This is a genomic window from uncultured Streptococcus sp., from assembly GCF_963528215.1.
Classification (GTDB): Bacteria; Bacillota; Bacilli; order Lactobacillales; family Streptococcaceae; genus Streptococcus.
The window spans coordinates 1-57671 of record NZ_CAURVL010000007.1 but is presented as its reverse complement, the minus strand read 5'-3'; the positions used below and the strand labels follow the sequence as shown (position 1 = coordinate 57671).

Sequence of the window (57671 nt, the reverse complement as noted above, 5' to 3'; positions counted from 1 at the left end):
GGAAAGGATGACTGGGGCAAAGAAACCTATTCAGAGCCCTTGTTGCTATCCCCTTGCAAGTTTGACCGAGTCTTATCTCACACAGGAGCCGGAAGCAACAGAAGCGAGACGAAACCATCAACGGTGATTGTTTACCCTCAATTCTGTCCGGTTGAATTGGACAAGTCTTACTTAGGCGGTGTCGTTGATGATGACGGCACCATCTATCTTGTTCGCAGTATCATCCCGCAGTATCATCCGCTAACCAGAAAGATTCTAGCTTATGAAATCGAGGTGATTTGATGTCTGGAGGTGTCAAGGTGTCTTTTAATCTCAATGGGATTGAGAGAAAGGTTTCTCCTCAGGCTCTGGCCAAAGGAAAGCTAGCCATAGCTAACCAGATGCTCTTGGATATGGAGCAATTTGTTCCTCGTAAAGAAGGAGGCTTGAGAGGGAGCGGAAGCGTCCAAAGAGACCGAATCACTTACTCAAAGCCATATGCTAGAGCTCAATACTATGGCAGTTCTTACAACAAGAACAGAAGCTTTAAATTTAGGAGGTATTCAACTCCAGGAACTGGCCCAAGGTGGGACAAGAAGGCATCAGCTATCCATGCGAAAGACTGGTCCAAGGTCGGCCTTAGAGCCATGGGAGTACGAACATGATCAATAACAACGACTTTTCGACGGTTCTGCTAAATCATATCAAGAAACTGAATCTGGCTATACCAGCTAGACTTGACTACTTGGGAGAACATGAGGACTTGGTTATCTATCCGCTGCCAGGTGGCAAGGTAGAGGCAGAAGATATGGCAGGCACGCAGACAGTGAGCCTGCCTTTTGAAATTGCTATCAAGTCGCAGGACCAGTCATTAACCAATGCCGCATTGTGGCTTATTAATACTTCTCTATCGCAGCTTGATTTAGACTTACCTAGTCTGAATCAGTCATACGAATTTTTAGGTCTTGAAGTAGCTAAGCCGTTTTTGAACGACTTAGACGAACAAGGCTTCTACATTTATCAGCTGGATATCACAGCCAGCCTCGAAATAGAAAGGAAATAATAAAAACATGGCAAAACGCAAAAACGCCCTACGGAAACACTACATCGCTCCGTTTGACCCGGCAACACAAGATACGGAGCCAGCTAAAGAAAAATACAAATGGCTTGCAAAGGACATCACCTCATCTTCTCCGGAAGTTGACGAACAGACAGATGACTCTGCAGACTTCGCAGGTGATGGAACGCCTGTAGAAACAATCACATCAGTCAAGCGCGGACGCTCTTTCGAAGGTAAGCGTAATGACACTGACGAAGCTCAGAATATGATTGCGGATATGCAGGACGAAGTGGGAGACGGCCGTAAAGTATGGTACAAGGAAGTGGATGCTGATGGCAAAAACCAGCGGGTAGGAGTAGCCACTGTCTCTGAAATTGAAATTGGAGATGGCGAAGCGACTGAACATGAAGGCTTTAAAGCCAAAATCATGTGGGATCAGAAACCGAAAAAATCTGCTGTAGTCCCTGGTTAAATTTGAGTGAGGGCGTACAATATGCGCCCTCTTATTTTGTGTAAAGGAGAAAAAATCAAATGGTAGTAATCAATTTACGGAACAAGGTAATCCCGATTGACTTTGGAGAGTTTCAGTTTGAATTTTCAAAGAGTGACGAAAACATCGAGAAGATGCAGTCATCAGCTCAAGATCTGCAGTTAGAGGCTCAGAAAATTGTGGACGAGGATGGAAAAGGAGATGTAACCAAAGCAAGAGAAATTCTTAAGCTTGCCTACAACGGCATCTTTGGCGATGGTTCTTTTGATAAGGTTTATAATCTCTCTGGACAGTCCACTGTCGACTGTATTAATTATTTTATTGAGATTATGCAGGGGATTGAACAGGAGCAAATCTCGAAAGAAAGTCAAGATTTGCTTGATCGCTATCTTGGTAAGTAGCCATGTTTGATTTATCAAGGAGATTTAGAGATGAGCTAGTCCTTGATGATACGAGCTATCCGCTTGACCTGTCTTTTGACAATGTTTTGAGGCTCTTCGACATGATACACGATGACTACATCCCTGTTATAGCCAAGCCTATCTTTGCCTTAAAAATATTGCTGAAGACCAGCACTGATAGAGATAAGCAGGCGGCTGATAATCTTTTGGAACACTTGGATATCGAAACGGCCTTAGAGATCTATAAACGGATTTCCGAGGAACACGTCGTCATCAAAAGTTCCAGAGGCGAGGTTAAAGAGTATGACTTGGCCGGCAATCTTATTGAGCGTACACCAATAGATGATGACGAGGAAGAAGATGAAAAAGAACCGCTTTTTTCTTTGAAATATGACGGTGTTTACATCTATTCCTCATTTCTTCAGGCGTACAATATAGATTTAATTGAGGCCCAGGGTAAACTTCACTGGCAAAAGTTTAATGCTCTTTTGAACGGGCTCCCAAGCAATACGAAGTTCGCAGAAGTCCTGAAAATACGCTCGTGGGAGCCTCAAAAAGACGACACTCAGGAATACATCAGCAGCATGCGAAAGCTACAAACAGAATACGCATTGCCAGAAGAAATTGATTACTAACGAAAGGAGGAACTAAATGGCGGACGGAAGAGTCGTTATTCAAGTTGACATGAACGGCGACAGAGCACAGAGCGGCATTAGTAAGCTAAGGGGCTTACTAGGCGGATTGAGCGATACCGGAACAAAGGTCGGATCAGTATTCAAGTCTGTCTTAGGAGCGAATCTAATAAGCGGGGCTCTAATGAGTGGTATCGAAGCTTTGACTGGATCCATAAAGGGTGCTTTTTCAACAGTCATTTCAGAAGGTGCTGCACTCCAACAATCTCTGGGAGGAGTAGAAACGCTTTTCAAGGGTTCAGCAGATAAAGTAAAAGCATATGCTGACGAGGCTTTCAGGACTGCAGGGTTGTCTGCCAACGCCTACATGGAAAATGTGACAAGCTTTTCTGCTAGTTTGTTACAGTCTTTGGGCGGTGACACAGAGAAAGCTGCAGATGTGGCTAACAGAGCTATGATTGACATGTCTGATAACGCAAACAAGATGGGTACAGATATCGGGCGCATTCAGGATGCTTATCAAGGGTTCGCCAAGGATAACTACACGATGCTGGACAATTTGAAGCTAGGTTATGGCGGAACCAAGACGGAAATGCAGCGATTGATTAAAGATGCTGCAGCGATGAAAGACATCCAAGACGAGTTGAATGTCTCTGTAGAAGATGGCAATATGTCATTTGGAAATATCGTGAACGCTATTTCAGTTATGCAGAAGAAACTTGAAATAACAGGGACGACAGCTAAGGAAGCTAGCTCAACCCTGAGTGGTTCTTTTGCATCAATGAAAGCTGCTTGGCAAAGCTTGGCCGGGAAGTTAGCTCTGGGTATGGATATAGGCCCATCGCTCAAAAACTTAGTTTCTACAACGTCCACTTTCTTGCTTGGGAATTTTATTCCTATAGTCGGTAATATTATGCGGCAACTTCCTAGTGCTATTTCCAGTGCAATATCTGAAGCAGGACCACAGATAGAAAGTAGCTTCAAAACTCTCTTTTCAAGTTTCGGAGTTGACACAACTATTTTCGACACTATCAAAGACTCGTTTCGGGATGTTGTCGTAACATTTGAAACGTTGTTTAGCACGCTAACAAACAAAGCTAACGGTTTTGGCGATTTAATTGATGGTGTTGGTAACATCATAAAGCTTTTCAATTATAATCTACAAAGCCTTGCCGCAGCTTTCCAATTTGCTTTAGAGGGATTTGCTGAAACCGGAGCAATTAATAATGCTTATAAAGCTTTTAAAGAATTAACTGAAGCAGCGTTTGACCTATCTAAGAAGCTTTCAGATGCAATCCCTTGGGATGTCGTAGGCGCAGCCGCTGGGCATTTAATCAATGCGATTTCAACGATTATAAGCTGGATTTCTAAACTTTCCCAATCTATCAGTAAAGATGTTTGGAGTGGTTTAATCACTGGAATTGGAGGCGGAGTGCTTGCTTTCAAATCCTTCAACTTCCTAAAATCATTCAATCCGTTTAGTATTTTCAGAAGGAATGCAGCAGATGCCTCTAATGGAGCAGCCGAAGCTGTTACACAAGGGAAATCTAAAATATCTCAAATATTGAATAGCCTAAGTTCGGTTATTAAATCTATCGGCGGTGCGATTAAATCTGCTGCAGTTGGTATCGGAGTAGGTATCAAAGCTGCTTTAGGAGGCGTATCACAAGTTATCATAGCTTTTGGTGCAGCTCTTAAAACCGCAGGAGTGGCTAACATCCTAGCCTTCGGTGCTGCGGTCGGTATTGCTGCGGTCGGTATCGGAGCAGGAGTAGCTATTATCGCTGCTGGATTTGCTCTTTTAGCTACTCAAAGCCAAGGGATAAGCGCAATCATTGGAGCGGTAGGGCAAGCATTCTCTGCCTTTGCTACAGCGATTATCGGCGCATTCGCACAAGCGATTGTAACGGTAGCAGGAGTACTTCCGACAGTTACATCGGCACTTGCTGGGCTATCTCCGTTGGTTGTAGCAGTAGGGCAAGCAATAGCGGCAGCGTCGCCGTTCGTAACAGCTCTGGGAGAAGCATTTACATCAATCATCTCTGTGCTTCCACCTGTTATTACAGCATTAACCGATGGTGCAGCGGCTATCGTAACAGCATTAACACCTATCGTTGAGATTGTGGGGAATGTGTTTACTAATATAGCTCAAATCGTAGCAGACGCTATCGTTAAGATTGTACAAGCGTTAGCGCCATTTATGCCGGCTGTTTCGGAAATGGTCCAAGCGTTAGCTCCAGTCTTGCAGTCAATTGTCGAAGCCTTCACGACGCTTGTTAGTCAAATAAGCCCAATCATCGACAGCATAGCCAACCTTTTTAAGAGCTTAGGAGAGTCTATCAAGGCTGTTCTTGACGGTGCTAAAGGTGTGATTGAAAGTTTCGGCGGCGCAGTAAGAAATATACTAGACGGTATATCCGGAATATTCGACGCAATCGGAAACGCTGCTTTGAATGCTGGTAAAGGCTTTAAACTAATGGCCGAGGGCGTGGTCATGATTACTAAGACTAATCTTGGAGATATGGCAGCTAGTCTAGCTGCGGTAGCAACCGGAATTGGTGCTATTACAGCCGTTAGTGGTGGAATGGCTAGCGCAGGCAATGGGATGAAATTACTAGGCCAAGGAATGCTGATGATACAGTCTAGCGGAACAGGGGCATCTGCAGCCTTAACAGTTGTGGCAACTGCTCTACCCGCTTTGTTGAGTAGCCTATCTAATATTGGGCCTAGTTTGATGCTGGCCGCTAATTCGTTTAGAAACTTTGCGACTGCTGCGATAGCTTCCTTAGCGAGTCTTTCCGGCTTAGGAGCTAAGTTCTCTATTATACAGCAAAACGTTGCTAATGTTATGACTACGTTGTCATACGCCAAAGAGGGTATAGCTGCTTTCGCTGCTTCTTTGGTTGGTATTTCTGCGTCAAGTTCTGGACTATCTTTGATACAACAGAGTGTCGCAAATATCACTACGACGCTTTCTTATGCTAAAGAAAACGTGAGTGCTTTTGCAACTTCGCTTGTTAGTTTGACCGGGATTATTCCGAGCGTTTCTGCTGCTTTTTCTACAATAGAAGCAAGCGCACAACTGGCGATGGCTGGATTGGTTTCTGCAATTACGAACGCAATGACAAAAGCTGTAACAAGTGTGCAATCTGGAATGTTAGTAATAGTGACGGTTATCCGATCTAGCGCTATCCAAATGACACAGGCAGGATTACAAGCAGGACAAGGCGTGTCTCGTGGAGTCACTAATGGCATCCGGTCTGGTGTAGGTCAAGCGACAAGCGCCATGAATACTCTTATATTGTCTGTTCAGCGTGTCGGAAATATCGGCGCTCGAAACATGGTTAATATCGGTACTCAAATCGGAAACGGCCTAGCTCGTGGCATGATTGCCGCTTTGCCAGCGGTCACATCAGCGGCTAATGCGCTCGTGGACCAGGCAGAGAGAGCGGCAAAAGCTAGAGCAGATATCCATTCGCCATCCAGGCTCTTTAGAGACCAAGTTGGTCGGTATATCGCTCAAGGTATAGCTGTAGGTATTGAGCAGAATACCTCAGATGTGGTAGACAGTCTTGACAAAGTCCAGCGAGAAATGATGCGCTACAGCTTCCATCCAGAGAAAATGATCAGTCAATCTGCAGGATCTATCACAAGTCAAGTGCAGCTTAAATCAGCCAGTGATCGATTGCAGGGTGGCCAAAATAAGAGCGTCAAGGATAAAGCGGATGAATTTCTTCGCAAGGCGTTAGAAGTGGCAGAGGAAGCCGTGAAGAGACCTGTCTATACTGTTCTGGATGACGGCACACTAGTAGCTAAGACAGGAGAAAAATTCAAAAACTGGCAGGATAATCAAAACTTTATTCGCAACAGGATGAGAGGGGTGGAAATTTGACAAAAATCATGACTTTCAACGGAGTTGATATGTCCAAGTATTTTAAGGTCTTGGATGTTATTATCCCGATAGGAAACGCAAGGAGTATCGCAACAAGCGACGCTCCTTTTTTGGGCGTAAACGTCCAAAATGTCAAAATCGGACCCAAGAGAATTAAAGTTAAGATCAAGATGCAAACTAGGACTCCGGAAGAGATGGAAGAGCTGAAAGATGAACTTGCTGGTGTACTGAATGTATCTGAAGCAAAGCGAATCACTTTTAATTTTAAGCCAGGCAAGTACTACATGGGCTTTGCTTACGATGACATTACCCCAGATAATATTACTCGCTGGCTACAAAAAGCAGAAATTGATTTTTTGATCCCCGACGGTGTGGCACACTCTACAACCTACAAGCGAGTGGTGGACTACGAGGAGCGCCAAGGCAAGATGGTCTTTGCGATCGATAACAAGGGTACAGCAGACGCTTATCCGATTATCACATTTAAAGCCAATGACGAAAACGGCTATTATGGCCTTGTGAGCGAGCGTTTTGCTTTTGAAGTCGGGAACGTTGAAGAACAAGACGGGAAAATAGTATCTAAGAAGCTGACCATGTTTGATTTTAGAGATGGCCGCATAAAAGAGGGATTTTCTTCTGCTCGGAAAAACGAGGGGATAACAAATGCTCCAGAATTACTTCAAGGAACTCTAAGAATAGATGAATTTTGGGGCAGAAGTCATATCATATTAAATTCAGAAGAAAACAGGAAGGCTAAAGGCGCTTCTTTGACTTGGGAAATCCCTGTTGACGAATACGGCGTCAAAGGTTCGTTGACAGATTACATTTGGTGGAGACAGATATTCTGGATTGGTCGAGAGAGTCAGCAAGGTGCTTTGAAAGTAACAGTGTCAGCGGAAGATGGAACTTTCCTTTATGGTGTCGAGACATTTAAGCGCAGGCTAGGACTTGCGACAGAGTTCAACTTTCTTGGGGCAGATGGTAAAGGCGGTTATACGATACTAGGTCGTAAAACTTTTAACGCAACAGACCAAGATGCACAAAACCCTTTTAATCAAAACAGAGGGTGGTCCGATATGGTCCGAGAAGATGACAAGGTTGGCTTTTATTGGTTTGGCTCAAGGGAAGAAAGAACCATACCGCATATCAAAGGGAAGAAGTCAGCGAAAATACACATTACTTATATCGCGCTTGAAAATCAAGAATTGCCTACACACATGCACATTGATGGTTTTCTTTACGAAAAGACAAACAATAATGCTTGGGAAGATGTGCCGAACAGATATGCATCTGGAAGCACAGTTGTTATCAACAGCGAGAATGACAATCTAATCTTAAATAACATTTACGACTTAGACCAAGTAGTTGATGGCTCTCTGTGGCCGGTCATTCCGCCAGGTAAGTCTGAGATTGAGATTCTGCAGTCCAGTTGGGCTAAGAAAAAACCAAGTGTCACGATTGAATTTGAAGAAAGGTGGCTCTAATGCTTTTAACAATCCACGATAGCGCCTTGAAGAAGGTTGCTTATATCGACAACGACAAGCAGACCACCTTGAATTTCTTCAACGACAAGTGGACACGCTCACTTGAAAGTGCAACATCAGTCTTTGAGTTTTCAGTTTTTAAGAAGAAAATCCAATCCGACACATACGTTGAACAAGCATATAAGCACCTCAATGAGCGGTCTTTTGTCAGCTTCAAGTATAAAGGGCGGTCTTATCTCTTTAACGTGATGAAGACCGAGGAAAACGAGCAGATCATCAAATGTTACTGCGAAAACCTAAGTCTTGAGCTTCTGCTTGAGTATTACGGAGCTTACAAAGCACCAAAAGCAATGACATTTATAGAGTATCTCAAAGAGTGGGGCACTCTTGGTCTTGCAAAACTAGAAATCGGCATCAATGAGATAACAGACCAAAGGCGTTCGCTAGAGTGGGAGGGACAAGAAACCTCTCTTGCTCGCTTAATCTCCCTGGCTCGTAACTTTGACGCTGAAATCGAGTTTGAAACTCACTTGAAGTCTAATAGCCAGCTTGACCGCTTTGTTTTGAACGTCTATAAAGCACATAGCGCAGAAAATCAAGGCGTCGGACGCAAGCGAAACGATGTTGTCTTGAAGTATGGAAAGAATGTGCGAAGTATTAAGCGAAGCGTTGACAAGACGCAGTTATACAACGCTATAAAGCCAGTTGGTCGCAAGGAAGAAACCAAAGAGACATCGACTAAGGTTGCCAATCCGTCCGTTACACAAGCGGCGAACAGTGGCAAGAAATACACTGGCGGTGGTTTGAACTACGCTGGGCATCCTATGAGCGCAGCAATAGTCCAAACTATCTTAAATCTCTGTGTGCAGTACAACATTCTGCCGTCTGGTATGATATGTCAGCTCTATCTCGAAAGTTCTTGGGGAAGTTCCTATCTTGCTAGGGTTGATAACAACTGGTCTGGTATGTCTGGCTCTGCTCAGACTCGGCCAAGTGGTGTCAAGGTCACGACAGGAAGCGCTAGACCGGCCAATGAGGGAGGAACATACTTCCACTACGCGAGCGTAGACGATTTTATGAAAGACTATGCCTATCTTCTGGCTGAACAGACTAGCGGTGGGCGGAAGTTTTACGGGGTCAAAGGCAAGCAGAACATCGAAGAATACACGAAAGGGCTTTTTCGTGTCGGTGGTGCATTATACGATTATGCGGCTGCTGGATATGGCCATTATATCGCCTTAATGCGAGATATTCGGGGCGGTGTTAATCGCTCTAATGGAAATATCCTAGACAAGCTAGATGACCTCTGGAGACAGCCTAACAACCAAGTAAGTCAACCGAGTCAGCCAATCACACAAATCGTGAAAGCTGATAAGACAATCGCAGTCATCAACGAAATGAAAGGCCTGCAAGGCCGGACAGTCGGCAGCGGTCAATGTTATGGCTTGGCAGCTTGGTATTCCATGAAGCTAGGCGGCCCTGGTCTTGGTGGTGGCGTAACCGGCTTCTCTGGGAGAGTCGGTGCCGGTGTTGCTGCGGCTTATATCGGAACTGACTATGCTTGGGGGAATTTCGGATGGTCTGTTGTCCGACCTCGTGGGACTAATGAGCTGAAAGCTGGTGCTTTAGCAAATATCAAGGCTTATAACTCATATCAAGGTACAGGACAGTATGGCCACGTTTCAATCATCATCGCTAATAACGGAAGTACCGTAACGGTACTTGAGCAAAACTATGCCGGCCGGCAGTATGTGACGCTAGGAACATATAACGCACAAGCATATCTAGGAGCGATAGAGACGCTATGTTATCCGCCAGAACTAAAAGCTGGAAAGACAGTTGAGGGCAGGACGGAAACAGGAGGGACAGTTGATGTTCCAGTGCCAGAGATAGAGCTTAAAGAAGTAACTGTCAGCACAAGCCAATTATTTATTGATCCCCAAAAAACGCAAGAATGGAAAAATGAAAAAGGGGAAGTTGAATTTTACCTAAAGGGGAGCTTGCTATTCGCTCCATTATCTAAACAATTATATCCATCAGTTTTGACTGGTACTGAGATAAGTGATAACTGGATACGCAAGGACATGGAAGTAGATACAGATAGCGAAGAAGTGCTTATCTCCACGGCCTTGCGTAATCTGAGGAAATATTGTTATCCAGCTATCACGTACGAAGCAGACGGATATTTTGATTTAGACATCGGAGACACTGTCAAAATCCAAGATACGGGCTTTAGTCCTATGTTAGTGCTGGAAGCAAGGGTTAGTGAGCAACAAATCAGTTTTACCAATCCAAGCGAAAATAAGACGGTCTTTGCGAACTTCCAAGCTCTTCAAAACAAGGTATCAGATAGCTTGCTAACTCGCATGGCTAAGCTTGCAGAGCAGGCTATACCGTACGAGCTGAAACTATCTACCGACCAAGGAACAGCCTTTAAAAATCGCACAGGACAGAGCCTGCTCATGGCTACGCTAGAAAAGAACGGCAAGGTGTACGAGCCGATTATCTTTTACAAAAAAGGTGATTCAATCATTGGCAGTGGCAGTCAAATGCTAGTCCGTGCGACTGACTTTGAGGGAACTCTGCAAGTGACTGTAGAAGCCTATCTCAATGACGAGAAAGTGGCAACTACAGAAGTGACTTTTAGCAATGTGGCTGACGGTCAAGCTGGTGCGAAAGGCGAAAAGGGAGACCCTGGCGCACAAGGTCCTCCGGGGCCTAAAGGCGATAAAGGAGCGCTCGACGAGGAGCAACTAAAACAAGTCAATGACAAGATTGACAGCAAGGCCGACAACAAGCTCACAGCAGAGCAGCTGAACGCTTTAACAGAAGCTATGCAACTAGCCAAGGCAGAACTTGAAGCTAAAGCAAGCATTGATACGGTCAATGAATGGGTTAAATCTTATCAAGATTATGTGAAAGCGGACGAATCTGGACGAGCTGCAGCAGAAGCTAAACTTGTAGCAGCAACTCAAAGAGTTGCCAAAATCGAGAACAATCTGGGTGACATGGCCGAGCGTTGGAGCTTCTTAGACAGCTATATGAGCGCCAGTAACGAGGGCTTAATCATCGGCAAGAAAGACGGATCGTCCTCTGTCCGTGTCGAAAGTGACCGCATTAGCTTTTACTCCGCCGGCTCTGAGGTGGCTTACATCTCACAAGGTGTCCTCAAGATTGAAAACGGGGTGTTTACTCGGACGCTTCAAATCGGGCGTTTCCGTGAGGAGCAGTATCAGCTCGATCCAGATATTAATGTAATCAGATATGTAGGAGGTATTTAAGTTTGGCGATAAACAATTTTAGTGGTGCTTATGGGACATATCTGACGCTTGAAGTGTTGACTGGTACTGTTTCCCAAAACATTGCCGGGAACACTTCCAAAGTACGAGTATGGGCTAAGTTGCGAACGAATGGGTATGGAGCTTTGCATGGCATCACAGCACCTTTGACAATTCAAATTAATGGCGGCTCTGCGATTGAGAATATTAGTGTTAATCTAGGCAAAAACTCAGAATCTACTGTATTTATCAAAGAATATGAAATAAATCATAATTCAGACGGTAGTAAGTCTTTTGATGTAACTGTCAAAGTCGATATTAACACAGGTGGATACGGTAGTTCTACAGTAAGTCAGACAGTTCACCTAAAAACAATACCTCGTGCTAGCTCAATCGGTATTAATCAAGTCGCTATTGGTCAAAATATGTCTATCACTATTAATAGAGCAGACGCTAGTTTTAAGCATAAGCTTCGTTATAGTTGGTACGGGAAGTCTGGCGAGATAGCCAGTAATGTTGATACAAGTTCCAATTGGACAATCCCAAAAGATTTTATCAACGACTTACCAAACAGTACGAGTGGGACAGGGACGATTTACGTCGATACTTATTCCGGCTCTGATAAGATAGGTACTCAAACAGCCAACTTCACCGCAACAGTTCCAGATGATATCAAACCAACTTTGACCGGATTTACCCTAACAGACGGAAATGCGATAGCGGCAAATATTGTTCCTGGCGGTGAGCACTTCATCAAGATTTTATCTGACATCAGAGTTAATTTTGGGGCAGCTTCTGGGGCTTATGGCTCAACTATCACAGGTTACTTTGCGGAAATTGTCGGCAAGAACCGATCAACGACCACAAACGGCGGCGGTCTTGGTCTGATGAACTATGACGGTCAAGTCGTTATCAGAGCGAGAGTTACAGACAGTCGAGGGCGGACGAGTAATGCCATAGAACGTACAGTGACTATCCTTGACTACTTCCCGCCAATCCTAAAATTTGATGTGGCCAGAACTGGTTTGAACGGCGGAACATTGACGATTACACGGACAGCCAAAGTCGCTCCGCTAACAGTCAATGGATCGCAAAAGAACAAGATGACGCTGACATTCAAGGTCAAACCTCTTGCGGATAAAAGCTACACATCGGACACTGGCCCTGCTGCCGGCTCTTGGACGAGCATATCTGAGCTTGTCAACAGCCCAGCAAACCTATCCGGTCAGTATCCAGCCAATAAGACTTGGGAAGTTGTAGGGAAGCTGGAAGACCGTTACACAAGTACTGAATTTGCAGCCATCGTCACGACCGAGGGTGTAGTCATATCTTACAGCCAATTCGGTGTGAGTATTAATAAAATCTGGGAACGTGGAGCGCTTGATGTCAAAGGCGACATCTATGCGAATGACAAGCTTATCCAGATGCACGCTTTGACGCAAAAAAATGGTACTGCCATCTATGCTTATGGGAAAGACTTCGACCAGGAACGGACGACTGGTGTTTATTTCAAGAACGGAACGGAAAACAACAATCCAGCTCGTCAATATGGCTGGCTGTTAGTACTCAATAGTAACAATGAGTGCTTCCAGATGTTCTTCCCGTCCATATCAACAGCAGAGCCTGCCAAGCGTGTCCTACTTGCTGGGAAATGGAGCGCATGGTCAACAAATGCAAGGAGTGACCACGCTAACCTCAAGCGCATAGAATGGACTTTTACAGGTGTCAATGGTGTACATTACAAGCGGCAGGGGGATTTGGTGACATTGAGGATGAATATTAGAGGTAATGGCACGACCATGCCAGTCGGCTCTATTCCAAGGGACTTAGTCCCCATTTTAGGCAGCGGGTCCATGTTAAATGTCACAGTTTGGCATGTCAACACGTCAGAGGATAAGCATTTGCAAATCAACGCAGATGGGACGATGCACATTCTCGACTCTGGGAACAAAGATATTAAAACACAAGTCACTTGGTCTATTTAATAAACAGAAAGGATATATATGTCTAAATTAAATTTCAACAGAAAGAGTTGGATTTACTCATCGTCCAACAACGAAGTAGAGGGTACTCATGTCATTCTGACGAATGCAGAGGGCGCTTTTTATCCAGTATTGCTTCCGAAAGAAGCTATTGATTTGCCAGTCGAGGAACTGGAAAAGAAAGCCTTGGAGGTCGTTTATAAAGATAATTTCCCAGACCGTGCCAAGAAAGAGCAGGACGAGGAAATCAATAAGAAATTCCAGGAAGCAGACAAGAAAGAGCAAGAAGCTACTCTGCAGCGGGCAGAGCTGAAAGAATTGCTTGAACTTGTCACTTATATTGCGCTTGGTATCTCTGGTGGTCTGGACATCAACAGTTACACAGCACTAGCGCAGAAGATTGATGCGCCAGTCAACGGAAAGAGGTACACAGGACCTACATTCGTCACTATCAATTATCCATACACGACTAATCCGAAGTGGCAGCAAGGAAATCGGACGATTGTCAAATACACGGGTGCTACTGGTTACAACTACACCGGACAGTCTGCGGAAGACATGCTCAAATCTGGTGCATGGACTATCGTGCTGCCAAATATCAGCAACTAGCTAGAAAGGGGTGATTATTATTTGAAACCAGAGTACCAATTTCTGATAACTGTAATTGGTTTCATCATAACCATTTACGGTTTTTATAATGTTCTGCGTGCGAAAAGCATTGAGCAAGCAACCAAAATCAACTCATTGGAATTGCGCTTAGGCTTCTTGGAGCAGCAGACCAAAGACCATACTCGTCGCTTGGACGACCACGACAAGCAGAATCAAGCTCTTGTCGCTATGACGGAGCAAATCAAGAATTTGACTGAAGATGTCAAAGAACTCAAAATCATGATCGAAAAGAAAGGAAGTTAACTATCATGAAGAAAATTGACACAGGAACATTGACACGGACCATCTTAATTGTACTGGCCTTGATCAACCAAGGGCTAGTCATTGCAGGCAAGGAAATTTTGCCTTTTACCGACGATCAAGTGACGCAAGTCATTTCTTTTGTTTTCACGGCCTCTACAGCGCTTTGGGCTTGGTGGAAGAACAACAATTTTACCACCAGCGCCAAGGAGGCGCAGGAGTATGCTAAGGCCCTTAAACAAGCCAAAAAAACACAGGGAATTGTGCCTACGCCTTCTGTAGGTTCAAAAGATGATGATGTCATCCTGGGGTGATGATATGACGACACAACAAGAGTTTTTAAACTACGCTGAGTCATTGCTTGGGCAAAAAGTAACTGTCCCAAGCAACCCCTACGGAGGACAATGTGCAGCCTATGTAGACCATCTCTGCAGATGGGCGACAGGAGGAGTTTACACGTTATCCTATACCAATGCAATCGACTTGCTTTCAAGGGCTCGAGCGAATGGTTTTGAGGTTTTTTACAATAATGGGAAAAACCAGCCAGAGCCAGGGGATATCTGGGTCGCAAGGACCTATAGCCATGCTTTTGGCCACACAGGGGCATTTAAGAGCACAGGAGGTCAACCAATGACCTTGGAACAAAATATCGATGGAAATGCCGATGCCTTGTACAATGGCGGCTGGGTGCGTCTCAAGCAACGCCTGCTATACGCAGACGGGACATTTACTTACAATCCACAGATTGAGACGCAGACGCTGATTGGTTGGTTTAGATTACCCCTGACCAAAACGGCAGAAAAAGCAACACAAGAACAAATCAAGAGGAGGAAATCCGGGATGTACGGATCATACTTTTTTACTATCAAGGAAGGCGACGGCGAATTTGCCAAAGGCGCCGTCTATGTCTATAATACAGCCACAAATACTGTGACCGGAATGCACAATGAAGCTGAATTGCACGAAATCCGTGAGCTTTATAAGAAGCTCTACGGAGAGGAAATGAAAGCCGAGACCTACTCGACCCAAGCTCCGGCTTATCGTCGTATCTTCGCAGGCCTGGAAACACGGACAACAGGGTATAATTATGAAAATGCGACCAGAGCAGCTGAAAAGGCGCAGGAAGAGATCAAGAACCTTGCTTACTTGCTGAAAGGCAACGACATCGCAATCAAGCAAACATTTACAGCTAATGTCAGCTTAAACATACGAGAAGCCGCAAGCAAGACAGGAAAAGTCATCGGCGTCTTGAGAAAAGGTGAGACGGCCGAGATCGTAGGATCATCCCAGTCAGACGGATACTACTGGATCTCTTTCTTGAAAGACGGAAAGTTAGCCTACGTCGCTTCTAAAGTTGTAGGCGGCGACACTTATGGCCTTATAAAATAATGCCACAGTTATTTAAAATTTGCATACAAAATAAAAAAAGGTTTTTATAAATCTTCTGCCCTGGCCGATTGGTCGGGGCTTTTTTGTTTGCTTCGAGGGGCAAAAAGGGGGCATGAGTTTAAAACTTTTGTATTTTTATGACAAAAAATATAGATAGTTTTATCTCTTTATACGCTTATTTAATGCGTTTTAACGCTATTCTATCTTTTTAGGCGAATAGCGAGACACACCCGTACAGTACGTTAATCTAAGATAATAAAAAAGAACCGTTGATTGAAAAATCATCGGTTTTTTCTCTTGTCGAAGTGATGACCAGTATCTTGTGTGGGAAGAAGGACACGTCAGCGTTTTGATTTTTGAAATAAGATTGTCCCTTTGTCTATTTTGTCTAAAAATGATATAATGGTATAAAAGAGATGGGAGAGACAGATGTTAAAGAGAGATTTATTAAGAAATGTCATTATTTTTTCAGTTCTAGCAGCCATCATTATAGGGCTGAGAGTTTTTATTTATACGCCTTATCGGGTGACTGATCAAGACAGCAATGCTTATTTGGCAAAGAATGACTTGGTCTTGGCGACGAGAAAGCAAGACATCAAGCGTGGAGACTTTGTCCTCTATGAAGTGGACGGCAAAGACTATGTCGGCCGGGTCATTGCCCAGGAAAAAGATCAGGTAACCTATATGGATGATCTCCTTTACCTGAACGGTCAGGTCATGTCGGAAGAATACATTGAGAAAATGCGCGAGAAATATTTGGCTTCAGCAGGTAGTTCGGGCTATTATACTCATGATTTCTCTATTATGGATTTAAAAGACTCAAAGTCTGATAAAATTACTAAAGATTCTTATCTGATTCTTAATGACCGACGTGAAAATACCAAGGACAGCCGAGAATTTGGGCTCATCAAAGCCAGTCAAATCAAGGGAGTGGTGGAGTTCCGACTCTCACCTCTTAATGAATTTGGTTTTATTAAAAATAAGTAAATTGAAGTCTATTTTCAACCAAGGCTGGGCAAGCCTTGGTTTTTTTCTTTGAAAATCAACTTTAAAGTTACAAGTAAACATAAAGATACTTGTTCTGATGTGGTATACTAATATCAAAAGAGCACAAAAAGGGGATTACTTTTGAAGTCAAGAAATAAGAAATTATTATTTTTTGCTATACTGGCTCTAAGTTTTTTGACAGCATGTAGCAGTATAGTAAATAGAGATGGTGAAAAAATATGGATGTCAGATACAGAAATGACTGAGCTTCATAAGAAAGAGCAAAAGCTTGCACTTTATATCATTAATCATTATGAAGATGTTCAAAAAATTGAATTTGATGAATTTTCCAAGGGAAATTTATGGAAAGGGAATTCCGTTAGTCTCATAGTAAATGACACCAGTTATATCCCACATGTTTCTTTGGACTCAAAAGATGAAAACTATAATATAAATAATAACTCTCACACTGATTCGACAGAATTGACTTTTCGTCTGAAAAAGAAAGAGAAGGTCACAAATTTTAAAGATACGGGTGAGGCGGATGTTATTTACTCTGGAGAAAATGCTTGGCTGACGACAGAGGAAAAAGTAAAGGTACGCAACCAGGAAGAGGGTCTGGCTTTATTTTTACTGAATCACTATGAAAATGTTGAAAAAATTGAATTTACAAAGATTTCAAGAAAGCCTTTTGGACAGGCAAGATATGCTGCTTTACTTGTTAATGATAAGATAAAGATTTATACCGACCTGGATGATAGCTATGATGACTATCATTTGTCTGACAATCCTGAAAAAGACAGCCTGAAAGCTAAGGAGAATCCAACAAATTTGCAAAGTCTAGATAGCATTACTGTTATCTATTATACAGGGAAATGAAGGATGTGTTGCAATGAAAAAGCCAGACTGACTTAATCATCAGACTGGTTTTTTCGTGTCTCTTGGTGAAAGATGCTTTGCCATACTTCGTGGCGGCGCCAGAGGCTGGTATGGATAACACCGTCCATTTCATAGCGGATGAGCTTGGTTTTCTGGCTGACAGAGAGCAGTTCAAAGTTTTTGATAGGTGTTTTTGAGGCTCTTTCTGCCTGAAATTCAGCCTTGTTTAGCTGTCGGCCATCTTGGGAAATATAGAGAAATTCGGCGGACAGAAGCGTATCCAGTTGGCTGCCTTGCTCTACGAGCTGCTCACGCATGAGTAGGTTTGGATAAAGATTTTCCAATCTCTCATCTTCAGGAATGGGAGCGGGCTCGATATGAATGTCAATGTCAAAGACCCCAAAGCGCTTCATCAACATATCCTCAACCTGGTCCGCAATATCATGGCTTTCAAAAACAGACAAATCGGGATTCATTTCCAAGATAATATCCAGGTAGATATTACTGCCATAGGTCCTACCCCGCTGGGACTTAACCTGAGTGATTTTAGGAATTTCGAGAATAGCTTGCTTATAGTCTTGGAGCAGGCTCTCATCAAATCCGTCGGACAGGCTGAAGGATGATTCCATAAAGATATCATAGGCCGTCTTGAGAATGAAGAAGGTAATGACAATGGCTGCCAGCTTATCAACGATTGGGAAATTAAAGGCGCTGGCAATGATAGCAACTGAAGTGCCGATAGAAGTGACAGCGTCTGACAAGTTGTCCTTGGCTGCAGCATCCAGAGCCTTGGAATGAGCTTTTTTAGCTAGCTTTTTATTGTAAAAATAAACACCCAACATAATGATTGCCGAGATGATTCCGACCACGGCACCAACAGGGTCAATCTTGGTTTCTTGGTTGGAGATGATCTTCTGAATGGTTTCTATCAAGACATCAAAACCAACGAAAAACATGATAAAAGATGTGATGAGACTGGCCAGATCTTCTATCTTCCAGTGGCCGAAGCGATGGTCACGGTCGGCTGGTTTTCTGGCCATACGCAGGCCGATTAGAACGGCGATATTAGCCACGATATCAGAGACGTTGTTGAAGCCGTCGGCCGTCAGACTGGAGGACTGGAGGGTCGAGCCAGCGATGATTTTGACCGCGGAGAGAATCAGATAGGTAGCGATGGAAAGGATGGCTCCTCTCTCCGCTAGCTTCAGATTGTTACTAGGATTTTTCATGACAGCCTTTCTTTCTAAGTGGGGCAGCAGAACGGAAAAGAGACTTGCGAAGAAATGTCATCTCTGGACAGATGTTCTAAGTCTCATATGGGCTTATTATAGCAAAAATAGAGCTAATTTTCAATTTGCGTCGGGCGTAGGGTTGCTAAAATGACTTGCTAAAAATCTAATCTAAAATCAGAAATTCCTCTTCTTTCTGGTTTAGCTTCATCAGGATTTTTGTTATAATAGTAGCATTGACTTTGAAAGAGGAAGAAAAATGCATCCTTTATTAAACGGTATGAATGACCGTCAGGCTGAGGCGGTTCAGACAACAGAAGGCCCTTTGCTGATTATGGCGGGAGCTGGTTCGGGTAAGACCCGTGTCCTGACCCACCGCATTGCCTATTTGATTGATGAAAAGATGGTCAATCCTTGGAATATCCTTGCCATTACCTTTACTAATAAGGCTGCGCGGGAGATGAAAGAACGGGCTGAAAAACTCAAAACGGAGGCCCAAGATTGCTTAATCGCTACCTTCCACTCCATGTGTGTGCGTATTCTGCGGCGAGAGGCAGATCATATTGGCTACAACCGCAACTTCACAATCGTTGATCCAGGCGAACAGCGGACTCTGATGAAACGGATTCTTAAAAATCTCAATCTAGATCCTAAAAAGTGGAATGAGCGCGCCATTCTGGGTACTATTTCTAATGCTAAGAACGACCTGATTGATGAGGTGACCTATGCGAATCTAGCTGGTGATATGTATACAGAGATTGTGGCTAAGTGTTACACGACCTATCAAAAGGAATTGCGCCAGTCTGAGGCTATGGACTTTGATGACTTAATCATGCTGACCCTGCGGCTTTTTGACCAAAATCCTGACGTTCTGACCTACTACCAGCAACGTTACCAGTATATCCATGTGGACGAGTATCAGGATACCAACCATGCCCAGTACCAGCTGGTCAAGCTCTTGGCTTCCCGTTTTAAGAATATTTGCGTGGTCGGAGATGCTGATCAGTCTATCTATGGCTGGCGGGGAGCCGATATGCAGAATATTCTAGACTTTGAAAAAGATTATCCAGAAGCTAAGGTAGTTCTGCTTGAGGAAAACTATCGCTCTACTAAAACCATTCTTCAGGCGGCTAATGAAGTCATCCGAAACAACCGCAACCGCCATCCCAAAAATCTCTGGACTCAAAACGAAGACGGTGAGGAAATTGTCTACTATCGGGCTAATGACGAGCAGGACGAGGCTCTCTTTGTCGCTCGGACTATTGATCAGCTGAGCCGAGAAGGCTACAGTCATAAGGATTTTGCAGTTCTTTACCGGACCAATGCCCAGTCACGGACGGTGGAAGAAGCCTTGCTCAAGTCTAATATTCCCTATACCATGGTCGGTGGAACCAAGTTCTACAGCCGCAAGGAAATCCGCGATGTTATTTCTTATCTCAATCTCATCGCCAATCCTAGCGATAATATTAGCTATGAGCGCGTGGTCAATGAGCCTAAGCGTGGTGTCGGTCCAGGAACGGTGGAGAAAATTCGGGATTTTGCGTCCAGTCAGGAAATCTCTTTACTGGATGCGTCGGCCAATATCCTGCTGTCGCCGGTCAAGGGCAAGGCGGCTCAGGCAGTCTATGATTTTGCCAATATGCTTCTGGATTTGCGGGAGCGCTTGGATGACTACACAGTGACGGAGTTAGTAGAGGCTTTACTGGAAAAGACAGGTTATTCAGCAGCCTTAGCAGCCCAGGCGACCTTGGAGAGCCAAGCTCGGATTGAAAATATCGAAGAATTCCTGTCTGTAACCAAGAACTTTGATGAAAGTCCAGACAATCCTGCTGATGAGTCTGGTCTTGACAAGCTCAGCCGTTTTCTCAATGACTTAGCCTTGATAGCGGACACAGATGACGGAGATGAGGAGAGTTCTGAAGTGACTTTGATGACCCTTCACGCGGCTAAGGGATTGGAATTTCCAGTCGTCTTTCTGGTTGGTATGGAGGAAAATGTCTTTCCTCTGAGTCGGGCATCTGAAGACGAGGATGAGCTAGAAGAGGAGCGACGTTTGGCCTATGTTGGCATTACCCGAGCAGAAAAGGTTCTCTATCTGACTAACGCCAATTCCCGTATGCTTTATGGTAAAACCAACTATAATCAGCCGACCCGCTTTTTGAGAGAAATCAGCTCAGACTTGCTAGACTATCAAGGACTGGCTCGACCGGCAAATAGCTCCTTTAAGGTCAGTTATACCAATAGCGATACTAGCAAATTCGGTCAGGGCATGAGTCTAGCACAGGCTCTACAAGAGCGGAAGCGTCAGGCGGCACCAAGTTCCATTTCTACAGGCAGTCTGCCTTTTGGCGAGAGCAGTCAGAGCCAGCCATCTAAGCCTGAAGTTGCTTGGGCTATCGGAGATATTGTCCACCATAAGAAATGGGGCGATGGAACAGTTTTGGCAGTCTCTGGCAGTGGAAACAGTCAAGAGCTCAAGATTAATTTCCCAGAAGTTGGTCTGAAGAAAGTGCTGGTCAGCATAGCACCGATTGAGAAAAAATCATGATGAGACAGTCGATTGAAGCCTGGATCTATCATCCAGAGGATGGAGAAATCTTGCTCTTGAGAGTTGAGGATGAGAAAGTTTCCTTTTGGCAGCCCATTACTGGTGGGATTGAGAGCGGTGAGAGCCCAGAAGAAGCCTGCCTTCGTGAAATAAAAGAGGAGACCGGCTTGCTCTTAGCTTGTTCAAATCTGACTAGTCTTGGAGATATTACGGTAAAGATTGATGAAAATCTGTCTATCCACAAGAATCTTTTTCTAGTTCTGACAGAACAGAAGGAAATCCAGCTTTCAGATGAGCATGTAGGAGCTCAGTGGGTAGCTTTAGACAAAGTTTCGTCGCAGCTGTACTGGCCCAGCAATCAGGCGACTTTTGAGATTATAACTGAGAAGCTATAAGATATAGCTTCTCTTTATTTCTTTTGATAAGGAAATTCTATTAGTCAAGCGAGACGTTTAGTGGTAGACTTATCACATAACTATAGTGAGGTGACCTTATGACACGTGAATTTAAATTTGAAACCCTGCAGCTTCATGCCGGACAGACAGTTGACCCGACAACCAAGTCACGGGCTCTGCCTATTTACCAGACAACTTCCTATGTGTTTGAAGATACCCAGGAGGGTGAAGATCTATTTGCCCTTCGCAAGCCGGGCAATATCTACACTCGGATTACCAATCCGACCCTGTCTGCTTTTGAGGAGCGGATTGCGGCTTTGGAGGGTGGAGTCGGAGCTCTAGCAACAGCTTCTGGTATGGCGGCCCTTACCTATACCGTTCTAGCTTTGGCGCATGCTGGCGACCATGTAGTGGCAGCCTCCACTATCTACGGCGGCACCTTTAATCTGCTCAAGGAAACCCTGCCTCGCTATGGCATTACCACGACTTTTGTGGATATTGAAAATCTGGCTGAAGTAGAGGCAGCCATTCAGGACAATACCAAGCTGGTTCTGATTGAAAGCTTGGGCAATCCTTTGATTAATATTCCTGACTTTGAAGCTTTGGCAGAGCTGGTTCATGCTCACAAGATTCCGTTGATTTCCGACAATACATTTGCTACGCCTTATCTGATCAATGTCTTTTCTCATGGAGTGGACATCGCGGTTCATTCTGCGACCAAGTTTATCGGAGGTCACGGAACCAGCATCGGTGGTGTGATTGTGGACAGCGGTCGTTTCGACTGGGAAGCTTCTGGCAAGTTTCCGCAGTTTGTGGACCCGGACCCGAGCTATCATGATATCAGTTATACGCGCGATGTCGGAGCAGCAGCTTTTGTCACTGCTGTCCGAACTCAGCTCTTGCGTGATACGGGTGCAGCCATGTCTCCCTTCAATGCCTTTCTCTTCCTGCAGGGGTTGGAGACTCTCTCTTTGCGTGTAGAGCGCCATGTGTCCAATGCCGAGAAGATTGTAGATTTCCTAGCAGGACATCCTAAGGTTGAGCAGGTCAATTATCCCAAGCTTGCTGACAGTCCTTATCATGCTTTGGCAGAAAAATATTTCCCTAAAGGCGTGGGCTCAATTTTCACTTTTAATGTCAAAGGTGGGGAGAAAGAAGCTCGTAAGGTTATTGACAGCTTGGAGATTTTCTCTGACTTGGCAAATGTAGCAGATGCTAAATCCCTGGTCGTCCATCCAGCTACGACGACTCATGGTCAGATGTCGCCAGAAGATCAGCTGGCAGCAGGCATTACACCAAATCAAATCCGTCTCTCTATCGGTCTTGAAAATGTGGATGACTTGATAGAAGATTTGAGAATCGCCTTGGAATCTATATAATTTTCAAGGCCTCTAGACAGAGCAAATAAGAATAAAACTAGGTTTTCGCCTAGTTTTTTGTTATAATAGAATGGAATATATAAAAATAGTAGGTAATTTAAATGACAATTTCGGTGATTGTTCCGTGCTTTAATGAAGAAGAATCTATTCCTTTGTTTCATGAAGCTATGGAAGCGGTGAAATATCAAATCCGTGACCAGTTTGAATATATTTTTGTCAATGACGGATCGACAGACCAAACCTTGGCTGTTTTGCGTGAGCTCAGCAGTCGCTGTCCAGATGTGCACTATCTGTCCTTTTCTCGTAATTTCGGGAAAGAAGCAGCCCTCTATGCTGGTTTGCAAGAGGCGAGCGGGGATTTTGTGACGGTCATGGATGTAGATTTGCAGGATCCGCCCGAGCTCCTGATTGAGATGAAGGCTATGCTGGACACGAATCCTGAGCTGGACTGTGTGGGTACTCGTCGCACTACGCGTGAGGGTGAGCCGCCAATCCGAAGCTTTTTTGCCAATTTGTTCTATAAGCTGATTAACAAGATTAGTCAGGTAGAGATGGTGGATGGTGCGCGTGACTTTCGACTGATGCGCCGCCAGATGGTAGAGGCTATTCTGGATGTTTCAGAGTACAATCGCTTCTCCAAGGGAATTTTTGCCTGGGTTGGCTTCAATACCGAGTATTTGGAATACAAAAATGTTGAACGAGTGGCTGGTAAGACCTCTTGGAATTTCTGGTCTCTTTTCAACTATTCTTTGGAAGGCATCGTCAATTTCTCTGATGCGCCGCTCAACATCGCCTTTTTAGGAGGTATCTTGTCTTGGATTTTAGCCTTCATCCTGATGGCGGTGATTATTATCCGTACCTTGGTTTTTGGTGATCCGACATCGGGCTGGCCATCCCTTATGACCGTCATTCTCCTTATCGGTGGTTTTCAGCTACTGACCATCGGTATCCTAGGTAAATACATTGGCAAAATCTTCATGGAAACCAAGCATCGTCCAATTTATGTGATAAAAGAGAAGAGTAAATAAGATAGCAGATTTTTTCTGCTTTTTTTGTTATAATAAACTCATTGAATGTTTATGATGTGAAAGGAAAGACAAATGATTTTAATTACAGGTGCGAATGGACAGCTGGGTACAGAGCTTCGCTATCTTTTGGATGAGCGCAATGAAGAATATGTGGCTGTTGATGTAGCTGAAATGGATATTACCAATGCCCAAATGGTGGACAAGGTCTTTGCGGAAGTTAAGCCAAGCTTGGTCTATCACTGCGCAGCCTATACAGCTGTTGATGCTGCTGAGGACGAAGGAAAAGAGCTGGACTATGCCATCAATGTGACCGGTACAGAAAATGTAGCAAAAGCTGCAGAAGCTCACGGAGCAACCTTGGTCTACATCTCAACAGACTATGTCTTTGACGGACAAAAGCCTGTCGGTGAGGAGTGGGAAGTAGATGACCGGCCGGATCCGCAGACTGAGTATGGCCGTACCAAGCGTATGGGCGAGGAGCTGGTTGAGAAATATTCCAGCCGTTTCTACATTATCCGTACTGCCTGGGTCTTTGGTAACTATGGTAAAAACTTTGTTTTTACCATGCAAAATCTTGCCAAGACGCACAAAACTCTGACCGTAGTCAATGACCAGCATGGCCGTCCGACTTGGACTCGTACGCTGGCTGAATTTATGACTCATTTGGCTGAAAATCAAAAGGAATTTGGTTATTACCATCTGTCTAATGATGCGACAGAGGACACGACATGGTATGACTTTGCAGTGGAAATTCTCAAAGATACAGATGTGGAAGTCCAACCGGTTGATTCCAGCAAATTCCCGGCCAAGGCTAAGCGGCCTTTCAACTCAACTATGAGCTTGACCAAGGCCAAGTCTACAGGCTTTGTCATTCCGACTTGGCAGGATGCCTTGAAAGAGTTTTACAAGCAAGAGAAGAAACAGTGATATTCTTTGAAGTTTATAACAGCGACAGAACTTAGTCTCAGACTAGGTTCTGTTTTTTTCTAGCAGACTCAAGAAGTGATTTTCAGGTGCGTGCTCTGGTGGAGAAAGAGCTGGCTTGAAGATGCGGGTGGAAAATGAGAATGAGAAGAATTTTCCACAGATCTTATCCCCTTAAAATAAAGATGTTTCAATTTGATGAAATTCTGTGGATAACCTTTATTATTTCATGCAACTGTGTTACAATGTTACTATAAATAAAATAGAAGAGGTGTGTGAATATGTCACGTAAACCATTTATTGCTGGTAACTGGAAAATGAACAAAAATCCTGAAGAAGCAAAGGCTTTTGTAGAAGCGGTTGCTGCTAAGCTACCTTCTTCAGATTTAGTAGAAGCTGGTGTCGCTGCTCCAGCACTTGATTTGACAACTGTTTTGGCAGCAGCTAAAGGAAGCAATCTTAAAGTTGCAGCCCAAAACGCTTACTTTGAAGATGCAGGTGCCTTCACTGGTGAAAACAGCCCTAAAGTTCTTGCAGAAGTTGGAGTTGACTACATTGTTATCGGTCACTCAGAACGCCGCGATTATTTCCATGAAACAGACCAAGACATCAACAAAAAAGCGCATGCTATCTTCCGCAATGGTCTGGTGCCAATCATCTGCTGTGGTGAGTCGCTAGAAACTTACGAAGCTGGTAAAGCAGTAGATTTCGTTGGTGCTCAAGTATCAGCTGCTTTGAAAGACTTGACAGCTGAGCAAGTTGCATCATTGGTTATCGCGTATGAGCCAATCTGGGCTATCGGTACTGGTAAGTCAGCAACTCAAGACGACGCTCAAAAGATGTGTAAAGCAGTTCGTGACGTTGTAGCAGCTGACTTTGGTCAAGAAGTAGCGGACAAGGTTCGTGTTCAGTACGGTGGTTCTGTAAAACCTGAAAATGTTGCGTCTTACATGGCTTGTCCAGATGTTGACGGTGCTCTTGTTGGTGGTGCATCACTTGAAGCTGAAAGCTTCTTGGCATTGCTTGATTTTGTAAAATAAAAAATGTTGAAAAAAGACTTGTCCTCCCAAAGGTGACAAGTTTTTTAAAAGTTGGAGAGAAAAGTTGAAATCGAAAGAATTGGTTTATTTAGCGAGTACGGCTATTTTGTTGGCAGCGACTGCCAATGTTGCAAAAGCCGAGGAACATACAATCGCTGAGTCAGAAATTTTAAAAACAGAAAGGTCTGTTAGTTCCCAGAATCAGATAGTGAATGCGGCTGCATCGCAAGCGTCTAATCAGCCGATTGTAGGAGTATCATCTGCAGAACAGTCAGTTCAAGCAGTTAAGCAAGAGGAGCAAATAACGAATGCTGTAGGAACAGCTGTTGAGTCTGGAGGAGCAGCTCAATCAGCTACTGTAGAAACTCAGGTGGCACCTGCTAAGCCAGAAGGGCAAACTCAGTCAGATGCAAATAATTTTAATCAGAATGAAACTGCAGCTGATCAGTCAGCAAAAGCAAGCTCTTCTGTTGCAGATTCTGCTATTGCCTCAGAGCCAAAGGCCAGTCCTGCAGTAGCATCAGCACCAAAAGCTAGTAATGCTGGAAAAACTGTATTTTATAATGCTGGGTCAAAGGCTCAGGCAGCCCGCGGGAATTCCCAAGCAGAGATTAAAGGTACTTCCTTTGTAGATGTCAGCAGCCACAATGGCCATATCAGCGTAGACGACTACCGTAAATTAGCCCAGCAAGGGGTTGGCGGGGCCGTTGTCAAACTGACAGAAGGAACCCATTACACTAATCCATTTGCCGAGTCTCAGGTGAGAAATGCGCAGGGAGCTGGTTTACAAGTATCGACCTATGCCTTCTCGCACTATACCAGTGATGAAGAAGCGAGAGCTGAAGCGCGCTATTACGCTGCCTTTGCCAATAGACTAGGTCTGCCTAAAAATACAGTTATGGTCAACGACATGGAAGATCCTAAAATGCAAAATGGGATTAACCAGCATACCCAGGCTTGGGCAGATGAGATGCGCAGACTGGGTTATTCTAACCTGATGTACTATACCAGTGCCAGCTGGCTGGATCAAAATAATCTTCGCAGCAAGGGACCGGTTAATACATCGCAATTTGGCTATAGCAACTTCTGGGTGGCCCAGTATCCGTCTTCTAATTTAAATCTTGATGGAGCTAAATCTCTCAAATACAATAGTGGCGCTGGAGCATGGCAGTTTACAGCCCAGGCTCAGCTGTTAGCTGGCAAGCATGTATTTGACCATAGCGTTGATTACACTGGGAGATTTACCCAGCAGTCTGCTCTTGCTAAGCAGCCTTTAAAGGGTAACATCAGTATTCAAAATAAGAATAATGTCAATGGTAGCTTTGATGTTGTGATTTCAAACGTTTCTGCTCCTTATGGAGTGTCTGTTGTTAGTGTTCCAGTGTGGTCTGAAGCTAATGGTCAAGACGATATTATCTGGTACACAGCCACTCAGCAGGCCAATGGTACTTATAAAGTTTCTGTTGATTCTAGCAGACATAAGGATTCAGTTGGCAAGTACAATGTCCATCTCTACTATGTCCGCAACGACGGTCAATTAGTCGGTGTTGGCGGTACTACAACCAATGTATCTATCATCAAGCCACAGGGCAAAATCAGCATCCAGAATCGTAACAGCGAAACTGGTGATTTCGATATTGTGGTTTCAGGTATCTCATCCCCTGGTGGTCTTAAGACTGTCTCTCTGCCGACTTGGTCAGAGGCCAATGGTCAAGATGATATCAAATGGTATACTGCTGAACGTCAGGCCGACGGCACCTATCGTAAGCGAGTCCGCATAAGTGATCACAATCATGTGCAGGGCGAGTACAATGTCCATCTCTACTATGTCCAAAATGACGGCCGCTTGGTTGGTGTAAGCGGCACTAAAACGACCGTTTCTCTTGGCAAACCTAAGGGGACCATCAGTATTCAAAATCGAAACAAAGAAACTGGCGATTTTGATATCGTTGTTTCAGGTATTTCATCTCCGGGCGGTCTGAAGAGCGTTTCTCTGCCAACTTGGTCTACTGTGAATGGTCAAGATGATGTTAAATGGTATGACGCTGAGCGTCAGGCTGATGGCACTTATCGTAAGCATGTCCGTCTGAGTGATCACAATAATGTTGAGGGTGAGTACAATGTGCACCTTTACTATGTGCAGAATGATGGCCGCTTGGTCGGTGTGGGCGGCACTAAAACGACTATTTCCATAGAAAAACCAAAAGCCCAAGGTAAAATCAGCATCCAGAATCGCAACAGTGAAACGGGTGATTTTGATATTGTCGTTTCAGGAATTGTCTCTCCTGGCGGTCTCAAGACTGTTTCCCTGCCAACTTGGTCAGAGGCCAATGGCCAAGATGACATCAAATGGTATGACGCAGAACGTCAGGCTGACGGCACTTATCGGAAACGAGTTCGCCTGAGCGATCATAACAATGTCCAAGGCGAATATAATGTGCACCTTTACTATATGCAGAATGATGGCAAACTAGTAGGAGCAGGCGGCATCAAGACCAACGTTTCTATCAGCAAGCCGCAGGGTAAAATCAGCATCCAGAATCAAAACAAGGAAACTGGCGATTTTGATATTGTTGTTTCGGGTATTGTCTCTCCGGGCGGTCTGAAGGGAGTCTCCCTGCCAACCTGGTCCACAGCCAACGGCCAAGATGATGTCCAATGGTACACAGCAGAGCGTCAGGCTGATGGTACTTATCGTAAGCATGTCCGTCTGAGTGACCATAACAACGTTGAGGGCGAATATAATATGCACCTTTACTATGTGCAGAATGATGGCAGCTTGGTTGGTGTGAGCGGCACTAAAACGACTATTTCCATTGAGAAACCAAAAGCGCAAGGTAAAATCAGTATTCAGAATCGCAACAGCGAAACCGGCGATTTTGATATTGTCGTTTCAGATATCGTATCACCAGGTGGTCTTAAGACAGTTTATCTTCCAACTTGGTCAGAGGTTAATGGCCAAGATGATGTCCAATGGTACACAGCGGATCGTCAGGCTGATGGTACTTATCGTAAGCATGTATATGCGCGTGACCATAACAATTTTCAGGGCGAATATAATGTCCATCTCTACTATGTGCAAAATGATGGCAAGCTAGTAGGAGCAGGCGGCATCAAGACCAATGTGTCAATCAGTAAGCCGCAGGGTAAAATCAGTATTCAAAATAAGAACAATGACACTGGAGAGTTTGATATTGTAGTATCAGGCATTGTGGCACCAGAAGGTCTCAAGACAGTTTACCTGCCGACTTGGTCAGAAGCGAATGGCCAAGATGATGTCCAATGGTACACAGCGGATCGTCAGGCTGATGGTACTTATCGTAAGCATGTGTATGCGCGTGACCATAAGAATAATGCAGGCGAGTACAATGTTCATTTGTATTACTTAAATAATCAAAATCAGCTGCAGGGAGCTGGTGGAGAAAAGACCTCTATCTCCGTGAACCGTCCTCAGGCAGCTACCAATCAGCGAGACCGCGTCCTTGCGGCGGCAGCTGCTATGGTAGGTGTTAAGGGAGGCAGTGCTGAGCATCAGCGCTTGGTCAATGATTATAACAGTGTCAGACCGCTGCCAGTTGGCTATGCTGTGAAAAACACAGATGACTGGTGCGACATTTTCACGACGGTTATTTTCCAAAGAGAAGGCTTGAGCGATCTTATCGGCCGTGAGTGTGGTGTAGAGCGCCATATTCATATTTTCCAAAGACTAGGTATCTGGAATGAAGATGGCAATTCGACTCCTAGCGCAGGTGATATCATCACCTTTAACTGGGACAAAGATACCCAGCAAAACGATGGCTGGGCTGATCATATCGGTATTGTCGAAAAAGTCGAAAATGGGATCATTCACACGATTGAAGGTAACAGCAATAACGTAGTTAAACGCAATACTTACCGCATCGGTCATGGAAATATCCGTGGTTTTGCGACACCTCGTTATAGATAAACATACAAAAAAACCAAGGGAAACCTTGGTTTTTTAACGTCTTAGAATTTTCTTTATGAGCTGAAGCAGCTTAAATTTGAGAGGGTTAGGATAATAACGGAAAGTTCCCATTTTTCGGACGATGAAGCCGTTGAAGTTCTGTTTGAAGCGCAGAACACCGTCAGAACCGTCGAAAATTCCCATTATACCGAGGAAATTATAAAATGGGATACCTCTCTTGACGCTTTCGGTCATAACGTATTCCTGCAACAGGGCTGGAGCGTAGAATTTGTTGAACTCAGGATAAGATCCACTGAAGAGATAGGTTGCTTCCTGAGGGGTGTAGATAAAGAGGCTGGCAGCCAGAATCTGGTCTTGGTCGCCGTACTTGTCAATCAGTTCTTGGGCTTCTGTTTTGCGGGTTTCAAAGCTATCAAACTGGCTGGAAAGCTCTCGCAGCTGATTTTGCTTTTTTTCAGATTGAGGGTTGTTTTCCAAGTCCGCCTGCAGTTTCTGAATTTTCTGGCTCAGTTTCTCTTGGTCTTTTTGTAAGTTCTGAAGATAGTCCTTGAAGTTGAGACTGGCTGTCATAAAGTCTGCTTGCTGACCAAAGCTATCATAAAAATCTTGATAGTAGTCTAGTGGCTTGTCATCATATTCCCGTCGGTCAGAAGTGGCAGCTGTGATATCTTTAAAAATGCTGAGTTGGTCATGTTCCAGCCTTGTTAGCTTGATACCAAAGGTGTTAGCCTTTTTGACGGTCGCCTTGCCGTTTTTACTGAAGGACTTGAGCAAGTCTTTCTCTGTCAGACCAGATAAGTCTTTGACATAATGCCAATCAGGCTCCCCGCCTGGATAGCCCGTCTGTAGGCCGTCAAAGTCAAAGCCCAAATCAGTCAGTTGCTGGATAAGCTCGCCTTTTTCAGCAGATATGGGCTGGCCATTGCTGTCAAAGGCCTGATAAGTCTCGTAGGGCTTGATGATGAGCTCTAGGGCACCTTCTTTTTTAGCATAGGCTTGCAAAGCTTGATAGAAAGGAGTCAGGTATTGAGCATCAGTAGAGACAGGACCGCAGTTGATTTCCATATGGAGGCCGCCAGTCATCGGCATACTGTAGAGGACAGCAGACACCACTACCTGTCCCTGCGGGTCAGTGTAGCCGACATACTGGGTACTGAAGCCCCGCTTGTTCAGCAGCTCTGCCATTTCCACGGTCTGCATAAAAGAGCGTTGGGAGCTAGCTGAGGTATGCTGGATAAATTCTTCTTGGCTGAGAAGTTTAAAGGTCATAGGCTTCCTTTCTTTTAATGCTTGCTGCGCAGTTTCTTTCTGAGTGTGTAGGCCAGATTGGAGAGGTGGTAAAGAGGATTAGTTGGCAGGTTGAACTCACCAGCGAATTCCTCAATGGTTGGATTGAACTTGGATTTAAAGCTGTAGAGACCGCCCTTGAGGTCGTTTTCGATTCCGCCCATATTTTGCCAATCTGCTCCGCGCTCAAAAGCATGTGTGGCCGTTTCGTACCAAGTGATAATGGCTGGCTGGTAACGGCGGTACTCCTCGTCCATTCCGGCATAGATATTTTCAGAGGTCTTGCCGTATTCCAAGACCAAGGTGCCAGACAGGGGAACGACAGTAGCACCTTGGCTGATTTTGTCCTGCAGAAAGTCAATCTCTTCTTGGAGGCGTTTCTGTTCTTGCTGGTTATTCTCAATCTTGCCAGGCTTGGTTTTCTCGGTAAATTTCTCTGCTTCCTTGAGTGTCTTAGTCAGCTGAGCCTGCAAGTCTTCCAATCGTGCCTTTAGATCAATGCTGGACAAGGTGATGTAGGAGTGCTCAGGATAAGTATCCAAGAGTTTTTGATAATAGTCTTTGCCGCGTAGGTGGATGTTTTTTCTGTTTTCTGTCTTCTTCATCAGGGCTGAAAAGTCATCCAGTAATTCTGCTCCGCCAAATTGGATTTGAATGCCTTTGTTACGGGCAGTGCGAATAGCCTGTCGGGTACTCTTAGAAAGCAGCTCCTCGCTGAAATCTTCTTTATGAATATTGGCCTGCAAGCGAGGCTGAATGGTTTCGTCCAGAGACTCAGTCCGTCCGACCCAGACAGCGCCTGCTTCCTGTAACTGTTGAATCAGCTCAATCGTTTCTGCCTTGTCTTGCAATTCACCGCCCATCTTGCTTTCTGCCAGAAAGAGGCTAGGGTCAAACTTGACAAAGAGCGCTTTTTTCTCCTTGGCAAATTTCTTGAGCGAGGCCAAAACAAAGGCCAGCAGCTCCTTGTCACCATAGTCCATGATGGGGCCGCGCGGGATATAAAGCATGGTCATCCCTAAGGGCAGTGGTTTAATTAGGACACTGGCTGCGGCAACCAAGTGGTCATCTTTATAGAAGCCTAAGCGCTCATTGGCCCAGTTGTCCTTAATCTGAGCCCAGGCAGAACTCTGCAGAAGATTAGCCTGCGGATGAGCCGTGACAAAATCGTCGTGTTCCTGAGCTGAAATTCCAATTTTGTAACTAAACATTAGTCTAATACCCACTCTCTAATAGCGTGTGCTACGCCGGATTCGTCGTTCGATTTGGTGATATATTTGGCAATTTTCTTGAGTTCTTCCTTGCCATTTTCCATGACAACAGGAGAGCCAACGGCTTCCAGCATGGCGCGGTCATTTTCTTCATCACCGATAGCCATAGTCTGCTCCTTGCTTAAGCCAAGTTTTTCAGCCAGATGAAGGATAGCAGCCCCTTTATTGACAGTTTTTTTGACAATTTCCAGATAAAAAGGAGCTGATTTTACCAGTGTATACTTTTCGGCTAATTCCGGTGGCAGCTTAGCAATGGCCGCATCCAGAATTTCTGGCTCATCAATATACATGCACTTAACGATTTCTTTATTGACCATTTCTTCAGGTGTGCGGTAGAAGATAGGCATGCTGACCAGATTGGACTCGTAAACAGTGTACTTGCCGATGTTTCGATTGGCTGTATAAATGCCGTCCTTAGTGATAGCATGCATGTGAACACCTAATTTTCGCCCGAGCAGTTCGATATCCAGATAGTCCTCATAAGTCAATGTTTCTTTGATTAATTCTTCGCCAGTAACAGTATCCTGCACCAGTCCGCCGTTGAAGGTAACGACGTAGTTGTCTGGCTGATTAAGCTCTAGCTCCTCGAGAAGCTTTTGAACTCCTGCAATAGGACGGCCGGTTGCAATAACGATTTTTACACCAGCAGCCTTGGCATCTTGAACAGCGCTGAAGACTTCAGGAGTGATTTCTTTTTGGTTATTTAAAAGGGTACCGTCAATGTCAACGGCAACTAATTTGATAGACATTTTATTCTCCGTAGGTAAATTGGTCGTTTTTGATATAGTGCATAAAGGTCTGGTTTTTTTCGCTGAAAAGTCCGGTCTCTGCCAGCATTTCCTTGGGGAAGTAGAAGCGATTATCACCCTGTCTGGTCCCGGCTAGCGAATGGACGATAGGAGACAGGCTGGACAGTTCTGCTAAGCTGCCATCTTTTTGTAGGATTTCAATCTGGGTCCGAGGTTTTTCAACGTCAGGCCGGTAGAAATCGTAAGGTAAATCAAAATTACGATGGATAGCAGTATAGTAATCAGGGTCAAAACCAACCTGTCCAACTAGGTCTCGCATGATATCCAAATGCCCTTCGTTTTCCTGAGAGAAGACGATAGACTTAAAGACCTTGCGGTTGATAAAACGCTGAGCCAGGTCAGATAAAATCTTGTCTGGACTAGTCATCCAAACTTGGAAATAGGTATTCATAACACCATCATCCAAGGCCAGATAATCCTGCAGAGTCACTCTGTTTTCAAAGAATGGAATGAGATTGGGCGATGACAGCGCAAAGTAATCCTTCTGAGCCGGATAGAGAAATTTAGCCCGCTTGAGCAGATTTTGCAGCAGAACTTCCATAGCACGGCTGGCCGGGTGGAAATAGACCTGCATGTACATCTGGTAGCGGCTGACTACATAGTCCTCTACCGCATGCATGCCATTGCGCTTGAAGGCGATGCCGTTTTCTACTGGACAAATCACTCGTAAAATTCTGGTTAAGTCAAATTGCCCATAGGAAGCGCCAGTAAAGAAGGAATCTCGCAAGAGATAATCCATCCGGTCTACATCGATTTGGCTGGAAATCAGCTGGACCACCTGCTTATTGGGATAGGTATGGTTAATGACGCTAGCTACCTTTTCTGGGAAATCCGGCGAAACCTGCACCAGGACCTGATGAATCTCTGTTTCAGGACTGGTGATGATTTGCCGCGTAATGTCCTCGTGATTAGTGTCAAAAAGACGCTCGAAAGTGTGTGAATAAGCTCCGTGTCCCAAGTCATGTAGGAGAGCAGCTGTCATGGTCAGCAGGCTTTCGTGACTGTCCCAGTTGGCTTGGTATTTTTCATTGAAAATCTTAGTGATGCGCCGGGCAATCTCATAAGCTCCCAGACAATGCGAAAAACGGCTGTGCTCCCCGCCGTGGAAAGTATAGCCGGAGGTACCCAGCTGTTTGATGCGGCGCAGCCGTTGAAATTCTTTAGTATTGATTAAATCATAAATAACCTGATGGTCCACATGAACATAATTATGAACTGGGTCCCGAAATACTTTTTCAATCATGTTATCATTATACCACAAATCATAGTAGGAAAAAAATCAAAGCTGCAACTGAAAGAAGAGCAATTTTGTCCTTTTTTTGATAAAATAGGGAAAGAAAAAACAGAAACGAGATGAGGATGCAAATTAGAATAAAAAATCACATCCAGCTGGACGGGCATACCGAGCTAATCGATCAGGTCTACGATACGGACTGGACGCAAAAAGGAGACTATCACTATCTACTATACAAGAATGAAGAAGGAGAGAAAGTAGTTCTGAAGTTTCATGATAAAGAGTTGCTTATGACCCGCTTTTCTGAGCCTAAGTCCATCATGCGCTTCATCAGTCAAGGGCAGGCGCTGGTTGGCATCCATACACCTGTGGGCTTGCAGCAGTTTGTGACCGATACTTCTTTTTACAAGTTTGATTTGACCAAGCAAATTCTGCAACTTCATTATCAGCTGAAAACTGTTGATGGAGAGCAGATTTTTGCCAGCTATGAAATGGAGATTAGCTGGGGTTAATTGCTATTCTCCGAGAAAACTCTTGAAAATCATGATGTTTTCCCTTGCAAAAGCTTGAAAATTTGGTATAATAGTTTCTAACTCAAGGGAGTAGCTAACGGAATAACCGTTACAAGGTCGTCAATACGAAAGAAATTTCCGGCCTTGTATGAAATAGCGAGACTTGTTAATAAACAGGTCTCTTTTTTGTTTCTGACTTTTTGGATATGACTGATTCGGCTTGATATGATGAGTCGTAGTGGTTAGAAAAGTTCAGAAATAAAAGAGGCCAAGAGGAGGAATACATTGTCAAAAGAACAAAAGCGCCAAGCTTTTTACACCCAGAGTCCTGAGGAAATTTTCAAAACTTTGGACGCTTCAGAGCAAGGTTTGTCCAGTCAAGAAGCAGCCAAGCGTTTAGCTGATTATGGCCGTAATGAACTGGATGAAGGGGAGAAAAAATCTCTCTTAATGAAGTTTTTGGAGCAGTTCAAGGATTTGATGATTATCATCTTGTTGGTAGCAGCTGTTTTGTCTGTTGTCACATCAGGTGGTGAAGATATTGCAGATGCTTTAATCATCTTAGCAGTAGTAATCATTAATGCCATCTTCGGTGTCTATCAGGAAGGCAAGGCTGAAGAAGCAATTGCAGCTCTCAAGTCTATGTCTAGCCCGGCTGCGCGTGTCCTGCGTGATGGCCATGTCACAGAAGTAGATTCTAAGGAGTTGGTACCTGGCGATATCGTTAGACTGGAAGCCGGCGACGTTGTCCCAGCGGATATGCGACTTTTGGAAGCTAATTCACTGAAAATCGAAGAAGCGGCTCTGACAGGTGAGTCTGTGCCGGTTGAGAAAGACTTGACTGTTGAGGTAGCTGCAGATGCTGGTATTGGCGACCGTGTGAACATGGCCTTCCAAAACTCAAATGTGACCTATGGTCGTGGGGTTGGATTGGTTGTCAATACAGGGATGTATACTGAAGTCGGCCATATCGCAGGTATGTTGCAGGATGCGGATGAAACGGACACACCGCTCAAGCAAAATCTTAATAGTCTGTCTAAGGTTCTGACCTATGCTATCTTGGTGATCGCTGCGGTGACTTTTGTAGTCGGTGTCTTCATTCAAGGTAAAAATCCACTGGATGAGCTGATGACCTCTGTAGCCTTGGCAGTTGCGGCTATCCCTGAAGGTCTGCCAGCTATCGTTACCATTGTGCTGGCTTTGGGAACTCAGGTTCTGGCTAAGCGGAATTCGATTGTCCGTAAGCTTCCGGCTGTTGAGACTTTAGGATCAACTGAGATTATCGCTTCAGATAAGACTGGTACCTTGACCATGAATAAGATGACGGTCGAAAAAGTCTTTTACGACGGAGTCCTGAATGAAGCTGGCCAAGATATTGAACTTGGCTTGGAGCTGCCGCTCTTACGTTCAGTTGTCTTAGCCAATGATACCAAGATTGATCAAGAAGGGAAGCTGATTGGTGATCCAACAGAAACAGCCTTTATCCAGTATGCTTTGGACAAGGGCTATGATGTGAAGGCCTTTTTAGAGAAATATCCTCGTGTAGCTGAGCTGCCCTTTGATTCAGACCGTAAGCTCATGTCTACTGTCCATCCATTGCCAGATGGGAAATTCCTTGTGGCAGTAAAGGGAGCACCAGATCAACTCTTGAAACGCTGTGTTGCCCGTGATAAGGCTGGAGATGTTGCAGCGATTGATGATGCTACTTCACAGCTGATTAAGTCTAACAACTCAGAGATGGCTCACCAAGCTCTGCGCGTGCTGGCTGGTGCTTACAAGATTATTGATGCAGTTCCGACTGACCTGACATCTGAAAATCTAGAAAATGATTTAATCTTTACTGGTTTAATCGGTATGATTGACCCAGAACGTGCAGAAGCAGCAGAAGCTGTTCGCGTCGCTAAAGAAGCTGGTATTCGTCCGATTATGATTACTGGTGACCATCAGGATACAGCTGAAGCTATCGCTAAGCGTTTGGGTATCATCGAAGAAGGAGATACTGAAGACCATGTCCTGACTGGTGCAGAGCTCAATGAGCTTTCTGATGCAGAATTCGAAAAGGTTGTTGGCCAATACTCTGTCTATGCACGGGTTTCTCCTGAGCATAAGGTACGGATTGTCAAAGCTTGGCAAAACCAAGGTAAGGTCGTAGCCATGACAGGTGATGGTGTCAATGACGCACCAGCTCTGAAGACAGCTGATATCGGTATCGGTATGGGAATTACCGGTACAGAAGTATCTAAGGGTGCCTCTGACATGATTCTGGCAGATGATAACTTTGCGACCATCATTGTAGCCGTGGAAGAAGGACGTAAGGTCTTCTCTAATATTCAAAAGACTATCCAGTATCTCCTTTCAGCTAATACAGCTGAGGTACTGACTATTTTCTTGGCAACCCTCTTTGGCTGGGATGTGCTGCAGCCAGTTCATCTGCTTTGGATTAACCTAGTAACGGATACCTTCCCAGCTATTGCTCTGGGGGTTGAGCCTGCTGAGCCAGGTGTCATGAGTCATAAGCCTCGTGGCCGTAAGTCTAGCTTCTTTTCAGGTGGAGTGATGAGCTCTATCATCTATCAGGGTGTCCTGCAAGGGGCTTTGGTTCTGGCGGTTTATGGTTATGCTATCTCTAATCCCGTCCATGTCGGTGATATCAAGGCTATCCATGCGGACGCTCTGACAATGGCCTTTGCAACCCTTGGCCTCATCCAGCTCTTCCATGCTTATAATGTGAAATCTGTTTATCAATCTATCTTTACAGTTGGTCCATTCAAGTCTAAGACCTTTAACTGGTCTATTCTGGTTTCTTTCATCCTATTGATTTCAACTATTGTAATTGATCCACTGGAAAAGATTTTCCATGTGACCAAACTGGACTTGTCACAATGGACAGTTGTTCTGATTGGTAGCTTTGCCATGATTGTCATTGTTGAAATTGTTAAGTTCATCCAACGTAAATTAGGTATGGATAAGAATGCTATTTAACAGCAAAAAGTCATCTGCGGATGGCTTTTTTGCGTACAAGGCGGTATAATCAAATTCAAAGAAAGCAACTCGAAAGGACGGTGAAAGTATGTATCAAAATTTATGAAAGAAGTTGGAAGAAGCCTCTCCTTTATATTATGAGGAAGAAATCTTATGGTTGCTGGATCATATTGGTCATCCAGAAGCGAAAATCCGTGATGAGTTAGTCTTTTCGTCCATAGCAAGGGGACTTCAGGATGATCTGTTTTCAGCTGAACAGTTTCGTTTCTTGGCTCAAGAAGCAGTCAAAAGACAAGGACTTTTTTACGAGAGTGATAAAAATGGTCAAGCTACCTTAACACGTTCCTTCACGGCTTTACTTTATGCTAATCTCTTAAACTGCGATGGTAATCCAAACTCTTCGTATTATCAGGCTTTATCTATGCAAGGAAGAAAATATTTACTAGATAAGGGGCTAAGCTACTTGTCAGTAGAAAGAGACACAAGGGGTTACTCTAGGAAATACGGTTGGGTTCATGCCTTCGCTCATGGAGCAGACTTATTGACAGAAGTGGCTTGTCATCCGGACTTTCCCTCCAGTAGGATGCCAGAGGTTTTAGAGGTCATTCATCAAGTTTTTAAAAGAGTTCCAGTCCGTTTCAGAAATGATGAGGACTGGCGCTTAGCCCAGGTGTTCTATCAAGCTGTCTTAAAGAAAAAACTGTCGCAGCATGAACTTAGACTGTGGCTTCAATCACAGAGTTTTCCATTGGAAAGTAACCAAGACTTCATTGCTTTTTCCAATTTTCGCTCCTGCTTATTAGAAGTCTATGTGCAGTTGGACAGCAAAAAACAGCTCTCAGATGAGCTGAGAACTGCTATTCAACATTTCCATTACTGAACTTCAATCACCGTTAAAGCATCTAGCAGTTCGTCTGCCAGGTGTTTTTTCTTATAGTCTCGAAATTCGGCTAAATCTTTAATAGTGTTATAACGCTTGTGCAGGCGATACATCTGGGGAATTTTATACTGAGGAAAGTCATTAAAAAAGTTTCGAGTCAGTTCCCATTCGCGGATGTAGCCCAGAGGACGCATATGGTAGCGGACACCTTCGATAACACGGCTTTGGTGGCGGTGATGGAGATGACCGAAAACAACCTCTTTCACCTTGTATTTGACAAAGAGCCGATGAAAAGCTTGGCTTCCTAGGAAGGCGTTGAAGCGCTGAAAATAGGGATGATCGTATAGAAAGTCTTGATGGGGGACAAAATGCAGAGCAACAATAATGGGACCATCTAAAGTCGCCAGCAGTTTTTCTAACTCTTGCAGTATCTGAGCTGTAATGCTAGAATCGTCGAGTTGACGCTCCAATCTGCGGTCAAACCAGAAATTGGTCTTGGTTCTCAGATGCTCTTCTTTGCTTTTTTCTGGAACAAAGCTGTAGTCATACCAGCCAGAAAAGCTGACGAGCTTGGTCTGGCCGAACTGTTGAACCTGAAAATCATAGTTTGAAATTTCTTGCTCAGAAAGTCCTAGCATATCGTGATTTCCCAAATTATAAGAAAGGGGAATCTCTTGCTTCAAAGTTTCAATAAAGGGCAAACTAATCTTGATCAGGTCGTTGGACAGGTCTCCAGCAATGTGTAGGTGGTCAATCCCTTCCTCTTTTAAAAGCTGGAGAAGAGCTTGGTGCTCAAAATCCCCAAACTGATTGGAGTCCAGATGGAGGTCGCTCATAAATCCGATTCTTGTCATGGTTTTAGTCTAGCATATTTTTCAAAACTTGGAAATGCTTAAGCCCCCATGGAGAGTCTCCCTTTTATCTGAACACCTCATAAATTATCGTAACCATGTATTTCGTTTATCCATGGTCGAGGTCTAGGAGGCTTGAAACAATTCTTCCAACCCCATGTCATTATATTACTTTTCTAACAATTGGGTGACAAGGAGTCGCTTGTCTTGCCTAGCTAGGGAAAATCCGATAAAATGTAAGCTGCTGAATGTGAGATTAGGCAAACTGTTTAATTTATGTTATAATTAAACGATATGTGAAAAGAGGTATTTATGGACATTTCAGAAATTCGTCAAAAGATTGACGCAAATCGTGAAAAATTAGCTTCTTTCAGGGGGTCTCTTTGACTTAGAAGGTCTGGAAGAAGAAATTGCCATCTTAGAAAATAAGATGACAGAACCCGACTTTTGGGATGACAACATTGCAGCCCAAAAGACATCTCAAGAGCTGAATGAACTCAAGCAAACCTATGAAAATTTCCATCAGATGACTGAGCTTTTTGATGAATCGGAAATCTTGCTTGATTTTCTGGCTGAAGATGAGTCGGTTCAGGGTGAGTTGGAAGAAAAACTGGCCGAACTCGAGAAAATGATGACCAGCTACGAAATGACCCTGCTCCTATCTGAGCCTTATGACAATAACAATGCTATCCTTGAAATTCATCCGGGCTCTGGTGGTACAGAGGCCCAGGATTGGGGAGATATGCTGCTGCGTATGTATACACGCTTTGGCAATGCCAAGGGCTTTAAAGTAGAGGTCTTGGACTATCAAGCGGGAGATGAAGCAGGCATTAAGTCGGTGACCCTTTCATTTGAAGGGCCGCACGCTTATGGTCTGCTCAAGTCAGAAATGGGAGTCCACCGTTTGGTTCGGATTTCGCCATTTGACTCAGCCAAGCGTCGCCATACTTCCTTCACCTCAGTAGAGGTCATGCCAGAGCTGGATGACACCATTGAGGTGGAAATTCGCGATGACGATATTAAGATGGACACTTTCCGCTCGGGAGGAGCCGGCGGGCAGAACGTCAATAAAGTTTCTACTGGTGTGCGACTGACCCATATTCCTACGGGAATTGTGGTGCAGTCTACCGTTGACCGGACCCAGTATGGAAACCGTGATCGGGCGATGAAGATGCTACAGGCCAAGCTTTATCAGCTAGAGCAAGAGAAACAAGCAGCTGAAGTCGATTCACTCAAGGGAGATAAGAAGGAGATTTCCTGGGGCAGCCAAATCCGCTCCTATGTCTTTACGCCTTATACCATGGTCAAAGACCATCGAACTAGTTACGAAGTAGCTCAGGTGGACAAGGTGATGGACGGAGATTTGGATGGTTTCATCGACGCTTATTTGAAATGGCGTTTGAACTAGGAAATGCAAGAGATTAGAATTAGATTGAAAGGAAATTTCAATAGATGTCAATAATTGAAATGAAAGATGTTGTCAAGAAGTATGGCAACGGGACCACTGCTCTGCGTAGTGTGTCTATTAACGTAGAACCTGGGGAGTTTGCCTATATTGTAGGCCCTTCAGGAGCAGGAAAGTCAACCTTTATTCGTTTGCTTTACAGGGAGATAAAGCTGGATAAGGGAAGTCTGAAAGTAGCTGATTTTGACTTAGCTAAGATTAAGAAGCGTGATGTTCCAATGTTGCGCCGTCAGGTCGGAGTCGTCTTCCAAGACTACAAACTTCTTCCTAAAAAGACGGTGTATGAGAATATTGCCTACGCCATGGAAGTTATCGGTGAACGCCGCCGCAATATTAAAAAGCGGGTTATGGAAGTGCTGGACCTAGTTGGCCTTAAGCATAAGGTTCGCTCATTCCCTAACGAGCTTTCCGGTGGTGAGCAGCAGCGGATTGCCATTGCGCGTGCTATTGCTAACAATCCTAAAGTCCTAATTGCGGATGAGCCGACAGGAAACTTGGACCCAGATAATTCTTGGGAGATTATGAACCTGCTGGAGCGGATTAACCTTCAGGGAACAACTGTCCTGATGGCAACCCACAACAGCCAGATTGTAAATACTCTGCGTCACCGCGTTATTGCTATTGAAAATGGCCGTGTGGTACGTGATGAAGCGGAAGGAGAATACGGATACGATGATTAGAAGATTTTTTCGTCATTTGATTGAGTCGCTTAAGAGTCTTACGCGGAATGGTTGGATGACTGTAGCGGCTGTCAGCTCGGTTATGATTACCTTGAGCTTAGTAGCTGTTTTTGCTTCAGTAATTTTAAATACAGCCAAGTTGGCAAATGATATTTCCAATAATGTCCGCGTCATGGTATACATGCGTAAGGATGTTTTCGATAATAGCGAAACGATTGTAAAAGAAGGTCAAACAGTTCAGAATGAGGACTACCACAAGGTTTATGATGCTCTGACTTCTATGAAAAATGTAGAGAAGGTTACTTTTTCTAGCAAGCAAGAGCAGTATAATAAGCTAACAGAGACCATGGGTAGTGAGTGGGATGTTTTTGATGAAGAAAATAATCCTCTTTACGATGCTTATATTGTTGAGACCAAGGCACCTAAGTATGTAGAATCTGTTACAAAAGATGCTCGTAAGATTGATGGTGTATCAGAGGTTCAAAATGGTGGTACCAATACCAAAAATCTCTTTGCGTTTTCTAATTTCATCCAAACATGGGGCTTGATTGGGACAGCGCTTCTGATTTTCATTGCTATCCTTCTCATTTCCAATACTATCCGGATTACCATTATTTCCCGAAGTCGCGAGATTCAAATCATGCGCTTGGTTGGTGCTAAGAATAGCTATATCCGCGGACCATTCCTGTTTGAAGGAGCATGGATTGGCTTGTTAGGAGCAACAGTTCCGTCACTTGTAGTGTATTTGACATATGGTATAGCCTACCAGACTATGAATAAGAGCTTAGTAGGTCAAGGACTTTCTATGATTGATCCAAAACTCTTTAGTCCGATTATGATAGCAGCACTCTTTGTGTTGGGAATTCTTATCGGATCATTGGGATCTATCATCTCTATGAGACGCTTCTTGAAGATTTAACAAATCATAAAAAAACAGAGTTTGAAGATTTTCAAACTCTGTTTTTGTTATAGGTATTGCTTAAATGGCTACTGAGCTAAAAATGGGTTAAAGATTTTTTCATGTGAAATAGTGGTATCATGACCATGACCAGGGTAAACAGCGTAGTCTTTAGGTAATACCAGAAGTTTCTCGCGAATGGATGTCAGCAATTGCTCCATGTTTCCAGTTGGCAGATCCGTTCGTCCGATGCTTTCCCGAAAGAGGGCATCACCTGTCAAAACAAGGCAGTCATTAGGAAAGACTAGAGAGACACCTCCGATGGAGTGGCCAGGTGTTGCAAGCACATAGAAGTGAAAGCCTCCAAGATCATAGTCTGTTTCGTAGGAGAAAAACTCTTCTGCTGGTCGACAGATAATATCATCCAGATCAGCATGGCGCGCCAGACCAGATAGGTTATCTGTCGGTGTGTAGAGCCAGCTGCTTTCACTCTCAGCCACATAGACAGGTGGGGCAGCATAGTGCTCCCGGACCTTTTCTAAACTCATAATGTGGTCATAATGGGTATGGGTCAAGAGTACAGCAATCACAGGTTTGGCGAGTTCCTCCAGCTTGCGTTCAATCTTTTTCCAGTCACTGCCAGGATCGACGACTAGGAGACCCTGATTATTTTCTAAGATATAGGTATTTTCAAAAGCAATAAGGTTGATAATTTTATGAATCTTCATTTGATTTCCTCGGAAAATGTATTCTGCTATTGAGTGTAACAGAAAAGAGAATTTTTTGCACAGAATTGCTTCATAGACTAGGGCTGAAAATTTTCAGATGTCTCAGAATGGCTTTTATGATATAATCATAGCAGTATGACACAAAATGATTATAAGTATGCCGTTGTGGACTTGGAGGCTACAGGAACGGGCAGCGGTGCAAAGATTATCCAGATTGGCATTGTTCTGATTGAGAATGGAAGCATTATCAAGACTTATGAAACAGATGTCAATCCTCATGAGGATCTGGATGAGCATATCAAAGAGCTGACAGGTTTGGATGATGAACGGCTTGGCCGAGCTCCGGAGTTTTCTCAGGTAGCAGCGGAGGTATATGAGCTGATTCAGGATGCGATTTTTGTCGCTCATAATGTCAAGTTTGACGCTAATCTACTAGCTGAGGCCCTTTTCTGGGAAGGATTTGACTTGCTGACACCGCGTGTGGACACGGTAGAGTTGGCTCAGGTCTTTTACCCGACCTTTGATAAATATTCCTTGGGTAATCTCTGTAATTTGCTGGATATTTCTTTAGAAAACGCCCATACTGCGCTGGCAGATGCTCAAGCAACGGCTCAGCTATTTTTAAAAATACAAGACAAAATCAAGAGCCTGCCCAAGGCCTTGCTTGAGAAAATGCTAACTTTGGCGGACAGCATTATCTATGAGTCGCGCTTGGCTATCGAGGAAGTTTATCAGACGATGCCGGATCAGCAAGATAAGGAACTGCAATCCTGCCATGGTATTTTCCTGCGAAGTCCCCAAAAGCTGACTTCGGAAAAGAAGCTGTCGCAGGATTTCCTCACCAATCTATACCTGCTGGGCTTAGAAGAGCGGTCTGAACAGCTCAAATTTGCTCGTTTTATGGAGGAAGCTCTGGACCAGCAGGAGCCTAGTTTTTTAGAAGCGCAGACAGGCTTGGGTAAGACTTTTGGCTACTTGCTGCCTATCTTGTCTAGAGGTCAAGAAAAAGTACTAGTCACGGTTCCGACTAAGATCCTGCAGGACCAGCTGCTGCAAAAGGAAGGACGATTGTTGGAGGAAGTCTTTGGTATTTCCTTTCACAGTCTCAAGAGTCCGGAGAATTATCTCAAGCTGGACCATTTCTATCAGACACTGGACAGGGAATATGACAACCGTCTGGTTAATCGCTGCAAGCTGCAACTCTTGGTTTGGCTGACAGAAACTAAAACAGGTGATTTGAATGAAATCGGGCAGGCTCATCGCTTCTCAAGCTACTTCAATGAAATCCGTCATGATGGCAAGCTAAGCAAACATTCTCTTTTTTATGAGGAAGATTTTTGGCGGTTGGGACAAGTCAAGTCAGCTACTAGTCGAGTCGTGATTACTAATCATGCTTACCTGCTGACGCGTTTAGAGGATGACCAGTCTTTGCTGTACAATCGTGTTCTGGTAGTTGATGAAGCTCAGAAGATGTTTTTCGCCTTGGAAAGCTTCTCTCAGGCCAATATAAATCTAACTAAAACGCTGCAGCAGATAAATCATCTCCTTCAGGAAGAAGGGGAGCTTCTGCAGCAACGGCTTTTACAAAGCATTCAGTTTGAGCTCGCTGATGCCGCAGAGAAGCATCGCAAGAAAGCATCTGAGCTAAGTCCGGAAAAGATTGCCCGGCTGCTTCAGGATGTGTCCGAGTTAAAAACTAGTGCATTGCCTGAGCTGCAGCACTTGTTCAGTGGCAAATACCAGTATTATTGGTTGGTTGATGAAGCTTTGGCAGACCATCGCTTGATGACTCTGCATGCTGGCCGTTCAGAATTGCTGCATTTCACTGACTTCCTGCCTGAAAATGCTAAGGTTATCTTGGTTTCGTCAACTCTGGAAATCAGCTCTAATGTCAATCTGGCGCAGTTGCTAGGCTTTGAAAGTTATCACTTTTATAAGCTGAAAAGCAAGAAGAAGCCACTGCAGAAGCTCTTTTTAGATGAAAATTTTCCAGCAGTAGTGGATTTATCAACTGAGGATTTTGCTCGAGAGATTGTTGCTTGCTTGCGAGAAGTGACGGAACTCGGTCTGCCTATCTTCGTCCTCTTCACCTCTAAAGACTTGCTTTTAACTGTTTCGGACTTGCTGGCTTTGCCGCATTTGGCCCAATATAAAAATGGCGATGCCGGCAATATCAAGCGGCGTTTTGATAGAGGAGAGGCAGGTATCCTTTTGGGATCTGGCAGCTTCTGGGAGGGGGCGGATTTTGCTGAGCAAGACCAGATTATTCAGCTGATTACTCGGATTCCATTTGACAATCCCAAGGATTTCTTTGTGCAGAAGATTAACAGCCGCTTGAAAGCGGAAGGTAAGAATGCCTTTTATGATTATCAACTGCCTCTTGCCATCTTACGGCTTAAGCAGGCTATTGGCCGGACCCGGCGCAATGAGCATCAGAAATCAGCTGTTATTCTTTTGGACAATCGCATTTCTAGTAAACGCTATGGAAAGCAGATTCAGCATCATCTATCACAATTGGCTTCTTTGGATATTCTGCCAGAGGCAGCCATTATGCAGGAGTTACAAGACTTTTTTGACTGAAACTATCTGAAATCAGCTGATTTTTATTGGCTGATTTTTTAGGTTCATTCAGATTTTTGGGACAAAATTTGTTATAATGAGAGGCATAGGAAAGAAGGGGTGTTCGTGAAAAAATATTTACCAGGAATTCTGTTATCCTTTGGCATAGCAGCTGTTTCTATCTTTTTAGGCGGCTTGCTTCCCTTGATAGGCTCTAGTGTTTTGGCTATTGTCTTTGGGATTGTTTTGAACAACAGCATGAAGCTGCCGGCTGTTTTTCAGGAAGGACTCAACTATTCAGGGAAGAAATTGCTGCAGTATTCCATCATCTTTTTGGGATTTTCCATGTCCATTGGTCAGGTTTCTGAGACAGGGATTTCTTCTCTTCGTATCAGTCTTATTACGATTCTGATAGCCTTTCTGGCGGCCTATCTGGCTGGCCGTTTCTTTAAGATGAATCGTGTCTTGACTATTTTAATTGGTTTTGGAACAGCCATCTGCGGTGGCTCTGCCATAGCGGCTGCTTCACCAATCTTGGAAGCTGATGAAGAGGAAATCGCTCTGTCTATCTCCACTATTTTCTTTTTCAATATTTTAGCAGTATTCATTTTCCCTTTTTTAGGGCATTTGTTGCAGATGTCGGATACCTTTTTCGGGACTTGGGCTGGAACAGCCATCAATGATACTTCGTCAGTAGTGGCGGCAGGCTATACATATAGCCCGTCAGCTGGCGACTTGGCGACCATTGTTAAGCTTAGTCGGGCTCTGATGATTGTACCGGCCTGCTTGATCTTCGCAGCTTATCGCTATATCAAGTCTAAGAAGTCGTCACAAAAGACAAACTTGAAACAGATTTTTCCTTGGTTTATAGCTTGGTTTGTCCTAGCTTCACTTATCAGCAGTCTTGGATTTCTGCCGGCTGCTGTCATCCCTTATACAAAATTCATTTCTCAGTGGCTGATGGCTATGGCCTTGGCAGCTATTGGCGCAAAGGTTTCCTTTAAGCAGTTTAAGCAAGCAGGAGCAGCGCCTTTGCTGACTGGTGCCTTTGCTTGGTTTTGCGTCGCTGTTTCAAGCTTGATTATCCAGTATTTTTTCTAAAAAGGAGGGACTATGCCCTATCAAAGACGGACGTTTGAGTCTCGGATTGATTATAGTTTAATTTTGCCCGTTTTGATGCTGCTCTCAATCGGTGTTGTAGCTATATACATTGCTGTTAGTCATGATTATCCTGACAATGCCTGGCCCATGGTTGGACAGCAGATTGCCTGGATTGCGGTGGGCTTCCTGCTCAGCTTTATCCTCATGTTTTTTAACACCAAGTTTCTCTGGAAAATTACGCCTTATCTCTATGTTTTTGGTCTTGGCCTCATGGTCTTGCCTCTGATTTTTTACAGTGAATCTCTGGTAGCCTCCACTGGTGCCAAAAACTGGATTGCTATTCGTGGTGTGACCCTCTTTCAGCCCTCGGAGTTCATGAAGATTTCATATATTCTCATGCTGTCGCGGCTGGTGGTTCATTTTCTCCAGCAGCACAAGCAGGATGAGCGAACCCTGGCTGTAGACTTTTTTCTGATTCTGAAGCTTGGGCTCTACACAGTGCCTGTTCTGGTTCTGTTAACCCTTCAGAGTGATTTGGGGACGGCTCTGGTTTTTGTTGCTATATACGGCGGCATCGTTTTACTGTCAGGTGTTTCTTGGAAGATTATCCTGCCGGTCTTTCTGACGGGAGTCCTGCTGTTGGGAGGATTTCTCTTTATCTTTATTTCCGATGGCGGCCGTGCCTTTCTGCACAATCTTGGCATGCCGACCTACCAAATCAATCGGATTTTAGCTTGGCTTCATCCTTTTGACTACGCTCAGACGACTACCTTCCAGCAAGCACAGGGACAAATTGCTGTCGGAAGCGGCGGTCTGACTGGTCAAGGCTTTAATGTTTCAAATCTCTTGGTTCCTGTTCGGGAAAGCGATATGATTTTCACCGTCATTGCAGAAGATTTTGGCTTTTTGGGCTCGACCTTGGTTATCATGCTCTATTTACTGCTGATTTATCGCATGCTCAAGATTACGATTAAATCCAACAACCAGTTTTATACCTACATCTCAACTGGCTTTATCATGATGCTGCTCTTCCATATCTTTGAAAATATTGGAGCGGTGACAGGAATTCTGCCTCTGACAGGGATTCCGCTGCCCTTTATCTCACAGGGGGGCTCTTCCATTATTAGTAATCTTATCGGAGTCGGTCTCCTGCTGTCCGTCTCCTATCAGAACAGCCTGACGGATGAAAAGAAGGAGCGAATTCCTGCTGTCCGCAAAAAAGTCGTACTAAAGAAATTAAAATAAACAGGTAGCAAGTTTTTGACTCACAAATCAGATGCTATTTTGTGACTGGCTCATCTCAGAAAGGATATTTTCATGAAAAAAGCAGCTTTACTCTTAGCTCCCGGCTTTGAAGAAATCGAGGCCCTGACGGTTGTGGATGTCTTGCGCCGTGCAGGTCTTGTCTGTGATATGATTGGTTTTGATGAATCAGTGACTGGCTCTCACGCCATCACTGTTCAGGCGGATCAGGTCTGGAAGGGCAGACTGGATGACTATGATATGGTTATTTTGCCAGGGGGGATGCCGGGATCAGCTAATCTTCGCGATGATGACCGACTGATGCAGCTTTTACAGGACTTTCAGCAGGGGGACAAATTCATCGCGGCCATTTGTGCCGCTCCCATTGCTCTTGACCGCGCAGGTATCTTGACTGGTAAGTATTTTACTTGTTATGATGGTGCGCAAGACAATATTAAAAATGGAACTTACCATAAAGAAACAGTTCTTGTTGATGGGAAGCTGATTACTAGCCGTGGTCCATCGACTGCCTTGGCTTTCGCCTATGAGCTGGTTCGTCAGCTGGGCGGAGACGCTGACCAGTTGGCTGATGCTATGCTTTATACAGATGTATTTGGAAATTAAAAATAGGCTGGGACTCAAAATATGTCCCAGCTTTTTTGAACCCTTATGTATCTTTGTCGTTCTCTATTTGGTAGGGGGTTAGAGCTGTTGACAAGGACGAAACCATCATCCATTTTTAAATTTTGGATTCTTTGAGATATTTTGTTTAGAAAAAGGGTTGAAAAAAGTCGGAAAAGTGCTGGATTCAGGCAAATATTAGCCCCTTTTTCATGAAAATTATGGTATAATGAAAGGTATGAATTATCAAGATTACATCTGGGATTTAGGTGGAACACTCTTGGATAATTATGAAACTTCGACTGCAGCTTTTGTTCAGACTTTGAAAGAATACGGTTTGCAAGCTGGTCATGACGAAGTTTATAAGGCCCTCAAGGTGTCTACGGACTATGCAGTCCAGCAGTTTGCTCCCCAAGAAAAAGACTTTTTGAAGTTTTATAAGGCCAATGAAGCAGAAGAGTTGACTCATCCTGTCTTATTTGACGGAGCGGCAGACTTGCTTAGGCGGATTGTGGACAAGGGTGGTCGGAACTTTCTGGTCTCCCACCGGGACAATCAAGTGCTGGAAATCTTGGAGAAAACTGCCATTTCATCAGCTTTTACAGAAGTGGTGACAGCTGCAAATGGTTTTCCAAGGAAACCCTCTCCAGACTCCATGCTCTATCTAAAAGACAAGTATCAGATTGCCTCTGGCTTGGTCATTGGTGACCGTCCGTTGGATATTCAAGCAGGGCAGGCAGCTGGTTTTGACACCTATCTCTTTGATAATATGCAGCATCTTGAGGAATTTATAGATATTGATTAGAAAAGGAACACTATGACAGAAGAAAAGCAGCAAGATATACAAGCCCAGGAATATGATGCCAGTCAGATTCAGGTCTTAGAAGGCCTAGAAGCCGTTCGTATGCGTCCAGGGATGTATATCGGTTCGACCTCCAAGGAAGGTCTGCACCATTTAGTATGGGAAATTGTTGACAACTCAATTGATGAGGCGCTGGCTGGTTTTGCCAGTCACATTCAAGTCTTTATCGAAAAAGACAATTCCATAACAGTAGTGGATAACGGTCGGGGAATTCCCGTTGATATTCAGGAGAAAACAGGCCGTCCGGCCGTGGAAACCGTCTTTACTGTGCTCCATGCCGGAGGAAAATTCGGCGGTGGCGGATACAAGGTATCGGGAGGTCTGCACGGTGTGGGTTCTTCCGTTGTAAATGCCCTGTCCACTCAGCTGGATGTCCGCGTTTATAAGAACGGTCAGATTCATTACCAAGAATACCGTCGCGGTCATGTAGTCGCGGACCTAAAAGTCATCGGTGAGACAGACCGTACAGGAACGACAGTTCACTTCACACCGGATCCAGAGATTTTTACTGAAACAGTAGAATTTGACTTTGAAAAGCTAAATAAGCGGGTGCAAGAACTGGCCTTCCTCAATCGTGGCCTCAGAATTTCCATCACCGATAAGCGAGACGGAATGGAGCAGGTCAAGGACTACCACTATGAGGGCGGGATTGCCAGTTATGTTCAATACATCAATGAAAACAAGGATGTAATCTTTGAAACGCCGATTTATACCGATGGTGAAATGGACGATATCACGGTTGAAGTCGCTATGCAGTATACAACTGGCTACCATGAAACAGTCATGAGCTTTGCCAATAACATCCATACCCACGAGGGTGGAACGCATGAGCAAGGTTTCCGGACGGCCCTAACTCGGGTTATCAATGACTATGCCAAGAAAAACAAGCTTCTCAAAGAAAACGAGGACAATCTGACTGGGGAAGATGTGCGTGAGGGACTGACAGCTGTCATCTCTGTCAAGCACCCTAACCCTCAGTTTGAAGGTCAGACCAAGACCAAGCTGGGCAATAGTGAAGTGGTCAAGATTACTAATCGACTTTTTAGCGAAGCCTTCTCAGATTTTCTTTTGGAAAATCCTGCGGTAGCTCGAAAAATTGTTGAAAAAGGAATTTTGGCTTCTAAGGCCCGAATTGCTGCCAAGCGAGCTCGGGAAGTAACCCGCAAGAAGTCTGGCTTGGAAATCTCCAATCTGCCAGGGAAATTGGCTGACTGCTCGTCTAACGACCCTCAGGAAACGGAACTTTTCATTGTGGAGGGGGATTCAGCGGGTGGTTCAGCTAAGTCTGGCCGTAATCGTGAATTCCAGGCCATTCTGCCAATTCGCGGTAAGATTCTCAACGTTGAAAAAGCCAGCATGGACAAGATTCTGGCAAATGAAGAAATCCGCAGTCTCTTTACTGCTATGGGAACTGGCTTCGGTGCTGACTTTGATGTCAGCAAGGCCCGCTACCAAAAATTAGTCATCATGACCGATGCCGATGTAGACGGTGCTCACATTCGGACCCTGCTCTTGACTTTGATTTACCGCTATATGAAGCCGGTTCTGGAAGCTGGATTTGTCTATATCGCTCAGCCGCCAATCTATGGTGTCAAGGTAGGAAGTGATGTCAAAGAATACATCCAGCCAGGTGCTAATCAGGAAGAAGAGCTTCAGGATGCTTTGGCTCGTTACAGTGAAGGTCGCTCCAAGCCAACCATTCAACGCTACAAGGGGCTCGGAGAAATGGATGACCATCAGCTGTGGGAGACAACTATGAATCCTGAACATCGCTTGATGGCACGGGTTTCAGTGGATGATGCAGCGGAAGCTGACAAGATTTTTGACATGCTGATGGGGGATCGCGTTGAACCTCGTCGTGAATTTATCGAAGAAAATGCTGTATACAGTACGCTCGACGTCTAAAAAAATCAGAAAAATCAACCATTATGGGCAAAAATATGATATAATCATTATGTTTGCTTTATAGTAACAATGTGAAGGAGTTCTATATGTCTATTGGACTAGTTATTCTCGTTGCTGTGGTAGCTCTGCTTTTGGTTGTCGGCTATGGTACTGCAGTTCTGATGAGAAAGAGAAATGAAGCTTTACTTCAAAATTTGGAGGAGAGAAAAGAAGCACTCTATAATCTTCCTGTGAATGATGAAGTTGAAGAAGTAAAAAATATGCATTTGATTGGGCAGAGTCAGGTAGCCTTCCGTGAATGGAATCAAAAATGGGTAGACCTGTCCTTAAATTCATTTGCTGATATCGAAAATAATCTATTTGAAGCAGAAGGTTACAATAATTCTTTCCGTTTCATAAAAGCCAAGCATGCCATCGGCAATATTGAGAGTCAGATTGATTTGATTGACGAAGATATCAAGATGATTCGTGCTGCCTTGGAAGATCTTAAAGAGCAAGAGTCTAAAAACAGCGGTCGTGTGCTCCATGCCTTGGATTTGTTTGAAAAACTGCAAACTCAGGTGGCGGAGAATGCAGACTCGTATGGGCAAGCCCTAGCTGAGATTGAGAAACAGCTGGAAAATATCCAGTCAGAGTTTTCTCAGTTTGTGACCCTTAATTCTTCAGGTGACCCGGTTGAAGCAGCTGAAATCTTGGATAAGGCAGAGGATCATATCCTTGCTCTGACACATATCGTTGAGAAAGTTCCTGCCATTGTTGAAGAGTTGACTGTTAAATTGCCAGATCAGTTGGAAGACTTAGAGTCTGGTCACCGTAAACTCTTGGAATCTGGTTATCACTTTATCGAAACAGATATAGAGTCTCGCTTCCAGCAGCTACATGCAAGCCTCAAACGCAACGAAGCCAATATTTCAGCCCTAGAGCTGGATAATGCTGAGTATGAAAATGAGCAGGCGCAAGAAGAGATTAACGCTCTCTATGAAATTTTTACGCGGGAAATTGAAGCCCACAAAGTAGTGGAGAAGTTGATTAAAAACTTACCTAGCTATCTGGCTCATACAAAGGAAAACAACCAGCAACTCCAAAAAGAGATAGAACGTTTATCTCAAACCTTCCTTCTCTCTGATACAGAAACTTCTCATGTCAAGGAGTTGCAAGCTGAGCTTTCTGCCCAGGAAGATGTGGTGCTTAGCGCGGTAGAAGATTCTTCTGAAACCAAGCAAGCTTATTCAGTGGTTCAGGAAGAGTTGGAAGCTATCCAAGAGCGTTTGAAAGAAATCGAAGATGAGCAGATTTCTCTTGGTGAAGCACTGGCAGAGATTGAAAAAGATGATGCCAATGCTCGCCAGAAAGTCAATATCTATGCTAACAAATTGCATACCATTAAGAGATATATGGAAAAACGCAATTTGCCAGGTATTCCAGACTCTTTTTTAGAAATTTTCTTCTCAACCAGCAATAATATTGAAGAGTTGGTTAAGGAATTGGAAGCTACACGAGTCAATATCGAATCAGTTAACCGTTGGTTGGAAATTCTAGGAAATGATATGGAGCAATTGGAAGAAGAAACCTATCGTATCGTCCAAGATGCTACCTTGACTGAGCAGTTGCTGCAGTATTCAAACCGCTATCGTTCCTTTGACGATAATGTACAAGCAGCCTTCAACAAGTCCTTGTATGTCTTTGAACATGATTACGACTATGCTCAATCCTTGGAAATCATTTCAAAAGCTTTGGATCTTGTCGAGCCAGGCGTGACAGAGCGTTTTGTGACATCCTACGAAAAAACACGCGAGAATATTCGTTTTTAAAAGAAGTTCCTTCGGGAACTTCTTTTTTCATTCTCAGCAAAAAGGCTCTTATGTTATAATAGAGGGACAAATGAAAGTGGAAAGTCTATAAAAGAAATGAAAAAGATTAAAAAATATATTACTCTCATTTTTCTTGGAGGTATAGCGGTTTTATCGATAGCATTGATAAATGGCTGGCGTTTGGATGATTACACTGTCCCAAAAAACAGAACAAGAGAACAGTATGATTTTGAAGGCACTTTTGAACCAATGTTTAAGTTTTTAGAACAAGAAAAGAAGGATTTCACTGGATTAAAACTTTATACAAGTAATGTTTATATTAAAGACGGAAACGAAGTTAAGGAATATGAAGTATACTTAGATACTACCCAATCTGACATTAAGGGTGACTATACAATAACAATTGGGGACAATAAAGAGACTGTTCCTGTTACTTATTCTAACGGTAAACTAACTTACAGCTCGGAGATAACTCCTTTATTTGATGAAGAGATTCTTAACTTGGTTGTTCAAAGAGATTATTTCGCTTCCTTGGATGTGAAAGAGACTTTTAAAAGCGCTGAAACAGAGCTTCGAGATATTATCTACAAGCCAGAAAATCATTCTGAACTCTTTAAAAACTTGAAAAACAAGTATGATTTACCGGATGATACTACATGCACAATAAGTATAGATCACTCTAGTGGAACTATTTATAGTTTTACAATACAAATGAAGTCGAAGGCTAAGACTGTTCAAATAGATTTAAGCATTTATAAGAATTAGGGAGGATAGTATAGTGAATGGGATAGAAACAAGTAACCGACGAGTTGAAATGTCGGCAGTCCTATCTGATGCTGCTATAGATGTCAATAGAAAAGGAGTCAAGAGATGGATACAGTTAAAGGTCTCTTAGTCATGGATGTAGACAGCACCTTAATCATGGAAGAGGGGATTGACCTTCTAGGAGAGGAGGCGGGGGTAGGAGCTCAGGTTGCGGCTATTACCGAGCGTGCCATGCGCGGAGAGTTGGACTTTGAAGCTGCCTTACGTGAGCGTGTTGCACTTTTAAAAGGCCTGCCAGAGGATATTTTTGCTCGAATTGCAGAAAAGATTCACTTCACTCCGGGAGCCGAGGACTTGGTCAAGGAGCTGCATAAACGTGGTTATAAAGTAGGCTTGGTGTCAGGTGGTTTTCATGAGACGGTGGACAGACTGGCTGAGCAGCTTGGAATTGACTATGTAAAGGCAAATCGTTTGGAAAACCAGCAGGGACTTTTGACAGGCCAAGTCTTAGGAGAGATTGTCACTAAGGATACCAAGCTTGCCATGCTAAAAGCATGGGCAGCTGAAAATAAATTGGAATTAAATCGAACGATTGCTATGGGGGATGGCGCCAATGATCTGCCTATGATTCAAGCGGCAGGGATAGGAATTGCCTTTATGGCCAAGCCGATCGTGCGAGAGCAGGCTCCTTATCAGATTCAAGAATGTAATCTCTATCGGGTCATTGATCTTTTAGACAATAGAAAAGAATAGGAGAGAAGCATGCATATTCTAATTGCACCGGATTCTTTCAAGGAAAGTTTGTCAGCTGCTCAGGTTGCTCAAGCTCTGCAGTCGGGCTTTTCTCAGGCCTTGCCAGATGCCAGTTTTGACTTGCTGCCGGTCGGTGACGGGGGCGAGGGAACAATGGCTGCGCTGGCAGCAGCCTTGGACTGGGCTGAATTTTACCACACTTTGACTGGACCCTTTGGCCAGCCAGTAAAAATGCCCTACTCCAGAAATGGTCAGCAAGCACTATTTGAGATGGCTGACTTGGTAGGACTTGCCTCTATCCCTCAGGAAAAACGAAATCCCTTGGCCATAGAGACCAAAGGATTGGGAGAATTGATTTTGCACCTGGCAGAAGAAGGAGTCAGAAAGATTTTAGTTGGTGTTGGAGGTTCGGCCAGCAACGACGGTGGGATTGGACTGGCAGCGGGCCTTGGCTATGAATTTTTCGATGAGGACAATCATAGACTGCGCCCCATTGGCTCATCTTTGGGAAAGGTCGCCCGAATATCAGCTGAGCAGGTTCCTGCTTTCTTGAAAGAAGTTGAGATTGAGATTTTGACGGATGTAGACAATCCTCTTTGTGGAGTGCGAGGTGCGACAACTGTTTTCGGAGGTCAGAAAGGCCTATCTCCTATACTCTTTTCTCAAGTAGACCAAGCAATGGCTGCTTTTTATCAGTTGGTCGCTCCTCAGGTGATTGATATGGAGGGAGCCGGAGCCGGAGGCGGAATGGCAGCAGGACTGGTTGCTTTTGCTGGAGGAAAAATCGTTTCGGGTATCGAAATCTGTCTAGATTTACTGGATTTTGATGACAGAATCAAAAAGGCGGACTTAGTCGTCGTTGGCGAAGGGAGGATGGACCGTCAGTCCTTGGCGGGCAAGGCACCAGTCGGGGTCGCAAGACGAACGCCAGAAGGTATCCCTGTACTGGCGATTTGCGGTAGCCTGGCTGATGATTTACCGGATTTCCCAGTTGAGAATATCCAGGCAGCTTTTCCGATTATTGCGCGAGCGGATAGTTTGGATAGGATTCTAGAGCAAGCGGAGCAAAATTTAATTCGCACAGCAAGAAATATTGGCAATCTACTAAAAATGAAAAAAAGCGGTTAGTCCGCTTTTTTTAGTAGGTATTCAATTTCTTTGACTATCATGCCCTTTTCAAAGAAGAAGATATCACAAGACAGGTCACCAAAATCATTTTCTAAAATGGTCACAATCCGATTCTGGTCGGGACTAAGCTGATAATAGGTGCAACGAAACTGGACGGGGTTGTTATGGTAGACTTTTTGAATTTTAGTCAGGTAGTCAGCTTTACCTTTGATGATTTCGATTGTATCACCCTGTAATTCCCAGCTAACTTGATCAGAAAGAAAGGTCTCATAGGTTTGCCAATCGCGCTGATTTTCAGCTTCAAAAAAGGCAAAAAGTTTTTCTAAATTTGTCATCTTACCCAAACCATTTTTTCCAGATAGGGCGCTTTTCCTTTGCAGGTTTTTCTGCTGGCTGAAGGAGACTAGCAAACTGTTGGCTCATGTCCTTGTCATCTACTTGGACCAGATGGTCGCTATGGACAATCAGGCCAAAAGGAGAAGCCTGGTAATCACTTGAGACGATAGTCGCTTCGCAGCCTAGTTCCTTAGAGGTTTTTAGATAAAAGATTTGATTGCTAGACTCGACTTCTGGGGAAATTTTGACAATTACTGGTTGGCAGTTTTTCATGATGCTGCTGAGCATTTCTTTGAAATGATTGCGAAAGAAAGAGTCGTTGGCTTGCTCAATGGAGCAAGAAGCCAGCACTCGCTCCTCAAAAGTCCCTAAAAACCTGCGCTGTTCATCAGGGTTGAGCTTGACTCCGCCCTGAGCTTTTTCCATGATTACTTTATTAATATCAGTCATAATAAAATTGTACCATAAAAGGAGAAATTCTAAAAGGTCGAATCTTCTTTCTGATTTGCCGGAAAAACATTTATATAGTAAGTTTGGAATCGTTTTCTTGTGCAAAAATTCTCAAATTTGCTTAGATTCTCTATTTTTCCTTGAAAAAAAAGCGTTTTTGAGGTATCATAGACTAGTAAATAATTTTAAATAATAAGGAGAGTAAGAAATGTCAATTATTACTGATGTTTACGCTCGCGAAGTCCTAGACTCACGCGGTAACCCAACACTTGAAGTAGAAGTTTACACTGAATCAGGTGCTTTCGGACGTGGTATGGTTCCATCAGGAGCTTCTACTGGTGAACACGAAGCAGTTGAACTTCGCGACGGTGACAAATCTCGTTACGGTGGTCTTGGTACACAAAAAGCTGTTGACAACGTAAACAACATCATTGCTGAAGCTATCATCGGCTACGATGTACGTGATCAACAAGCTATCGACCGTGCTATGATCGCTCTTGACGGTACTCCTAACAAAGGTAAATTGGGTGCTAACGCAATCCTTGGTGTGTCTATCGCTGTAGCTCGTGCTGCTGCTGACTACCTTGAAATCCCACTTTACAGCTACCTTGGTGGATTCAACACTAAAGTTCTTCCAACTCCAATGATGAACATCATCAATGGTGGATCTCACTCAGATGCTCCAATCGC

General features: G+C 44.1%; 48 protein-coding genes and 1 pseudogene (1 of these 49 running past the window's edge). 40 read left to right on the top strand and 9 right to left on the bottom strand.

All coding sequences use genetic code 11. From position 1 onward, the window contains the following. The 16 genes from RWS24_RS04505 to RWS24_RS04430 all read left to right on the top strand — a co-directional run. Window positions 1–282 carry the 3' portion of a putative minor capsid protein gene (locus RWS24_RS04505; RefSeq protein WP_314365828.1) on the top strand. It extends 51 nt beyond the left edge of the window, so 282 of the gene's 333 nt are visible here — the last part of the coding sequence; its start codon lies beyond the left edge, outside the window; its stop codon occupies window positions 280–282. Beyond that, on the top strand, window positions 282–644 hold the full coding sequence (locus RWS24_RS04500) for a minor capsid protein (protein ID WP_314365825.1): 363 nt from the start codon (window positions 282–284) through the stop codon (window positions 642–644). Before RWS24_RS04505 ends, RWS24_RS04500 begins: the two co-directional genes overlap by 1 nt. Further along, complete coding sequence (locus tag RWS24_RS04495) at window positions 641–1042, top strand: minor capsid protein (RefSeq protein ID WP_314365824.1); 402 nt, start codon at window positions 641–643, stop codon at window positions 1040–1042. Before RWS24_RS04500 ends, RWS24_RS04495 begins: the two co-directional genes overlap by 4 nt. A gap of 7 nt (window positions 1043–1049) precedes the next feature. Beyond that, on the top strand, window positions 1050–1511 hold the full coding sequence (locus tag RWS24_RS04490) for a phage tail tube protein (protein WP_223324025.1): 462 nt from the start codon (window positions 1050–1052) through the stop codon (window positions 1509–1511). Between the two features lie 59 nt (window positions 1512–1570). After that, a complete protein-coding gene (locus tag RWS24_RS04485; protein WP_314365819.1) occupies window positions 1571–1930 on the top strand; it encodes a hypothetical protein in 360 nt (119 codons plus the stop codon). Window positions 1931–1932: 2 nt separating this feature from the next. Next, on the top strand, window positions 1933–2565 hold the full coding sequence (locus tag RWS24_RS04480; protein ID WP_314365818.1) for a Gp15 family bacteriophage protein: 633 nt from the start codon (window positions 1933–1935) through the stop codon (window positions 2563–2565). 16 nt (window positions 2566–2581) lie between these two features. Then, a complete protein-coding gene (locus tag RWS24_RS04475; RefSeq protein ID WP_314365815.1) occupies window positions 2582–6454 on the top strand; it encodes a hypothetical protein in 3873 nt (1290 codons plus the stop codon). Beyond that, window positions 6451–7938, top strand: coding sequence for a distal tail protein Dit (locus RWS24_RS04470; RefSeq protein WP_314365813.1), 1488 nt, complete (start codon window positions 6451–6453; stop codon window positions 7936–7938). Before RWS24_RS04475 ends, RWS24_RS04470 begins: the two co-directional genes overlap by 4 nt. Beyond that, complete coding sequence (locus RWS24_RS04465; RefSeq protein ID WP_314365810.1) at window positions 7938–11219, top strand: phage tail spike protein; 3282 nt, start codon at window positions 7938–7940, stop codon at window positions 11217–11219. Before RWS24_RS04470 ends, RWS24_RS04465 begins: the two co-directional genes overlap by 1 nt. Before the next feature lie 2 nt (window positions 11220–11221). Further along, window positions 11222–13201 carry a DUF859 family phage minor structural protein gene (locus RWS24_RS04460; protein ID WP_314365807.1) on the top strand — a complete coding sequence of 660 codons (1980 nt, stop codon included), beginning with the start codon at window positions 11222–11224 and terminating at the stop codon, window positions 13199–13201. Window positions 13202–13219: 18 nt separating this feature from the next. Continuing rightward, the gene (locus RWS24_RS04455; RefSeq protein ID WP_314365805.1) at window positions 13220–13807 is read left to right on the top strand and encodes a DUF1366 domain-containing protein; all 588 of its coding nucleotides are present in this window, start codon (window positions 13220–13222) and stop codon (window positions 13805–13807) included. A 21-nt stretch (window positions 13808–13828) separates the two neighbouring features. After that, window positions 13829–14110, top strand: a complete 282-nt coding sequence (locus RWS24_RS04450) for a hypothetical protein (protein WP_314365803.1) — start codon at window positions 13829–13831, stop codon at window positions 14108–14110. Between the two features lie 5 nt (window positions 14111–14115). Next, window positions 14116–14421, top strand: coding sequence for a phage holin (locus RWS24_RS04445; protein WP_314365801.1), 306 nt, complete (start codon window positions 14116–14118; stop codon window positions 14419–14421). A 4-nt stretch (window positions 14422–14425) separates the two neighbouring features. Continuing rightward, a complete protein-coding gene (locus RWS24_RS04440) occupies window positions 14426–15496 on the top strand; it encodes an SH3 domain-containing protein (protein ID WP_314365800.1) in 1071 nt (356 codons plus the stop codon). Between the two features lie 429 nt (window positions 15497–15925). Then, window positions 15926–16483: a signal peptidase I gene (gene lepB, locus RWS24_RS04435; protein ID WP_002929998.1), complete on the top strand. Its 558-nt coding sequence runs from the start codon at window positions 15926–15928 to the stop codon at window positions 16481–16483. Window positions 16484–16624: 141 nt separating this feature from the next. Then, entirely contained in the window at window positions 16625–17362 is a 738-nt protein-coding gene (locus tag RWS24_RS04430; RefSeq protein ID WP_314365797.1) for a hydrolase, read from the top strand. Between the two features lie 32 nt (window positions 17363–17394). Here the strand turns inward: RWS24_RS04430 and RWS24_RS04425 are convergent, their stop codons facing one another. Continuing rightward, the gene (locus RWS24_RS04425) at window positions 17395–18591 is read right to left on the bottom strand and encodes a cation diffusion facilitator family transporter (RefSeq protein WP_314365795.1); all 1197 of its coding nucleotides are present in this window, start codon (window positions 18589–18591) and stop codon (window positions 17395–17397) included. Window positions 18592–18850: 259 nt separating this feature from the next. Between RWS24_RS04425 and pcrA the strand changes: the two genes are divergently transcribed. The 7 genes from pcrA (at window position 18851) to RWS24_RS04390 (ending at window position 29851) form a co-directional block, all read left to right on the top strand. After that, complete coding sequence (gene pcrA / locus RWS24_RS04420; protein WP_314365792.1) at window positions 18851–21139, top strand: DNA helicase PcrA; 2289 nt, start codon at window positions 18851–18853, stop codon at window positions 21137–21139. Continuing rightward, window positions 21136–21534: an NUDIX pyrophosphatase gene (locus tag RWS24_RS04415; RefSeq protein WP_314365790.1), complete on the top strand. Its 399-nt coding sequence runs from the start codon at window positions 21136–21138 to the stop codon at window positions 21532–21534. Before pcrA ends, RWS24_RS04415 begins: the two co-directional genes overlap by 4 nt. A gap of 98 nt (window positions 21535–21632) precedes the next feature. Continuing rightward, window positions 21633–22913, top strand: a complete 1281-nt coding sequence (locus tag RWS24_RS04410) for an O-acetylhomoserine aminocarboxypropyltransferase/cysteine synthase family protein (RefSeq protein WP_314365788.1) — start codon at window positions 21633–21635, stop codon at window positions 22911–22913. Window positions 22914–23014: 101 nt separating this feature from the next. Continuing rightward, window positions 23015–23941, top strand: coding sequence for a glycosyltransferase family 2 protein (locus tag RWS24_RS04405; protein WP_314365785.1), 927 nt, complete (start codon window positions 23015–23017; stop codon window positions 23939–23941). 72 nt (window positions 23942–24013) lie between these two features. Next, window positions 24014–24868 (top strand): dTDP-4-dehydrorhamnose reductase, encoded by an 855-nt coding sequence (rfbD, locus tag RWS24_RS04400; RefSeq protein ID WP_314365783.1) that lies wholly within the window; start codon window positions 24014–24016, stop codon window positions 24866–24868. Window positions 24869–25146: 278 nt separating this feature from the next. Continuing rightward, window positions 25147–25905 (top strand): triose-phosphate isomerase, encoded by a 759-nt coding sequence (gene tpiA / locus RWS24_RS04395; protein WP_314365782.1) that lies wholly within the window; start codon window positions 25147–25149, stop codon window positions 25903–25905. Between the two features lie 64 nt (window positions 25906–25969). Next, window positions 25970–29851 carry a GBS Bsp-like repeat-containing protein gene (locus RWS24_RS04390; protein ID WP_314365781.1) on the top strand — a complete coding sequence of 1294 codons (3882 nt, stop codon included), beginning with the start codon at window positions 25970–25972 and terminating at the stop codon, window positions 29849–29851. A 33-nt stretch (window positions 29852–29884) separates the two neighbouring features. Here RWS24_RS04390 and RWS24_RS04385 read toward each other — a convergent pair whose 3' ends face one another. Genes RWS24_RS04385 through RWS24_RS04370 form a run of 4 tightly spaced genes read right to left on the bottom strand, consistent with a single transcriptional unit; the run spans window position 29885 to window position 34461 of the window. After that, complete coding sequence (locus RWS24_RS04385; RefSeq protein WP_227970295.1) at window positions 29885–31120, bottom strand: aminoacyltransferase; 1236 nt, start codon at window positions 31118–31120, stop codon at window positions 29885–29887. A gap of 14 nt (window positions 31121–31134) precedes the next feature. After that, window positions 31135–32349, bottom strand: coding sequence for an aminoacyltransferase (locus tag RWS24_RS04380; protein WP_314365775.1), 1215 nt, complete (start codon window positions 32347–32349; stop codon window positions 31135–31137). Next, the gene (gene yidA / locus RWS24_RS04375) at window positions 32349–33158 is read right to left on the bottom strand and encodes a sugar-phosphatase (RefSeq protein ID WP_314365773.1); all 810 of its coding nucleotides are present in this window, start codon (window positions 33156–33158) and stop codon (window positions 32349–32351) included. The genes RWS24_RS04380 and yidA overlap by 1 nt, the downstream gene beginning before the upstream one ends. 1 nt (window position 33159) lies before the next feature. Then, window positions 33160–34461 carry an HD domain-containing protein gene (locus RWS24_RS04370; RefSeq protein WP_002919284.1) on the bottom strand — a complete coding sequence of 434 codons (1302 nt, stop codon included), beginning with the start codon at window positions 34459–34461 and terminating at the stop codon, window positions 33160–33162. Window positions 34462–34577: 116 nt separating this feature from the next. Between RWS24_RS04370 and RWS24_RS04365 the strand changes: the two genes are divergently transcribed. The 3 genes from RWS24_RS04365 (at window position 34578) to RWS24_RS04355 (ending at window position 38826) form a co-directional block, all read left to right on the top strand. Continuing rightward, window positions 34578–34964: a DUF1934 domain-containing protein gene (locus RWS24_RS04365; RefSeq protein ID WP_314365768.1), complete on the top strand. Its 387-nt coding sequence runs from the start codon at window positions 34578–34580 to the stop codon at window positions 34962–34964. A gap of 285 nt (window positions 34965–35249) precedes the next feature. Next, complete coding sequence (locus tag RWS24_RS04360; RefSeq protein ID WP_002904215.1) at window positions 35250–37946, top strand: cation-translocating P-type ATPase; 2697 nt, start codon at window positions 35250–35252, stop codon at window positions 37944–37946. A 112-nt stretch (window positions 37947–38058) separates the two neighbouring features. After that, entirely contained in the window at window positions 38059–38826 is a 768-nt protein-coding gene (locus RWS24_RS04355; protein ID WP_314365765.1) for a DUF2785 domain-containing protein, read from the top strand. Here the strand turns inward: RWS24_RS04355 and RWS24_RS04350 are convergent. Then, on the bottom strand, window positions 38820–39680 hold the full coding sequence (locus tag RWS24_RS04350; protein WP_314365763.1) for a metallophosphoesterase: 861 nt from the start codon (window positions 39678–39680) through the stop codon (window positions 38820–38822). The two genes, RWS24_RS04355 and RWS24_RS04350, sit on opposite strands and share 7 nt — an antisense overlap. 309 nt (window positions 39681–39989) lie before the next feature. Between RWS24_RS04350 and prfB the strand changes: the two genes are divergently transcribed. The 3 genes from prfB to ftsX all read left to right on the top strand — a co-directional run bounded on the left by prfB (window position 39990) and on the right by ftsX (window position 42741). Then, window positions 39990–41085, top strand: a protein-coding gene (gene prfB / locus RWS24_RS04345; RefSeq protein ID WP_097677707.1) for a peptide chain release factor 2 whose coding sequence is annotated in 2 segments (ribosomal slippage) — window positions 39990–40061 and window positions 40063–41085 — 1095 coding nt in all. Because the reading frame shifts where the segments join, the coding sequence is not laid out codon by codon here. A gap of 44 nt (window positions 41086–41129) precedes the next feature. Continuing rightward, on the top strand, window positions 41130–41822 hold the full coding sequence (ftsE, locus tag RWS24_RS04340; protein WP_002895890.1) for a cell division ATP-binding protein FtsE: 693 nt from the start codon (window positions 41130–41132) through the stop codon (window positions 41820–41822). Further along, window positions 41815–42741 (top strand): permease-like cell division protein FtsX, encoded by a 927-nt coding sequence (ftsX, locus tag RWS24_RS04335; RefSeq protein ID WP_002895888.1) that lies wholly within the window; start codon window positions 41815–41817, stop codon window positions 42739–42741. The genes ftsE and ftsX overlap by 8 nt, the downstream gene beginning before the upstream one ends. A gap of 68 nt (window positions 42742–42809) precedes the next feature. Here the strand turns inward: ftsX and RWS24_RS04330 are convergent, their stop codons facing one another. After that, window positions 42810–43448, bottom strand: a complete 639-nt coding sequence (locus RWS24_RS04330) for an MBL fold metallo-hydrolase (protein ID WP_002912167.1) — start codon at window positions 43446–43448, stop codon at window positions 42810–42812. Between the two features lie 135 nt (window positions 43449–43583). Here RWS24_RS04330 and RWS24_RS04325 point away from each other — a divergent pair, with 135 nt between their 5' ends. The 10 genes from RWS24_RS04325 (at window position 43584) to RWS24_RS04280 (ending at window position 56195) form a co-directional block, all read left to right on the top strand. Then, window positions 43584–46028 carry a bifunctional DnaQ family exonuclease/ATP-dependent helicase gene (locus RWS24_RS04325; protein WP_314365761.1) on the top strand — a complete coding sequence of 815 codons (2445 nt, stop codon included), beginning with the start codon at window positions 43584–43586 and terminating at the stop codon, window positions 46026–46028. A 99-nt stretch (window positions 46029–46127) separates the two neighbouring features. Then, window positions 46128–47108, top strand: a complete 981-nt coding sequence (locus RWS24_RS04320) for a YeiH family protein (protein ID WP_075202759.1) — start codon at window positions 46128–46130, stop codon at window positions 47106–47108. 12 nt (window positions 47109–47120) lie between these two features. After that, window positions 47121–48353, top strand: coding sequence for an FtsW/RodA/SpoVE family cell cycle protein (locus tag RWS24_RS04315; protein WP_048774447.1), 1233 nt, complete (start codon window positions 47121–47123; stop codon window positions 48351–48353). 72 nt (window positions 48354–48425) lie between these two features. Continuing rightward, window positions 48426–48974, top strand: a complete 549-nt coding sequence (locus RWS24_RS04310; RefSeq protein ID WP_048774446.1) for a DJ-1 family glyoxalase III — start codon at window positions 48426–48428, stop codon at window positions 48972–48974. Window positions 48975–49209: 235 nt separating this feature from the next. Further along, the gene (locus RWS24_RS04305; RefSeq protein WP_048774464.1) at window positions 49210–49776 is read left to right on the top strand and encodes an HAD-IA family hydrolase; all 567 of its coding nucleotides are present in this window, start codon (window positions 49210–49212) and stop codon (window positions 49774–49776) included. 12 nt (window positions 49777–49788) lie between these two features. After that, a complete protein-coding gene (gene gyrB, locus RWS24_RS04300; protein ID WP_314365753.1) occupies window positions 49789–51738 on the top strand; it encodes a DNA topoisomerase (ATP-hydrolyzing) subunit B in 1950 nt (649 codons plus the stop codon). 86 nt (window positions 51739–51824) lie between these two features. Next, window positions 51825–53549, top strand: a complete 1725-nt coding sequence (ezrA, locus tag RWS24_RS04295; RefSeq protein ID WP_002912173.1) for a septation ring formation regulator EzrA — start codon at window positions 51825–51827, stop codon at window positions 53547–53549. 96 nt (window positions 53550–53645) lie between these two features. After that, on the top strand, window positions 53646–54314 hold the full coding sequence (locus RWS24_RS04290) for a hypothetical protein (protein WP_314365750.1): 669 nt from the start codon (window positions 53646–53648) through the stop codon (window positions 54312–54314). A 105-nt stretch (window positions 54315–54419) separates the two neighbouring features. Further along, window positions 54420–55067: a phosphoserine phosphatase SerB gene (serB, locus tag RWS24_RS04285; protein ID WP_314365748.1), complete on the top strand. Its 648-nt coding sequence runs from the start codon at window positions 54420–54422 to the stop codon at window positions 55065–55067. A gap of 9 nt (window positions 55068–55076) precedes the next feature. Then, window positions 55077–56195, top strand: a complete 1119-nt coding sequence (locus tag RWS24_RS04280) for a glycerate kinase (RefSeq protein WP_314365746.1) — start codon at window positions 55077–55079, stop codon at window positions 56193–56195. Here the strand turns inward: RWS24_RS04280 and RWS24_RS04275 are convergent. Both RWS24_RS04275 and RWS24_RS04270 read right to left on the bottom strand, forming a co-directional pair. Continuing rightward, window positions 56192–56530: a nuclear transport factor 2 family protein gene (locus RWS24_RS04275; RefSeq protein ID WP_002930055.1), complete on the bottom strand. Its 339-nt coding sequence runs from the start codon at window positions 56528–56530 to the stop codon at window positions 56192–56194. The two genes, RWS24_RS04280 and RWS24_RS04275, sit on opposite strands and share 4 nt — an antisense overlap. Before the next feature lies 1 nt (window position 56531). Next, window positions 56532–56981 (bottom strand): DUF1694 domain-containing protein, encoded by a 450-nt coding sequence (locus tag RWS24_RS04270; RefSeq protein ID WP_314365741.1) that lies wholly within the window; start codon window positions 56979–56981, stop codon window positions 56532–56534. A 208-nt stretch (window positions 56982–57189) separates the two neighbouring features. On the opposite strand from RWS24_RS04270, the pseudogene eno reads away from it, so the two are divergent. Next, window positions 57190–57671, top strand: a pseudogene (gene eno / locus RWS24_RS04265) (surface-displayed alpha-enolase); the annotation flags it as partial.

What these genes read in the sequence shown, in the direction of transcription:
- RWS24_RS04465 (WP_314365810.1), top strand. Translation starts at nt 7,938, where the DNA reads ATGCTTTTAACAATCCACGATAGCGCCTTGAAGAAGGTTGCTTATATC.
- RWS24_RS04280 (WP_314365746.1), top strand. Translation starts at nt 55,077, where the DNA reads ATGCATATTCTAATTGCACCGGATTCTTTCAAGGAAAGTTTGTCAGCT.
- serB (WP_314365748.1), top strand. Translation starts at nt 54,420, where the DNA reads ATGGATACAGTTAAAGGTCTCTTAGTCATGGATGTAGACAGCACCTTA.
- ftsX (WP_002895888.1), top strand. Translation starts at nt 41,815, where the DNA reads ATGATTAGAAGATTTTTTCGTCATTTGATTGAGTCGCTTAAGAGTCTT.
- RWS24_RS04310 (WP_048774446.1), top strand. Translation starts at nt 48,426, where the DNA reads ATGAAAAAAGCAGCTTTACTCTTAGCTCCCGGCTTTGAAGAAATCGAG.
- RWS24_RS04385 (WP_227970295.1), bottom strand. Translation starts at nt 31,120, where the DNA reads ATGACCTTTAAACTTCTCAGCCAAGAAGAATTTATCCAGCATACCTCA.
- RWS24_RS04330 (WP_002912167.1), bottom strand. Translation starts at nt 43,448, where the DNA reads ATGAAGATTCATAAAATTATCAACCTTATTGCTTTTGAAAATACCTAT.
- RWS24_RS04410 (WP_314365788.1), top strand. Translation starts at nt 21,633, where the DNA reads ATGACACGTGAATTTAAATTTGAAACCCTGCAGCTTCATGCCGGACAG.
- RWS24_RS04480 (WP_314365818.1), top strand. Translation starts at nt 1,933, where the DNA reads ATGTTTGATTTATCAAGGAGATTTAGAGATGAGCTAGTCCTTGATGAT.
- RWS24_RS04445 (WP_314365801.1), top strand. Translation starts at nt 14,116, where the DNA reads ATGAAGAAAATTGACACAGGAACATTGACACGGACCATCTTAATTGTA.
- RWS24_RS04415 (WP_314365790.1), top strand. Translation starts at nt 21,136, where the DNA reads ATGATGAGACAGTCGATTGAAGCCTGGATCTATCATCCAGAGGATGGA.
- ftsE (WP_002895890.1), top strand. Translation starts at nt 41,130, where the DNA reads ATGTCAATAATTGAAATGAAAGATGTTGTCAAGAAGTATGGCAACGGG.
- RWS24_RS04490 (WP_223324025.1), top strand. Translation starts at nt 1,050, where the DNA reads ATGGCAAAACGCAAAAACGCCCTACGGAAACACTACATCGCTCCGTTT.
- RWS24_RS04325 (WP_314365761.1), top strand. Translation starts at nt 43,584, where the DNA reads ATGACACAAAATGATTATAAGTATGCCGTTGTGGACTTGGAGGCTACA.
- RWS24_RS04290 (WP_314365750.1), top strand. Translation starts at nt 53,646, where the DNA reads ATGAAAAAGATTAAAAAATATATTACTCTCATTTTTCTTGGAGGTATA.
- RWS24_RS04440 (WP_314365800.1), top strand. Translation starts at nt 14,426, where the DNA reads ATGACGACACAACAAGAGTTTTTAAACTACGCTGAGTCATTGCTTGGG.
- RWS24_RS04370 (WP_002919284.1), bottom strand. Translation starts at nt 34,461, where the DNA reads ATGATTGAAAAAGTATTTCGGGACCCAGTTCATAATTATGTTCATGTG.
- RWS24_RS04405 (WP_314365785.1), top strand. Translation starts at nt 23,015, where the DNA reads ATGACAATTTCGGTGATTGTTCCGTGCTTTAATGAAGAAGAATCTATT.
- lepB (WP_002929998.1), top strand. Translation starts at nt 15,926, where the DNA reads ATGTTAAAGAGAGATTTATTAAGAAATGTCATTATTTTTTCAGTTCTA.
- RWS24_RS04485 (WP_314365819.1), top strand. Translation starts at nt 1,571, where the DNA reads ATGGTAGTAATCAATTTACGGAACAAGGTAATCCCGATTGACTTTGGA.
- yidA (WP_314365773.1), bottom strand. Translation starts at nt 33,158, where the DNA reads ATGTCTATCAAATTAGTTGCCGTTGACATTGACGGTACCCTTTTAAAT.
- tpiA (WP_314365782.1), top strand. Translation starts at nt 25,147, where the DNA reads ATGTCACGTAAACCATTTATTGCTGGTAACTGGAAAATGAACAAAAAT.
- gyrB (WP_314365753.1), top strand. Translation starts at nt 49,789, where the DNA reads ATGACAGAAGAAAAGCAGCAAGATATACAAGCCCAGGAATATGATGCC.
- RWS24_RS04270 (WP_314365741.1), bottom strand. Translation starts at nt 56,981, where the DNA reads ATGACTGATATTAATAAAGTAATCATGGAAAAAGCTCAGGGCGGAGTC.
- RWS24_RS04500 (WP_314365825.1), top strand. Translation starts at nt 282, where the DNA reads ATGTCTGGAGGTGTCAAGGTGTCTTTTAATCTCAATGGGATTGAGAGA.
- RWS24_RS04350 (WP_314365763.1), bottom strand. Translation starts at nt 39,680, where the DNA reads ATGACAAGAATCGGATTTATGAGCGACCTCCATCTGGACTCCAATCAG.
- RWS24_RS04495 (WP_314365824.1), top strand. Translation starts at nt 641, where the DNA reads ATGATCAATAACAACGACTTTTCGACGGTTCTGCTAAATCATATCAAG.
- ezrA (WP_002912173.1), top strand. Translation starts at nt 51,825, where the DNA reads ATGTCTATTGGACTAGTTATTCTCGTTGCTGTGGTAGCTCTGCTTTTG.
- RWS24_RS04275 (WP_002930055.1), bottom strand. Translation starts at nt 56,530, where the DNA reads ATGACAAATTTAGAAAAACTTTTTGCCTTTTTTGAAGCTGAAAATCAG.
- RWS24_RS04380 (WP_314365775.1), bottom strand. Translation starts at nt 32,349, where the DNA reads ATGTTTAGTTACAAAATTGGAATTTCAGCTCAGGAACACGACGATTTT.
- rfbD (WP_314365783.1), top strand. Translation starts at nt 24,014, where the DNA reads ATGATTTTAATTACAGGTGCGAATGGACAGCTGGGTACAGAGCTTCGC.
- RWS24_RS04365 (WP_314365768.1), top strand. Translation starts at nt 34,578, where the DNA reads ATGCAAATTAGAATAAAAAATCACATCCAGCTGGACGGGCATACCGAG.
- RWS24_RS04305 (WP_048774464.1), top strand. Translation starts at nt 49,210, where the DNA reads ATGAATTATCAAGATTACATCTGGGATTTAGGTGGAACACTCTTGGAT.
- RWS24_RS04455 (WP_314365805.1), top strand. Translation starts at nt 13,220, where the DNA reads ATGTCTAAATTAAATTTCAACAGAAAGAGTTGGATTTACTCATCGTCC.
- pcrA (WP_314365792.1), top strand. Translation starts at nt 18,851, where the DNA reads ATGCATCCTTTATTAAACGGTATGAATGACCGTCAGGCTGAGGCGGTT.
- RWS24_RS04425 (WP_314365795.1), bottom strand. Translation starts at nt 18,591, where the DNA reads ATGAAAAATCCTAGTAACAATCTGAAGCTAGCGGAGAGAGGAGCCATC.
- RWS24_RS04475 (WP_314365815.1), top strand. Translation starts at nt 2,582, where the DNA reads ATGGCGGACGGAAGAGTCGTTATTCAAGTTGACATGAACGGCGACAGA.
- RWS24_RS04315 (WP_048774447.1), top strand. Translation starts at nt 47,121, where the DNA reads ATGCCCTATCAAAGACGGACGTTTGAGTCTCGGATTGATTATAGTTTA.